This is a genomic window from Pseudomonas sp. 2848 (genome assembly GCF_003253945.1).
Classification (GTDB): Bacteria; Pseudomonadota; Gammaproteobacteria; order Pseudomonadales; family Pseudomonadaceae; genus Aquipseudomonas.
The window spans coordinates 170,452-227,862 of sequence record NZ_QKZD01000003.1 but is presented as its reverse complement, the minus strand read 5'-3'; the positions used below and the strand labels follow the sequence as shown (position 1 = coordinate 227,862).

General features: G+C 64.4%; 51 protein-coding genes (2 of these 51 cut by a window edge). 31 read left to right on the top strand and 20 right to left on the bottom strand.

The genetic code is table 11. The features are described 5' to 3' along the window. From DFS21_RS08210 to edd, 8 genes are all read right to left on the bottom strand, one after another. Window positions 1–95, bottom strand: the beginning of a protein-coding gene (locus DFS21_RS08210; protein WP_111532116.1) for a carbohydrate ABC transporter permease. 751 nt of this gene lie to the left of the window's left edge; 95 of the gene's 846 nt are visible here — the first part of the coding sequence; its start codon is at window positions 93–95; the stop codon falls past the left edge of the window. Further along, window positions 88–996: a carbohydrate ABC transporter permease gene (locus tag DFS21_RS08205; RefSeq protein WP_023630395.1), complete on the bottom strand. Its 909-nt coding sequence runs from the start codon at window positions 994–996 to the stop codon at window positions 88–90. The genes DFS21_RS08210 and DFS21_RS08205 overlap by 8 nt, the downstream gene beginning before the upstream one ends. Before the next feature lie 94 nt (window positions 997–1,090). Further along, window positions 1,091–2,377: an ABC transporter substrate-binding protein gene (locus tag DFS21_RS08200; RefSeq protein ID WP_111532115.1), complete on the bottom strand. Its 1,287-nt coding sequence runs from the start codon at window positions 2,375–2,377 to the stop codon at window positions 1,091–1,093. Between the two features lie 115 nt (window positions 2,378–2,492). Continuing rightward, window positions 2,493–3,710: an AGE family epimerase/isomerase gene (locus DFS21_RS08195; RefSeq protein WP_111532114.1), complete on the bottom strand. Its 1,218-nt coding sequence runs from the start codon at window positions 3,708–3,710 to the stop codon at window positions 2,493–2,495. Between the two features lie 121 nt (window positions 3,711–3,831). Further along, window positions 3,832–5,286: an ATP-binding protein gene (locus tag DFS21_RS08190; protein WP_111532113.1), complete on the bottom strand. Its 1,455-nt coding sequence runs from the start codon at window positions 5,284–5,286 to the stop codon at window positions 3,832–3,834. Further along, on the bottom strand, window positions 5,270–5,965 hold the full coding sequence (locus DFS21_RS08185; protein WP_219730381.1) for a response regulator transcription factor: 696 nt from the start codon (window positions 5,963–5,965) through the stop codon (window positions 5,270–5,272). Before DFS21_RS08185 ends, DFS21_RS08190 begins: the two co-directional genes overlap by 17 nt. 95 nt (window positions 5,966–6,060) lie before the next feature. Beyond that, window positions 6,061–7,017, bottom strand: coding sequence for a glucokinase (locus DFS21_RS08180; protein WP_110699851.1), 957 nt, complete (start codon window positions 7,015–7,017; stop codon window positions 6,061–6,063). Further along, entirely contained in the window at window positions 7,014–8,840 is a 1,827-nt protein-coding gene (gene edd, locus DFS21_RS08175; RefSeq protein WP_111532112.1) for a phosphogluconate dehydratase, read from the bottom strand. Before edd ends, DFS21_RS08180 begins: the two co-directional genes overlap by 4 nt. A 266-nt stretch (window positions 8,841–9,106) precedes the next feature. Between edd and gap the strand changes: the two genes are divergently transcribed. The 6 genes from gap (at window position 9,107) to DFS21_RS08145 (ending at window position 15,789) form a co-directional block, all read left to right on the top strand. Continuing rightward, window positions 9,107–10,108 (top strand): type I glyceraldehyde-3-phosphate dehydrogenase, encoded by a 1,002-nt coding sequence (gene gap, locus DFS21_RS08170; protein ID WP_038706743.1) that lies wholly within the window; start codon window positions 9,107–9,109, stop codon window positions 10,106–10,108. Between the two features lie 148 nt (window positions 10,109–10,256). Then, complete coding sequence (locus tag DFS21_RS08165; protein WP_023632569.1) at window positions 10,257–10,769, top strand: RNA polymerase sigma factor; 513 nt, start codon at window positions 10,257–10,259, stop codon at window positions 10,767–10,769. A gap of 93 nt (window positions 10,770–10,862) precedes the next feature. Further along, entirely contained in the window at window positions 10,863–11,825 is a 963-nt protein-coding gene (locus DFS21_RS08160) for a FecR domain-containing protein (RefSeq protein ID WP_110699855.1), read from the top strand. Window positions 11,826–11,950: 125 nt separating this feature from the next. Next, window positions 11,951–14,539, top strand: coding sequence for a TonB-dependent receptor (locus DFS21_RS08155; protein ID WP_110699858.1), 2,589 nt, complete (start codon window positions 11,951–11,953; stop codon window positions 14,537–14,539). 181 nt (window positions 14,540–14,720) lie between these two features. Then, a complete protein-coding gene (locus DFS21_RS08150; protein WP_038706745.1) occupies window positions 14,721–15,326 on the top strand; it encodes a biliverdin-producing heme oxygenase in 606 nt (201 codons plus the stop codon). Window positions 15,327–15,375: 49 nt separating this feature from the next. Beyond that, complete coding sequence (locus tag DFS21_RS08145) at window positions 15,376–15,789, top strand: YbaN family protein (RefSeq protein ID WP_110700083.1); 414 nt, start codon at window positions 15,376–15,378, stop codon at window positions 15,787–15,789. A gap of 24 nt (window positions 15,790–15,813) precedes the next feature. Here the strand turns inward: DFS21_RS08145 and arcD (DFS21_RS08140) are convergent, their stop codons facing one another. Next, a complete protein-coding gene (arcD, locus tag DFS21_RS08140; protein ID WP_111532111.1) occupies window positions 15,814–17,241 on the bottom strand; it encodes an arginine-ornithine antiporter in 1,428 nt (475 codons plus the stop codon). Between the two features lie 426 nt (window positions 17,242–17,667). On the opposite strand from arcD (DFS21_RS08140), the gene arcD (DFS21_RS08135) reads away from it, so the two are divergent. From arcD (DFS21_RS08135) to DFS21_RS08080, 12 genes are all read left to right on the top strand, one after another. Then, window positions 17,668–19,095, top strand: a complete 1,428-nt coding sequence (arcD, locus tag DFS21_RS08135; protein WP_102682957.1) for an arginine-ornithine antiporter — start codon at window positions 17,668–17,670, stop codon at window positions 19,093–19,095. 32 nt (window positions 19,096–19,127) lie between these two features. Then, window positions 19,128–20,384, top strand: a complete 1,257-nt coding sequence (gene arcA, locus DFS21_RS08130; protein WP_110699862.1) for an arginine deiminase — start codon at window positions 19,128–19,130, stop codon at window positions 20,382–20,384. Between the two features lie 68 nt (window positions 20,385–20,452). Beyond that, window positions 20,453–21,463: an ornithine carbamoyltransferase gene (locus DFS21_RS08125; protein ID WP_046854307.1), complete on the top strand. Its 1,011-nt coding sequence runs from the start codon at window positions 20,453–20,455 to the stop codon at window positions 21,461–21,463. Between the two features lie 82 nt (window positions 21,464–21,545). Then, window positions 21,546–22,475 (top strand): carbamate kinase, encoded by a 930-nt coding sequence (gene arcC / locus DFS21_RS08120; protein WP_111532110.1) that lies wholly within the window; start codon window positions 21,546–21,548, stop codon window positions 22,473–22,475. Between the two features lie 56 nt (window positions 22,476–22,531). After that, complete coding sequence (locus tag DFS21_RS08115; protein ID WP_111532109.1) at window positions 22,532–22,900, top strand: DUF5064 family protein; 369 nt, start codon at window positions 22,532–22,534, stop codon at window positions 22,898–22,900. 146 nt (window positions 22,901–23,046) lie between these two features. Beyond that, entirely contained in the window at window positions 23,047–24,555 is a 1,509-nt protein-coding gene (locus DFS21_RS08110; RefSeq protein WP_094011695.1) for a sigma-54-dependent transcriptional regulator, read from the top strand. Window positions 24,556–24,857: 302 nt separating this feature from the next. Then, a complete protein-coding gene (gcvH, locus tag DFS21_RS08105; RefSeq protein ID WP_110699868.1) occupies window positions 24,858–25,241 on the top strand; it encodes a glycine cleavage system protein GcvH in 384 nt (127 codons plus the stop codon). A 9-nt stretch (window positions 25,242–25,250) separates the two neighbouring features. Next, window positions 25,251–28,106, top strand: a complete 2,856-nt coding sequence (gene gcvP, locus DFS21_RS08100; protein WP_110699870.1) for an aminomethyl-transferring glycine dehydrogenase — start codon at window positions 25,251–25,253, stop codon at window positions 28,104–28,106. Window positions 28,107–28,246: 140 nt separating this feature from the next. Further along, a complete protein-coding gene (locus DFS21_RS08095) occupies window positions 28,247–29,623 on the top strand; it encodes an L-serine ammonia-lyase (RefSeq protein WP_110699872.1) in 1,377 nt (458 codons plus the stop codon). 26 nt (window positions 29,624–29,649) lie between these two features. Next, a complete protein-coding gene (gene gcvT / locus DFS21_RS08090) occupies window positions 29,650–30,771 on the top strand; it encodes a glycine cleavage system aminomethyltransferase GcvT (protein WP_111532108.1) in 1,122 nt (373 codons plus the stop codon). Between the two features lie 348 nt (window positions 30,772–31,119). Then, the gene (locus tag DFS21_RS08085; protein ID WP_110699876.1) at window positions 31,120–31,332 is read left to right on the top strand and encodes a cold-shock protein; all 213 of its coding nucleotides are present in this window, start codon (window positions 31,120–31,122) and stop codon (window positions 31,330–31,332) included. Window positions 31,333–31,423: 91 nt separating this feature from the next. Further along, complete coding sequence (locus DFS21_RS08080) at window positions 31,424–31,912, top strand: RDD family protein (RefSeq protein WP_023632476.1); 489 nt, start codon at window positions 31,424–31,426, stop codon at window positions 31,910–31,912. A gap of 80 nt (window positions 31,913–31,992) precedes the next feature. On the opposite strand, the gene lptG is transcribed toward DFS21_RS08080, so the two are convergent. Continuing rightward, a complete protein-coding gene (gene lptG / locus DFS21_RS08075; RefSeq protein ID WP_023632477.1) occupies window positions 31,993–33,054 on the bottom strand; it encodes an LPS export ABC transporter permease LptG in 1,062 nt (353 codons plus the stop codon). Further along, on the bottom strand, window positions 33,047–34,162 hold the full coding sequence (lptF, locus tag DFS21_RS08070; RefSeq protein WP_102682966.1) for an LPS export ABC transporter permease LptF: 1,116 nt from the start codon (window positions 34,160–34,162) through the stop codon (window positions 33,047–33,049). The genes lptG and lptF overlap by 8 nt, the downstream gene beginning before the upstream one ends. Before the next feature lie 294 nt (window positions 34,163–34,456). Here lptF and DFS21_RS08060 point away from each other — a divergent pair, with 294 nt between their 5' ends. The 5 genes from DFS21_RS08060 (at window position 34,457) to rlmF (ending at window position 40,852) form a co-directional block, all read left to right on the top strand. Next, window positions 34,457–35,950 (top strand): leucyl aminopeptidase, encoded by a 1,494-nt coding sequence (locus tag DFS21_RS08060; protein WP_110699880.1) that lies wholly within the window; start codon window positions 34,457–34,459, stop codon window positions 35,948–35,950. Between the two features lie 48 nt (window positions 35,951–35,998). Next, on the top strand, window positions 35,999–36,427 hold the full coding sequence (locus tag DFS21_RS08055; RefSeq protein ID WP_102682976.1) for a DNA polymerase III subunit chi: 429 nt from the start codon (window positions 35,999–36,001) through the stop codon (window positions 36,425–36,427). A 5-nt stretch (window positions 36,428–36,432) separates the two neighbouring features. Further along, on the top strand, window positions 36,433–36,807 hold the full coding sequence (locus DFS21_RS08050) for a DNA polymerase III subunit chi (protein ID WP_102682969.1): 375 nt from the start codon (window positions 36,433–36,435) through the stop codon (window positions 36,805–36,807). A gap of 128 nt (window positions 36,808–36,935) precedes the next feature. Continuing rightward, window positions 36,936–39,782 (top strand): valine--tRNA ligase, encoded by a 2,847-nt coding sequence (locus DFS21_RS08045; RefSeq protein ID WP_110699884.1) that lies wholly within the window; start codon window positions 36,936–36,938, stop codon window positions 39,780–39,782. Window positions 39,783–39,901: 119 nt separating this feature from the next. After that, window positions 39,902–40,852, top strand: a complete 951-nt coding sequence (rlmF, locus tag DFS21_RS08040; protein WP_111532107.1) for a 23S rRNA (adenine(1618)-N(6))-methyltransferase RlmF — start codon at window positions 39,902–39,904, stop codon at window positions 40,850–40,852. 47 nt (window positions 40,853–40,899) lie between these two features. Here the strand turns inward: rlmF and DFS21_RS08035 are convergent, their stop codons facing one another. Beyond that, a complete protein-coding gene (locus DFS21_RS08035; RefSeq protein WP_004882926.1) occupies window positions 40,900–41,181 on the bottom strand; it encodes an HU family DNA-binding protein in 282 nt (93 codons plus the stop codon). Between the two features lie 392 nt (window positions 41,182–41,573). On the opposite strand from DFS21_RS08035, the gene yejK reads away from it, so the two are divergent. The 3 genes from yejK (at window position 41,574) to DFS21_RS08020 (ending at window position 43,551) form a co-directional block, all read left to right on the top strand. Further along, the gene (yejK, locus tag DFS21_RS08030) at window positions 41,574–42,581 is read left to right on the top strand and encodes a nucleoid-associated protein YejK (RefSeq protein ID WP_110699888.1); all 1,008 of its coding nucleotides are present in this window, start codon (window positions 41,574–41,576) and stop codon (window positions 42,579–42,581) included. Window positions 42,582–42,925: 344 nt separating this feature from the next. Continuing rightward, window positions 42,926–43,168 (top strand): hypothetical protein, encoded by a 243-nt coding sequence (locus tag DFS21_RS08025; protein ID WP_046854291.1) that lies wholly within the window; start codon window positions 42,926–42,928, stop codon window positions 43,166–43,168. 119 nt (window positions 43,169–43,287) lie between these two features. Next, on the top strand, window positions 43,288–43,551 hold the full coding sequence (locus DFS21_RS08020) for a DUF3077 domain-containing protein (RefSeq protein ID WP_102685470.1): 264 nt from the start codon (window positions 43,288–43,290) through the stop codon (window positions 43,549–43,551). Window positions 43,552–43,608: 57 nt separating this feature from the next. Here DFS21_RS08020 and DFS21_RS08015 read toward each other — a convergent pair whose 3' ends face one another. The 6 genes from DFS21_RS08015 to DFS21_RS07985 form a co-directional block, all read right to left on the bottom strand. Next, a complete protein-coding gene (locus DFS21_RS08015) occupies window positions 43,609–43,905 on the bottom strand; it encodes a GIY-YIG nuclease family protein (protein ID WP_102685471.1) in 297 nt (98 codons plus the stop codon). Between the two features lie 43 nt (window positions 43,906–43,948). Continuing rightward, complete coding sequence (locus DFS21_RS08010) at window positions 43,949–44,419, bottom strand: nuclear transport factor 2 family protein (RefSeq protein WP_111532106.1); 471 nt, start codon at window positions 44,417–44,419, stop codon at window positions 43,949–43,951. Window positions 44,420–44,534: 115 nt separating this feature from the next. Next, window positions 44,535–45,815: an MFS transporter gene (locus tag DFS21_RS08005; protein WP_111532105.1), complete on the bottom strand. Its 1,281-nt coding sequence runs from the start codon at window positions 45,813–45,815 to the stop codon at window positions 44,535–44,537. Window positions 45,816–45,828: 13 nt separating this feature from the next. Continuing rightward, the gene (locus DFS21_RS08000; RefSeq protein ID WP_111532104.1) at window positions 45,829–46,497 is read right to left on the bottom strand and encodes a FadR/GntR family transcriptional regulator; all 669 of its coding nucleotides are present in this window, start codon (window positions 46,495–46,497) and stop codon (window positions 45,829–45,831) included. A gap of 522 nt (window positions 46,498–47,019) precedes the next feature. Further along, window positions 47,020–48,375 carry an amino acid permease gene (locus tag DFS21_RS07990; RefSeq protein WP_046854285.1) on the bottom strand — a complete coding sequence of 452 codons (1,356 nt, stop codon included), beginning with the start codon at window positions 48,373–48,375 and terminating at the stop codon, window positions 47,020–47,022. Between the two features lie 120 nt (window positions 48,376–48,495). Beyond that, on the bottom strand, window positions 48,496–49,437 hold the full coding sequence (locus DFS21_RS07985) for an AEC family transporter (protein ID WP_110699896.1): 942 nt from the start codon (window positions 49,435–49,437) through the stop codon (window positions 48,496–48,498). A gap of 189 nt (window positions 49,438–49,626) precedes the next feature. Here DFS21_RS07985 and DFS21_RS07980 point away from each other — a divergent pair, with 189 nt between their 5' ends. Both DFS21_RS07980 and DFS21_RS07975 read left to right on the top strand, forming a co-directional pair. Continuing rightward, the gene (locus DFS21_RS07980) at window positions 49,627–51,261 is read left to right on the top strand and encodes a phospholipase (protein ID WP_110699897.1); all 1,635 of its coding nucleotides are present in this window, start codon (window positions 49,627–49,629) and stop codon (window positions 51,259–51,261) included. Between the two features lie 14 nt (window positions 51,262–51,275). Further along, window positions 51,276–51,467 (top strand): hypothetical protein, encoded by a 192-nt coding sequence (locus DFS21_RS07975; RefSeq protein ID WP_111532102.1) that lies wholly within the window; start codon window positions 51,276–51,278, stop codon window positions 51,465–51,467. Between the two features lie 134 nt (window positions 51,468–51,601). Here DFS21_RS07975 and DFS21_RS07970 read toward each other — a convergent pair whose 3' ends face one another. Next, entirely contained in the window at window positions 51,602–52,162 is a 561-nt protein-coding gene (locus tag DFS21_RS07970; RefSeq protein ID WP_023632665.1) for a response regulator transcription factor, read from the bottom strand. Next, a complete protein-coding gene (locus DFS21_RS07965) occupies window positions 52,162–53,418 on the bottom strand; it encodes an ATP-binding protein (RefSeq protein ID WP_110699899.1) in 1,257 nt (418 codons plus the stop codon). The genes DFS21_RS07970 and DFS21_RS07965 overlap by 1 nt, the downstream gene beginning before the upstream one ends. Window positions 53,419–53,620: 202 nt before the next feature. Here DFS21_RS07965 and DFS21_RS07960 point away from each other — a divergent pair, with 202 nt between their 5' ends. The 3 genes from DFS21_RS07960 to DFS21_RS07950 form a co-directional block, all read left to right on the top strand. Continuing rightward, window positions 53,621–54,343, top strand: coding sequence for an SIMPL domain-containing protein (locus DFS21_RS07960; protein ID WP_110699901.1), 723 nt, complete (start codon window positions 53,621–53,623; stop codon window positions 54,341–54,343). A 312-nt stretch (window positions 54,344–54,655) separates the two neighbouring features. Beyond that, window positions 54,656–56,281: an ABC transporter substrate-binding protein gene (locus DFS21_RS07955; RefSeq protein ID WP_110699904.1), complete on the top strand. Its 1,626-nt coding sequence runs from the start codon at window positions 54,656–54,658 to the stop codon at window positions 56,279–56,281. 212 nt (window positions 56,282–56,493) lie between these two features. Then, window positions 56,494–57,411: the 5' portion of an ABC transporter substrate-binding protein gene (locus DFS21_RS07950; RefSeq protein ID WP_111532101.1), read on the top strand. It continues 675 nt past the right edge of the window; 918 of the gene's 1,593 nt are visible here — the first part of the coding sequence; its start codon is at window positions 56,494–56,496; its stop codon lies off the right edge, out of view.

Below are 57,411 nucleotides of genomic sequence, written 5' to 3'. Positions count from 1 at the left end.
AGTGGCACCAGGTACAGCAACACCGCCAGCAGCAGCACCGCGTGGATGGCGATGCGGCTGAGGTTCAGCGCGGGTTTGTCGACAGGACTAGTCATGGCGTTTGCCCCGCAGTTCGGAGTACAGGTAAGGGACGATGATCGCCAGGATCGCGCCCAGCATGAGGATCGCGCTGGCCGAGCCCATGCCCATCTGCCCACGGCTGAAGGTGAACGAGTACATGAACATCGCTGGCAGGTCCGAGGAGTAGCCCGGCCCGCCCGCGGTCATCGCCGCCACCAGGTCGAAGCTCTTGATCGCGATGTGCGCGAGGATCATCAGCGAGCTGAAGAACACCGGGCGCAGGCTGGGCAGCACCACGGTCCAGTAGATGCGCGGCAGGCTGGCGCCATCGAGCTGTGCGGCGCGGATGATCGACTGGTCGACGCCGCGCAGGCCGGCGAGGAACATCGCCATGATGAAGCCCGAGGCCTGCCACACGGCAGCGATCACCAGGCAGTAGACCACCCGGTCGGGGTCGATCAGCCAGTCCAGGCGAAAGCCTTCCCAGCCCCAGTCGCGCAGCAGCTTGTCCAGGCCCATGCCGGGGTTGAGCAGCCACTTCCAGGCGGTACCGGTGACGATCATCGACAGCGCCATGGGGTACAGGTAGATGGTGCGGATGAAGCCTTCGCGGCGGATGCGCTGGTCGAGCAGCACCGCAAGGAACACGCCGATGGCCAGGGTGATGCCGATGAACAGCCCGCCGAACAGCAGCAGGTTCTTGCTCGCCACCCACCAGCGGTCGTTGTCGAACAGCCTGGCGTACTGCGCCAGGCCTGCCCACTTGTAGGTGGGCAGGAAGGTCGAGGTGGTGAACGAGAGGACGAAGGTCCACAGGATGTAGCCGTAGAAGCCCACCAGGACGATGAACATGCTCGGCGCCAGCACCAGTTTCGGCAGCCAGCGCTGCAGCGCGTCCAGGGGTGAGGCCCGCAGGCGGGCGGTTGCTGTAGTCATGATCTGGGTTCCCGATGCACCGAATCGCGGGCCAGGCCCGCTCCCACGCCAACAGTGGATTCATCGTGGGAGCGGGCTTGGCCCGTGATCGGGGTTACTTGGCGGCGTTGACGGCTGCGGCTAGCTTCTTCGCCGCGTCGGCCGGATCAGCCTTGGGATCGTTGATGTAGTTGGTCACCACATCGAAGAACGCCCCCTGTACCGCCAGGGTGGTGGCCATGTTGTGCGCCATGCTCGGTTGCAGGCCGCCGTTTTTGGCATCGGCCAGGAAGTCCTGGGCCGCCGTCTGGGCGCAACTGTCGAAGCCGTACTTGCCCATGTCGGCAAGCATGTCGTTACGCACCGGGATCGAGCCCTTGTTGATGCTGAAGACCTTCTGGAAGTCCTCGCCCAGCACCTTGCGGGCGATGTCCTGCTGGCCTGCCGCGGTACCCTTGTCCTTCTGCTTGAACACCACCAGCGAGTCGATGTTGTAGAGGAAGGCCTGGTCGGTGCCGGGGAAGGCCACGCACTGGTAGTCCTTGCCAGCGGTCTTCTTCGCCAGGGTCCATTCGCTCTTGGCCCAGTCGCCCATGATCTGCATGCCGGCCTTGCCGTTGATGACCTTGGCCGCTTCAAGGTTCCAGTCCTGGCCCTTGCCGTCCGGGTCCATGTAGGTGGCGACCTTCTTAAGCTCGGTGAGCGCCTTGACCATCTCGGGGCCGGTCAGGGCCTTTTCGTCCAGCTCGACCAGGGCCTTCTTGTAGCCCTCGACGCCCATCACCGAGAGCACCATATTCTCGAACACAGTGCTGTCCTGCCAGGGCTGGCCACCGTGGGCCAGCGGGATGAAACCAGCAGCCTTGAGCTTGTCGGCAGCGGCGTAGAATTCATCGAGGGTAGTCGGGGCCTTGTCGATACCAGCCTTCTTGAACACTTGCGGGTTGATCCACAGCCAGTTGATACGGTGGATGTTCACTGGCACGGCCACGTAGTCGCCGTCGTACTTCACGGTGTCGGCGACCTTCTTGTCGAGCAGGCCGTCCCACTTCTCGTCCTTGGCCACGCCCTTGAGCACGTCGGGATCGAGCAACCCGGTGGCGGCCCAGTCCTGGATATCCGGGCCCTTGATCTGCGCGACCCCAGGCGGGTTGCCAGCCACGGCGCGGCTCTTGAGCACGGTCATGGCGGTGGCGCCACCGCCGCCGGCCACGGCGCCGTCCTTCCAGGTGAAGCCGTCCTTCTCGACCTGCGCCTTGAGCACGTCGACCGCGGCCTTCTCGCCGCCGGAGGTCCACCAATGGACGACTTCCACGCTGCCTTTGGAGTCGGCGGCCTGGGCACTGAGGGAGAACAGGGAGGCGAAGGAGATCGCGGCGGCGAGACGAAGCGTCGGATGCATGGGATTACCTTTCTTGTTGTTATGCGAGGCAAGACTGTCGCTTGCATGGCATGGAGTGTAGGGAGGTCGCGCCCGGCGCCAGGTAACGAACGGATGCGCGAATGTCATCGTCTGGTTACAAAGCCAGGGCCGTGGCCAGGCTCGGCGCCAGCGGCAGGCGTGGCAGCAGCAGGGCCTGGTAGGCGTGGTAGAGGTCAGGCTTGCCACCCCAGATGCGCGCACTGGGCAGCAGTGCCGGGTCGAGCTCGTGGTGCCAGCTGCCATGGGCGCGGTCGATGAAGTGGCTGGCGATGAAGTCCCAGAAGCAGCGGTACCAGTGTTCGTACTGGGCTTCACCGGTACGTCGCAACAGCGCCGCGGCAGTGGCACAGGCCTCGGCATGCACCCAGTGCAGGCGCTCGCGCACCACCGGGCGGTCGTGCCAGTCCAGGGTGTAGACCAGCCCCGGCGCGCCGTCTGCCTGCCAGGCGTGGCGACAGGCGCTGTCGAACAGGCCCTGGGCGGCGGGCAGCAATGACTCGGGCGCAGGCAGTTGCGCCCTTTGCAGGGCCGCCTCGAGGTGCAGTACCAGGCGCGCCCATTCGAAGGCGTGGCCGGGCGTGGTCCCGTAAGGACGGAAGCCATCGGCAGGGTTTTCGCGGTTGTAGTCGGGGAGCGCCTGCCACTGCGCATCGAAATGTTCCGTGACGCGCATACCGTCGGCAGCGGCGCGGGTCAGGATCAAGCGCTCGACGATCCGTTGGGCGCGCAGCAACCACTGTGTGTCGCCGGTCACATCAGCCACGGCGAGGAAGGCTTCGACGCCGTGCATGTTGCTGTTGGCGCCCCGGTAGGCCTCCGCCTGCCGCCAGTCGCGGGAGAACGACTCGCGCAGGGCGCCCTCCTCTTCGCACCAGAAGCGCTGCGCGATGACCTGGGTTACCGCCTCCAGCAACGCCGACGCCTGGCTGATGCCCGCCACCACCGCCGAGCTGGCGGCGAGGGCGACGAAGGCGTGCAGGTAGGCGGCCTTGCCGGTGTCGCCATGACCTTCGGGCTGCGCGTACCAGCCGTCATGTTCCTGGTCGCGCAGCGGGCCGCACAGGGCATCGACGCCATGCTCGACCAGCTCGCGGCAACCCGGAACGCCCTGGATATGCGCCAAGGCAAAACTGTGGGTCATGCGCGCGGTGTTCATGGTCTCGGCCAGGGCGCAACGGGGCAGGCGGCCTTCGTCATCGAGGTTGCCGAACCCCTGAGGCAGGCGCGAAGCCCTGGCGAAGGAGAGCAGGCGCAGGGCCTCGGCGTCGAGCCAGGCATGGTGTGTCGGGGAGTCGAGCCAGCTGATGGCCATGGGTGCACCTTCCTTGTTGTTGTCAGCCGATTCTAGTCAGCCATCCTGGCTGGCATGTCACGAAGCCCGGCTCGATTGTCACCGCATCGTTACATCCAAGCGCTTATCGCGTGGCAAGGGCTCATTCGGCTGTACGCGGCAGGTACAAGGTCACCCGCAGTCCACCCTCGCGCAGGTTCAACAGGCTTACCTCCCCGCCATGGCTATGGGCGATGTTGCGCGCGATGCCCAGCCCCAGCCCATACCCCTGCTGCTGCCCGGCCAGGCGGAAGTGCGGCTCGAACACCTGCTCCAGGCGTTGCTCCGGCACCCCCGGCCCCTGGTCGTCCACCTGCAGCACGAAGCTCTCGGCGGTATCGATGATGCGCAGCTGCGCCCGCTCGCCATACTTGATGGCGTTGTCGATCAGATTGCCGATGCAGCGGCGCAAGGCCAGCGATTTGCCGGGGTACGGTGCCAACGCCTGCCCCTCCACGGTGATGCGCCCATCGCCGAGATAAGGTTCGGCCAGCAGCTCCAGCACCTGGTTGAGATCGATCGGCTCGATGTTCTCGTGGATATCGGTGTCCTTCACGCATTGCAGCGCGCCCTTGACCAGCAGCTCCAGCTCATCGAGGTCGCGGCTGAACCTGGCCTGCAGCTTTTCGTCCTCGAGCAGCTCCACTCGCAGTCGCAGGCGCGTGATCGGTGTGCGCAGGTCATGGGAAATGGCGCTGAACAGCTGGGAACGCTCGGTCAGGTAACGGCTTATCCGATCACGCATGTTGTTGAACGCCCGCCCCACCTCGACCACTTCGCTGCCTCCGCCTTCGGCAACCGGGGCGACGTCCGCCCCAAGCGACATTTCCCGCGCCGCCCGTGCCAGGCGCTTGAGCGGCCGGCTCTGCCAGTGCACCAGCAGGCCGATGAACAGCAGCAACAGCACGGTGGTCAGGGCAATGAAGCCGATCTGCTGACGCGGCAAGCGTTCGGCCTCAAGGCTGGTGTAGGGCTCGGGCAGCAGCGAGGCGATGTACAGCCATTCGCCTTCGCCGAGGCGGATCTGGGTCACCAGCACCGGCGGATTGAGCGGCTCGAGGGTCAACGAATAGTGCGCCCACGAGCGGGGCAGCTCATCGAGTTTCAGGCCGCTGTTGAAAATGCGCAGATCGTCGGGGCTGACGAACTCCACGGAGATCTCCATCTGCTGGCCAAGACGCTCGTGCAGCACCTCCTGGAACACGTCGATCACCGCCTGCTTGCGCGGGGTGATCGGCAACACCGGCATTTCCAGAGGCTTGACGTTGAGCGAGACGAAGAAGCGCGTGCCGCCCATGCTGCGCAACTGATCCAATACCATGGGCCGGTAGGCCACCGGCAGCGAGCGGAAGTAGCTGACACTGGCACTCATCGAGTGCGCGAGGCTGCTGGCGCTGGCGCGCAAGCCCTGCAGCTGGCTGGCGCGCAGCTGCGCGACCCAGATCACGCTGGACAGGCCCTGAGCCAGCAACACCACCAGCAAGGTAAGCAGCAGCATGCGCCCCAACAGCGAGCGCGGCAGCAGGCGCCAGCGACGCTCGTCAGGCCGGGCAGACATTGGCCGCCAGCAGGTAGCCGCTGCCACGCACGGTGCGGATCAGCCGGGGTGGTTTTTCCGTGTCGCGCAGGCGCTGGCGCAGGCGACTGACCGCCATGTCGACGATACGGTCCAGCGGCATCGGTTCGCGACCACGGGTGGCGTTGCCGATGGTGTCGCGGTCGAGGATCTGCTGCGGGTGATCGAGAAACAGTTTGAGCAGGGCGAAGTCGGCGCCGGAGAGGATCACTTCTTCGCCGTCGCGGTGGAACAGACGGTGGCTGATCGTGTCCAGGCGCCAGTCATCGAAGGCCAGCACCGCACTGGCCAGCGTCGCCTGGCCGAAATCGGCACGGCGCAACAAGGCCTTGATCCGTGCCTGCAGCTCTCGCGGGCTGAAGGGTTTTCCGAGGTAGTCGTCGGCGCCCAGCTCCAGGCCGATGACCCGATCGGCTTCATCGGAACTGGCGGTGAGCATGATGATCGGCACCCGCGCCTGGCGCGGGTGCTGGCGAACCCAGCGACACAGGCTGAAACCGTCTTCGTCGGGCAGCATCACGTCGAGGATCACCAGGTCGTAGGGGTTGGCGTCCAGGGCGCGGCGAAAGCCCTGGCCGTCAGGTTCGGCGTGCACCTGCAGGCCGCAGCGGGCGAGGTAGGTCTGCAGCAGTTCGCGGATGTCCTGGTCGTCGTCGACCATCAGGATCGATTTGCCGGCAGTGGTCACAATGGTCAGTCCTTTTGTAAACGCAGATCTTGATGCCTGCTGTGGGGGTCGCTTTGCGGCCCCGTCGGTTAGAGGTCCAGCGCCTGCTGCAAAGCCACTCCAGCCCCCAGCAACCCGGAAAACTCCGCCGTCACCAGCCATACCGGCACCCCGGCGAAGTAGCCGCTCATGCAGCCTTTGTCGGCGAAGCTCGCGGCAAAGCCGCTGCGCAGGAACAATTCAGCGAAACGTGGGATCACGCCACCGACAATGTAGACGCCACCCCGCGCCCCGAGGGTGAGCACATTGTTGCCCGCCACCCGGCCGAGGAACCGGCAGAACTGCTCGACCACCGCCAGCGCCCGTGGCTCGTTGGCCAGCGCCGCATCGGTGATCTGCGCCGGGGTCTTGTGCGTCGGCGCAGCACCATCGAGCGCACAGATGGCCTGGTACAAGCGCACCAGCCCACCACCACTGAGCACGGTCTCGGCACTGACATGGCCGATCTGCCGATGGATTTCCTGATGAATCGCCGCTTCGCGGGCATTGCCCACCGGCAGGTCGACATGCCCGCCCTCCCCCGGCAGTGCCAGCCAGTGCTCACCGTGGCGCAGCAGGCTACCCACGCCCAGGCCTGTGCCGGGGCCGATCACCAGCGCCGGGCGCGATGGATCGGCGAGGCCTGCGCAGACTTCACGAAATTCGCCTGCGCGCAGGCGAGTCATGCCCAGCGCCATCGCGGAAAAGTCGTTGATCAGCAGCAGGCGATCGACCTGCAGCGTCTGGCAGAACGCGCTGCGGCTCAGGCGCCAGTGGTTGTTGGTAAAGCGAAACTCGTCGCCGTCCACGGGGCCTGCCACCGCCAGGCACACCGCCGCCAGGCCGCCACGGGCGATACGCTGGTCGGCCAGATAGGCCTCGATGGCCTGTTCAGGGCTGGTGTAGTCGGCGGTGGCCAGCACCTGCACCGCCTGCAGTTCATTGTCGCGCCACACGGCAAAACGCGCGTTGGTGCCACCGATGTCGCCGACCAGCAAGGCCTTCATTCGAGGTTCTCCAGGGCCGAGGTGAAGGCGCTCGCGCCTTGCTCGGCGGAACTGAACGCCACACGCATGAAGCCGAACAGCTCACGCCCGCACCCCAGGTCGTTGCCCTTGGGTGGCGCAGGCAGTTCACGGTCGGCCAGTTCCTCGGCCGAGACCATGATCCGCAGCGTGCCTTCGGCACCATCGACGCGCACGATATCACCATCGCGCACCCGCGCCAGCGGGCCACCATCAAAAGCCTCCGGGCAGACGTGGATGGCCGCCGGGATCTTGCCCGAGGCGCCGGACATACGCCCGTCGGTGACCAACGCCACCTTGAAGCCGCGATCCTGCAGCACGCCGAGGAACGGCGTCAGCTTGTGCAACTCGGGCATGCCGTTGCAGCGCGGCCCCTGGAAGCGCACCACGGCGACGAAGTCCCGCTCCAGCTCGCCGGCCTTGAATGCATCGGCCAGCGACTGCTGGTCGTGGAACACCCGGGCAGGCGCCTCGACCACCCGGTGCTCGGGCGCCACGGCGGAAACCTTCATCACGCCACGGCCAAGGTTGCCTTCCATCACCCGCAAACCGCCCTCGGCGGAGAACGGCCGCGCCACCGGGCGCAGGATGCTTTCGTCGAGACTGTCCTTCGGCCCCTCGCGCCAGACCAGGCGGCCATCCTCCAGGAACGGCTCCTGGGTGTAGCGGCGCAGGCCATGCCCGGCCACGGTATTGACGTCCTCGTGCAGCAGGCCCGCGTCGAGCAGCTCGCGAATGAGGAAGGCCATGCCACCGGAGGCCTGGAAGTGGTTGATGTCGGCCTTGCCGTTGGGATAGACGTGGGACAGCGTCGGCACCACCTCGGACAGATCGGCCATGTCCTGCCAGGTCAGCTGGATGCCGGCGGCCTGGGCGATGGCCGGGATATGCAGGGTGTGGTTGGTCGAGCCGCCGGTGGCGTGCAGGGCGACAATCGAGTTGACCAGCGCCTTTTCGTCGACGATCTGGCCAATGGGCATGAAGCTGCCACTGGCCTTGGTCATGCGCGTGACCTGGCGCGCGGCCTCGGCGGTGAGGGCATCGCGCAGCGGCGTGTAGGGGTTGACGAACGAGGCGCCCGGCAGGTGCAGGCCCATGACCTCCATCACCAGCTGGTTGGTGTTGGCGGTGCCGTAGAAAGTGCAGGTGCCGGGGCCGTGGTAGCTCTTCATTTCCGATTCGAGCAGTTGCTCGCGGGTGGCCTTGCCCTCGGCGTAGCGCTGGCGCACATCGGCCTTTTCCTTGTTGGAGATGCCCGAGACCATCGGCCCGCCCGGCACGAAGATCGTCGGCAGGTGGCCGAAACGCAAGGCGCCCATCATCAGCCCGGGGACGATCTTGTCGCAGATGCCCAGCATCAGCGCGGCATCGAACATGTTGTGCGACAGGGCGATGGCGGTGGACATGGCGATCACTTCACGGCTGGCGATGGCCAGCTCCATGCCCGGCTCGCCCTGGGTGACGCCGTCGCACATGGCCGGCACGCCGCCGGCGAACTGGCCGACCGAACCGACTTCGCGCAGCGCCTGTTTGATCTGTTCGGGGAAGTGCTGGTACGGCTGGTGCGCCGAGAGCATGTCGTTGTAGGCCGAGACAATGGCCACGTTGGCCGCGTCCATCAGCCGCAGGGTCTGCTTGTCGTCCCCACCGCAGCCAGCCACGCCATGGGCGAAGTTGGCGCACTGCAACTGGGCGCGCATGGGTTCGTCACTGGCCGCCCCACGGATCAGCTCAAGGTAGCGTTCACGGGTACGGCGGCTGCGGGCGATCAGCCGTTCGGTGACCTCAAGGATGCGCGGATGCATGTACTGGACTCCAGGCTAACTGTGGGGCGGCTTTACTGGGGCATTTTCCCTCCAAACGATTGCGACCTAGTCTCTAGGAAAAGGCGCATGGACCGCTCGACAGGGGGATAACCCAACCACTCGTTGTATGTTTAAACAAAATACTGCCAGCAAAAAGGCTTGTTTTCTATCTCTCGGTGAATAATCTTGTAATTCCAACAACAAAACCGTTTCAGTGAAGCTGTCCTTTGTGCCACAGGCTTCACCCGACTGCCAGAGGTAATACCATGACCCTACGCATCGCCATCAACGGATTCGGCCGCATCGGACGCAACGTCCTGCGCGCACTGTACACGCAGGGCTACCGCCAGGACCTGCAGGTCGTCGCCATCAACGACCTGGGCGACAGCGCGATGAATGCCCACCTGCTCAAATACGACAGCGTCCACGGCACCTTTGACGCCACTGTCGAGGCCGACCACGAAAGCCTCACCGTCAATGGCGACCGCATCGCCGTCAGCGCCATCCGCAACCCTGCCGAGCTGCCCTGGAAGACCTTGGCCATCGATGTGGTGTTCGAATGCACCGGGCTGTTCACCGAACGTGCCAAGGCCGCCGCGCACCTGAGCGCCGGGGCCGGCAAGGTGATTGTCAGCGCCCCGGCCAAGGGTGTCGACGCCACCGTGGTCTACGGGGTCAACCACGATGTGCTGCGCGCCTCGCACCAGATCATCTCCAACGCCTCGTGCACCACCAACTGCCTGGCACCGATCGCCCAGGTGCTGCACCGCGAGTTCGGCATCGAGCAAGGCCTGATGACCACCATCCACGCCTACACCAACGACCAGGTGCTCACCGACGTCTACCATAGCGACCCGTACCGCGCCCGCTCGGCCACCCAGTCGATGATCCCGAGCAAGACAGGCGCCGCCGAGGCCGTCGGCCTGGTATTGCCGGAACTGGCCGGCAAGCTCACCGGCATGGCCGTACGAGTGCCGGTGATCAACGTGTCGCTGGTCGACCTCACCGTCAACCTGCAGCGCGAAACCAGCGCCGAGGAAGTCAACCAGCTGTTCCTCGAGGCCAGCCGTCATTCCCGGGTGCTGGGCTATAACGCCCTGCCGTTGGTGTCGTGCGACTTCAACCACAACCCACTGTCGTCGATCTTCGACGCCAACCACACCCGTGCCAATGGGCGGATGCTCAAGGTACTGGCCTGGTACGACAATGAGTGGGGTTTCTCCAACCGCATGCTGGATAACTGCCTGGCGTTGTTCAACGCACGCTGAGGCAGGGAACACGCCCAGGCGGCATTCGACTTGTGTGGGAGCGGCCCCCCTGCTCCCACAAGCTTTACTCTTTCATGACATTTCCATGCTTGACCTTGGCTAGTGATGATACGCATTATCATTAACCCCAAAGCGCCCAGGTTCCCCCGTGAGTCAGTCCCGGTTCAACTCAGTGTTCCTCACTCAGCGTCTCACTCTGCTGCGCACGCTGCAGCGCATGGTGGGCAACCCCAGCACCGCCGAGGACCTGCTGCAGGAAACCTACCTGCGGGTCACCCGCGCCCTGGGCGAGCGCCCGATCGAGCACCTGGAACCTTTCGTGTTCCAGACCGCCCGCAACCTTGCCCTGGACCACCTGCGCACGCGCCGGGTGCAGGCGCGCACGCTGGTGGACGACGTGCCCGAGCAAGTCCTGCATAACGTCGCGGCGCCTGCCGCGAGCAGCGAGGACGCCGCCCACGCCGAGCAACTGCTCAAGCACCTGAGCGTCAGCCTCGGCCAGTTGAGCGAACGCCAGCAACGCATCTTCATCCTCAGCCGCCTGCACGGCGCCAGCTACCTGGAAATCGCCGAGCAGTTGAGCGTCTCGGCCAGCACCGTGCAGAAGGAGCTGAAACTGATCATGGCCATCTGCATGGGCGTAGCCGATCGTCACCAGTGACGCGACCGCTCGCCGCGGGTCAGCGCAAAGCCCTTGCCATGGGCAAGGTCTGCACTGATCATGCGCAAAAAATGCCCGATGCAAGGATACCCCGTGACCGACCACCCCACCCCTCGCCCGTCACCCGCCGAGCCTGATGCCCGCGCCCGTGCCCGCGAAGAGGCGCTGGACTGGTTGATCCGCCTGCAATGCGCCAGCGAAGACGACACCCGCGCGTTCGAGCACTGGCTGGGCGCCGAGCCGGAAAACGCCGAGGCCTATGTCGAGGCCGAAGCGCTGTGGAACGGCGCCTCGCTGCGCCAGGCCGCCGGCCAGTTGCAGCACAGGCGCAAGCGCTCGCTTGCCGGGCGCCTGCGCAGCCACTGGAAACCGCTGGCTACCGCCGCGGTGCTGCTGGTCGGGCTGTTCACTTTCGGCAACCTGCCGGTGCGCCTGCAGGCCGACCACCTGACCGTGGTCGGCGAGCGCCAGCGCCTGGAGCTGGACCACGGCGCCAAGGTGCTGCTCAACACCAATTCGGCCTTCGCCAGCGACGAACGCGATGGCCGCAAGGTTGCCCGCCTGTTGCAGGGCGAGGCGTATTTCCAGGTGTCCAACGCCAGCCAGCCGCCGCTTGAAGTCCAGGCCGGCCCACTGCGCGCCAGCGTGCGCGACACCGATTTCGCCGTGCGCTACCTCGATGGCGAAGCCCAGGTGCGGGTGCAGCGCGGCGACGTCGACCTGCAGGCCGCGAGCGACCAGCGCATCCGCCTGAGTGCCGGTGACAGCATCAGCGTCGGCCCCACGGGCTTCGGTCAGCGCCAGCGCCCCGACATGAGCAAGGACCTGGCCTGGATCGAAGGCCGCCTGGTGTTCGAGAACTGCCCGCTGAGCCAGGTGCTCGCCGAGGTCCGCCGTTACTACCCGGGATGGATCATCAACCGCAACGCGCACCTGGAGCAGGTCGCGGTCACCGGCAACTACCGCCTCGACCAGCCGCTGGAAACGCTGCGCGCCCTGGCCCACATCACCTCGGCGCAACTGCATGAATACCCAGCCGTGGTAATCCTCAACTGACCTTGTAATTTTTTTTACGCGATCCCCCTGCCTCGCCCGTCTCGTTATAGCCAATACGATTGATTCTCGTTCGAAAACGAGAACAAACACTGTCTATGACTCACGCGCGACAGGGAGCGCTTTCGATGCCCACAGGTCAAACCCGCCCGTCCTCTTCTTCCCGCCGCCGCGGGCAATTGTCCCTGTTGACCTTGGCCCTGCTCGCCAGCGGCGCCTGCAGCCTGCCTGCGCTGGCCGTGGAGCCGGCCCAGGCGAGCAGCCCGCGCATGGGCGACTACCGCTTCGCCATCGCCCAGCAACCGCTGGTCGAGGCCATCAATGCCTTCAGCCAGGTCACCGGCTGGCAGGTCGGCTTCAGCGCCGAGCTGGCCGACGGCGTGGCCTCGCCGGGCGTACAGGGCTCGCTGGCACCGGAGGCAGCGCTGCAGCGCCTGCTGCGCGGCACCGGCCTGGGCTACCGCAAGATCGGCAACGGCAACGTGGTGCTCGAACGCCAGGCCGCTGGCAACGCCATAGCCCTGCAGCAGGTGACCGTCAGCGCCACCCGCAGCGCCCAGGACGTCAGCCAGGTGCCGAGCACCGTCAGCGTGCAGACCCGCGAGCAACTGGACCGGCAGAACGTCAACGACATCAAGGAACTTGTGCGCTATGAGCCGGGTGTTTCCGTTGGTGGCGTCGGCCAGCGCAGCGGCCTGAATGGCTACAACATCCGCGGCATCGACGGTGAACGTATCCTGACTCAGGTCGACGGCGTGTCGATCCCCGACAGTTTCTTCTATGGCCCCTACGCCCAGACCCAACGCAACTATGTCGACCCGGAAATCGTCAAGCGCGTCGAGATCCTTCGCGGCCCGGCCTCGGTGCTGTACGGCAGCAACGCCATCGGCGGCGCGGTGAGTTACTACACCCTCGACCCCGAGGACATCATCAAGCCGGGCAAGGATGTCGGCGCGCGTCTGAAGACCGGCTACAGCTCTGCTGACGAAAGCTGGCTGACCTCGGCCACCGTAGCCGGTCGCCAGGGCGACTTCGATGGCCTGCTGCACCTGAGCCAACGCAACGGCCATGAAACCGAATCGTATGGCGAACACGGCGGCACCGGCCTGAACCGCAGCAAGGCCAACCCGGAGGACGTGCGCACCACCAACGTCCTGGCCAAGCTTGGCTGGAACTACGCCGACGATGCCCGCTTCGGCTTCACCTACGAGCACTACAAGGACGACCGCGACCAGAACATCCTCAGCGCCGTCGGAGGCCCCTTCATTCCGGGCCGCGGTGCCTCGAACATGTATCGGATGCGCCAGGGCGACGACACCGTTACCCGCGAGCGCTTTGGCATCAACCATGAGTTCGGCCTCGAAAGCCTGGCCGCCGACCACGTGAAATGGAGCCTGAACTACCAGATCGCCAAGACCGACCAACGCACCGACGAGCTGTATTTCGCCAGTGGTCGCCAGGTGTTCCGTGATCGCCAGACCACCTACAAGGACCGCCAGTGGGTATTCGACGCCCAGATGGACAAGGCTTTCAGCCTCGGTGCCACCGACCACCTGCTGACCTACGGCACGACGCTCAAGCATGAAAAGATCACCGGTTCACGCAGCGGTACCGGCACCTGCCTCAACGTCGGCGGCAGTTGTACGGCGATCGGCCAGAACAGCCCCGGCGACGGCCAGGTAAGGGTCAGCGACTTCCCCGATCCGACGGTCAACACCTACAGCCTGTTCGCCCAGGACGAAATCCGCTGGAACAACTGGACCTTCCTGCCGGGCGCGCGGTACGACTACACCCGCATGGAACCGAAGATGACCAGCGAGTTCCTGCGCGGGGTCCAGGGCAACGGTGCGGCGCCGGGGGCCATCGACGACGCTGACAAGAAGTGGCACCGCGTATCGCCGAAGTTCGGCGTGACCTATGCCTTCAACGACCACTACACCTGGTACGGTCAGTACGCCGAGGGCTTCCGAACCCCGACCGCCAAGGCCATGTTCGGCCGCTTCGACAACCCGACCCTGGGCTACAGCGTCCAACCCAACCCGGACCTCGAGCCAGAGAAGAGCAAGAGCTACGAAACCGGCCTGCGCGGCAACTTCGAGGCCGGCGACTTCGATGTCGCCGTGTTCTACAACAAGTACCGCGACTTCATCAACGAAGACGCCGTGCAGTCGGCCAATCTGGGTTCGACCTTTCAGGCCAACAACATCAAGCACGCCACCATCAAGGGCGCGGAGTTCAAGGGTCGCCTGAACCTCGACCATTTCGGCGCTGCCCAGGGCCTGTACACCCAAGGCTCGCTGGCCTATGCCCGCGGTCGCAACGACGACAACGGTCAGCCACTGAACAGCGTCAACCCACTGACCGCAGTCCTCGGCCTGGGCTACGAGCAACAGAACTATGGTGGCCTGCTGAGCTGGACCCTGGTCAAGCGCAAGGACCGCGTCGACGACTCCACCTTCTTCGCCCCCGATGGCGCCAGCAAGCAGTTCCGCACCCCTGGTTACGGCGTGCTGGACCTGACCGGCTACTACAAGGTGACGGACGACATCACCGTCAACGCAGGCCTCTACAACCTGACCGACAAGAAGTACTGGCAGTGGGATGACGTACGTGGCTACGACGCGCTTGGCGAAGCGGGAGTGACCCAGCCGGCCAATCTCGACCGCCTGACCATGCCGGGCCGCAACTTCGCCATCAACCTGGTGTGGGACATCTGACGGAGCGAGATCGCCATCGCCGGGCAAGCCCATTCCCCCAGGTCGTCTGTGGGAACGGGCTTGCCCGGCACTGTGTCGAGCCCTGTGCGAATGATTTCACTTCGCAGGTGAGGTTTTTTTACTGTTCCGCGTCTTCTGTTTCGTCTAGTCACTAGACGCCCCATTTTCCAAGGATGCCCCCATGACCGCCCCTTCCACCGAACGCGCCAACCTGCGCTCCCAGCGCCTGAACCAGGTCACCCACGCCCCGCACACCGAGCTGGACGCCCTGGTCAAGTCGCACAAGCCGTTCGACAGCCGCGAGAGCTTCGCCCGCTTCGTGGTCGCCCAGTACCTGTTCCAGTCCGAGCTGCAGGCGCTGTACACCGACCCGCAACTGATCGCCATCGTGCCGGATCTGGCCGAGCGCTGCCGCGCCGAGCAGGCCCGCCTGGACCTGGCCGACCTCGACACCGAAGTGCCCGCGCCCTTCGCCGGCGCCCTGGGCAAGCCAAGCCTGGGCGAAGCCCTGGGCTGGATCTTCGTCTCCGAAGGCTCCAAACTGGGCGCCGCGTTCCTGATCAAGCGCGCCGTGGCCCTGGAACTGTCCGAAACCTTCGGCGCCCGTCACCTGGGCGAACCGGCGGGTGGTCGCGCCGAAGGCTGGAAACAGTTCACCCGCATTCTCGACAGCCTGGACCTGTCGCCCGAGGAAGACGCCGCCGCCGAACGTGGCGCGGTCGCCGCCTTCGAACGCTTCACCGAGCTGCTCAAGCATGCCTATGCCGCCGACGCGGCGCTGGCCTGACACGCTTTACCCGGCCGCCTGCGGGCGGCCGCACCGTTGCAGTGAGACCATGACCCGAATCGCCCGCTCCAAAGCATCCCGCCTGCTCTACGCGATCCTGGCCTACGTCAGCCTGGGGATTGGCCTGGTGGCCATCGTCATTCCCGGGCTGCCCACCACCGAGTTCGTCCTCCTCGCCGCCTGGGCCGCCACCCGCAGCTCGCCGCGCCTGTCCGCCTGGCTGGAGAACCACCGGCTGTTCGGCCCGATCCTTTTCAACTGGCGCAACGGCAAGGTGATCCAGCGCCGCGCCAAGGTCAGCGCCACCCTCAGCATGTTGCTGTGCGCGAGCCTCATGCTGATCGTCCTCGAGCACCACTGGCCCGTGTTCCTTGCCATCGGCGGCATGGCACTGGGCAACCTGTGGATCTGGTCGCGCCCGGAACGGCCTATCCCTCAAGGCAGCGTCGAACTGCAAAATTGATTCACTCGCGCCCGCCATGAGCCGTCAGAGGCTAAGCAACCCCGAATACAGCGCATACGCCGCCAACCCGGCGCCCACCAGCACCGCCGCGAAGATCAGCTTCTCCCATGCGGTGAACAGCACCTGCCCCTGCTCACGCTTGGCCCGGGCGAACAGGACCACCCCCGGCGCGTAGAGCAACGCCGACAGCAGGATGTACTTGAGCCCACCGGCATACAGCAACCACACCGCATACAACAGCGCGATCACTGCGACCAGCATGTCCTTGCGCCGCAGCCCCGCCTGCCCCTGGTAGCTCTCGCCACGCACGGTCAGCAACACCGCATAGGCTGCCGACCAGAAGTAAGGCACCAGGATCATCGACGACGCCAGGTAGATCAGGCTGGTGTAGGTCCCGGCCGAGAACAGGGTGATCAGCAGGAAGCCCTGGATCATCACATTGGTCAGCCACAGTGCGTTGGCCGGCACATGGTTGGCGTTTTCCCGCGCCAGGAACCGCGGCATGGTCTTGTCGCGGGCGGTGGCGAAGAGGATCTCGGCACACAGCAGCGCCCACGACAGCAACGCCCCGATCAGCGACACCGCCAGGCCGATGCTGATCAGCAAGGCGCCCCAGGGCCCGACGATATGCTCCAGCACCGAGGCCAAAGAGGGGTTCTGCAAGCCGGCCAGCTCCGGCTGGGTCATCACCCCCAACGACAACACGTTGACCAGTACCAGCAGCGCCAGCACACCGAGAAAGCCAATCACCGTGGCCTTGCCCACGTCCGAACGGCGCAGCGCTCGCCCCGAATAGACGCTCGCCCCCTCGATGCCGATGAACACGAACACTGTGACCAGCATCATGTTGCGTACCTGCTCCAGCACGCTGCCGAACTGCGGATTGCTCAGCCCCCAGATGTCGCGGGTGAAGATATCGGCGCGAAAGGCGAACGCGGCGATGACGATGAACATCAGCAACGGCACCACCTTGGCCACGGTGGTCACCTGGTTGATGAACGCCGCCTCCTTGATGCCGCGCAGCACCAGGAAGTGCACCGCCCACAGCAGCAACGAGGCGCAGCCGATGGCCACAGGCGTGTTGCCCTGGCCGAACACCGGGAAGTAGAAGCCAAGGGTACTGAACAGCAGCACGAAGTAGCCGACATTGCCCAGCCAGGCACTGATCCAGTAGCCCCAGGCCGAGGAAAAGCCCATGTAGTCGCCGAAACCAGCCTTGGCGTAGGCATACACCCCCGAGTCCAGCTCCGGCTTGCGGTTGGCCAGGGTCTGGAACACGAAGGCCAGCGCCAGCATGCCCACTGCGGTGATGCCCCAGCCGATCAGCACCGCCCCGACATCGGCGCGCGCCGCCATGTTCTGCGGCAACGAAAAGATCCCCCCGCCGATCATCGAACCGACCACCAGTGCGATCAGGGCGCCAAGGCGCAGCTTCTGTCCCGGTTCGCTCATGGGGCTCCTCGTGCGCGCGTGCGCGTAAACGTATTTGGCAACATGAATGTTACAAGTTTCTTATTGAATCGAGCCATTAAAGCTATAGCACTCATAACCGGACTGTCTATAGCCCGCGACCGATAAAAAGTGGCAGTTGCGAACTATCTCAACCCTCACCTAAATGCGTCGCTATTTACTGTGAAAAATTTGCGAAACCCCCAAAAGAGACTAACTTCATGGTTCGCAGGCAGAACGGGGCGTTTGCTCCAGAAGGACATGGAGGTGCCAGCGTACAAGGCCTGCAACGAAGCTGTCGGCATCCTCCAGGAGGCGCATGAGGGAATTTTCTTACCTTCATGCTGGCATGAACTGATCTAAGTCAGCGAATGATCCAGGCGTCAGATTTATTCTGAGGTCAACTTTCTCCTGGTACGGAGTCGATAAATGTCTGATTCTCCCGGAAAACTAAAACTGGGTGCGCTTGTTGCACTAGTAGTGGGCTCGATGATCGGTGGCGGGATCTTCTCGTTACCGCAAAACATGGCCGCCAGCGCCGGTGTCGGCGCCGTGCTGATCGGCTGGGCCATCACCGCAGTGGGCATGCTCACCCTCGCCTTCGTGTTCCAGACCCTGGCCAACCGCAAACCCGACCTCGACGGCGGTGTGTACGCCTACGCCAAGGCCGGTTTCGGCGACTACATGGGCTTTTCCTCGGCCTGGGGCTACTGGATCAGCGCCTGGCTGGGCAACGTCGGCTACTTCGTGCTGCTGTTCAGCACCCTGGGGTACTTCTTCCCAATCTTCGGCGAGGGCAACACCCCGGCGGCAGTGATCGGCGCCTCGGTCCTGCTGTGGGCCGTGCACTTCCTGGTGCTGCGCGGCATCAAGGAAGCCGCGTTCATCAACCTGGTCACCACCGTGGCCAAGGTCGTGCCGCTGGCCCTGTTCGCCCTGATCTGCCTGTTCGCCTTCAAGCTCGATGTGTTCACCGCGGATATCTGGGCCGTGGGCACACCGGAGCTGGGCAGCGTGATGAACCAGGTGCGCAATATGATGCTGGTCACGGTGTGGGTGTTCATCGGCATCGAGGGCGCGAGCATCTTCTCGTCCCGTGCGGAAAAACGCTCCGACGTCGGCAAGGCCACGGTCATCGGCTTCGTCACCGTGCTGCTGTTCCTGGTGCTGGTCAACGTGCTGTCGCTGGGCGTGATGACCCAACCCGAGCTGGCCAAGCTGCAGAACCCGTCGATGGCCGCCGTGCTTGAACATGTGGTGGGCCACTGGGGCGCGGTGCTGATCAGCGTCGGCCTGATCATCTCGCTGCTCGGCGCCCTGCTGTCGTGGGTGCTGCTGTGCGCCGAGATCATGTTCGCCGCCGCCAAGGACCACACCATGCCGGAGTTCCTGCGCCGCGAGAACGCCAACCATGTACCGGCCAACGCCCTGTGGCTGACCAACGCCATGGTGCAGATCTTCCTGGTCATCACCCTGTTCTCCAACAGCACCTACCTGTCGCTGATCTACCTCGCCACCTCGATGATCCTGGTGCCTTACCTGTGGTCGGCGGCCTATGCCTTCCTGCTCGCCTGGCGCAACGAAACCTACGAACAGGCCCTGGCCGAACGCAAGAAAGACCTGATCATCGGCGGCATCGCCCTGCTCTACGCGATCTGGCTGCTGTACGCCGGTGGCGTCAAGTACCTGCTGCTCTCGGCGCTGCTCTATGCCCCTGGCGCGATCCTGTTCGCCAAGGCCAAGCGCGAGGTCGGCCAGCCAATCTTCACCAGCGTGGAAAAACTGATCTTCGCCGCCGTGGTCGCGGGCGCCCTGGTGGCTGCCTACGGCTTGTATGACGGCTTCCTGACGCTCTGAACCCATGTCTTCGCATTACAGGAGGATTCACCATGTCCACTGAGAAACAGAAATACGGCGTACATTCCGAAGCCGGCAAGCTGCGCAAAGTGATGGTCTGCAGCCCGGGCCTGGCGCACCAACGGCTGACCCCGAGCAACTGCGACGAGCTGCTGTTCGACGACGTCATCTGGGTCAACCAGGCCAAGCGTGACCATTTCGACTTCGTCACCAAGATGCGCGAACGCGGCATCGAAGTGCTGGAAATGCACAACCTGCTGACCGAGACCGTGCAGAACCCCGAAGCGCTGAAATGGATCCTCGACCGCAAGATCACCGACGACACGGTTGGCATCGGCCTGAAGAACGAAGTGCGCAGCTGGCTCGAAGGGCTTGAGCCACGCAAGCTGGCCGAGTATCTGATCGGCGGCGTGGCAGGCGAAGACCTGCCCGACAGCGAAGGCGCGAGCGTGATCAAGATGTACCGCGACTACCTCGGCCACTCCAGTTTCCTGCTCGATCCGCTGCCCAATACCCAGTTCACGCGTGACACCACTTGCTGGATCTATGGTGGCGTCACCCTCAACCCGATGTACTGGCCGGCGCGACGCCAGGAAACGCTGCTGACCAGCGCCATCTACAAGTTCCACCCAGAGTTCACCAATGCCGACTTCGAAGTCTGGTACGGCGACCCGGACAAGGACCATGGCAAGGCCACCCTTGAAGGTGGCGATGTGATGCCGATCGGCAATGGTGTCGTACTGATCGGCATGGGTGAGCGCAGCTCGCGCCAGGCGATCGGCCAACTGGCGCAATCGCTGTTCGCCAAGGGCGCGGTAGAGAAGGTGGTGGTCGCCGGGCTGCCGAAATCCCGCGCCGCCATGCACCTGGACACCGTGTTCAGCTTCTGCGACCGCGACCTGGTCACCGTCTTCCCCGAAGTGGTCAAGGAAATCGTGCCATTCGTGATCCGTCCGGATAGCAGCAAGCCTTACGGCATGGACGTGCGTCGCGAGAACAAATCGTTCATCGAGGTAGTGGCCGAATCGCTCAACCTCAAGAAGCTGCGCGTGGTCGAGACCGGCGGCAACAGCTTCGCCGCCGAGCGCGAACAGTGGGATGACGGCAACAACGTGGTGGCCGTGGAGCCTGGCGTGGTCATCGGCTACGACCGCAACACCTACACCAACACCCTGCTGCGCAAGGCCGGGGTCGAAGTCATCACCATCAGTGCCGGCGAGCTGGGCCGGGGGCGCGGCGGCGGTCACTGCATGACCTGCCCGATCGTGCGCGACCCTATCGACTACTAAACGTCCATCACCCCGGCCGTGCTCACCCAGCAGCGGCCGGGGGATTACCGAACTCAAGGAGAATCATCATGGCGTTCAACATCCACAACCGTAACCTGCTCAGCCTCGAACACCACACCACCCGCGAGCTGCGTTACCTGCTGGACCTGTCCCGCGACCTCAAGCGCGCCAAGTACACCGGCACCGAGCAGCAGCACCTGAAGGGCAACAACATCGCCCTGATCTTCGAGAAGACCTCGACCCGCACCCGTTGCGCCTTCGAAGTCGCCGCCTACGACCAGGGCGCCAACGTCACCTACATCGACCCCAACTCCTCGCAGATCGGCCACAAGGAGAGCATGAAGGACACCGCCCGCGTGCTCGGGCGCATGTACGACGCCATCGAGTATCGCGGCTTCAAGCAGGAGATCGTCGAGGAACTGGCCAAGTTCGCCGGCGTGCCGGTATTCAACGGCCTGACCGACGAGTATCACCCGACCCAGATGATCGCCGACGTGCTGACCATGCGCGAAAACAGCGACAAGCCGCTGCACGACATCAGCTACGCCTACCTGGGCGATGCCCGCAACAACATGGGCAACTCGCTGCTGCTGATCGGCGCCAAGCTCGGCATGGACGTGCGCATCGCCGCGCCCAAGGCGCTGTGGCCGCATGACGACCTGGTCGAGCGTTGCAAAAAGTACGCAGAAGAAAGCGGCGCGCGCATCACCCTGACTGAAGACCCGAAAGCCGCGGTCAAGGGCGTCGACTTTGTCCACACCGACGTCTGGGTATCGATGGGTGAGCCGGTCGAGGCCTGGGGCGAGCGTATCCAGCAACTGCTGCCCTACCAGGTGAACAAGGAGCTGATGAAGTCCACCGGCAACCCGCGCACCAAGTTCATGCACTGCCTGCCGGCGTTCCACAACTCCGACACCAAGGTCGGCAAGCAGATCGCCGAACAGTACCCGCACCTGGCCAACGGCATCGAAGTGACCGATGACGTGTTCGAGTCGCCGGCGTGCATCGCCTTCGAGCAGGCGGAAAACCGCATGCATACGATCAAGGCGATCCTGGTGTCGACCCTGGCTGATCTGTAACCCCCGACCAAGGGCTTTTGTGGGAGCGGCGGTGCGCCGCTCCCACGGGTCCGCCCCATAGTCTTTCTGAAGGACATTCCCCATGCGTATCGTTGTTGCATTGGGCGGCAACGCCCTGCTGCGCCGCGGCGAACCGATGACCGCCGACAACCAGCGCGCCAATATCCGCACCGCCACCGAACAGATCGCCAAGATCCATCCCGGCAACGAACTGGTCATTGCCCACGGCAACGGGCCGCAGGTCGGCCTGCTGTCGTTGCAGGGGCTGTCGTACAAGCCAGACGAAGCCTACCCGCTGGACGTCCTCGGTGCCGAGACCGAAGGCATGATCGGCTACATGATCGAACAGGAACTGGGCAACCTGCTGGACTTCGAGGTGCCGTTCGCCACGCTGCTCACCCAGGTTGAAGTGGACGCCAACGACCCGGCGTTCAAGGACCCGACCAAGTTCATCGGCCCCGTGTACGCCAAGGACGAGGCCGAGCGCCTGGCCAAGGACAAAGGCTGGGTGGTCAAGCCCGACGGCGACAAGTACCGCCGGGTGGTGGCCAGTCCGAAACCCAAGCGCATCTTCGAGATCCGCCCGATCAAGTGGCTGCTGGAAAAAAGCAGCATCGTGATCTGCGCCGGCGGCGGCGGCATTCCCACCATGTACGACGAAAACCGCAAGCTCAAGGGCATCGAGGCGGTGATAGACAAGGACCTGTGCTCGGCGCTGCTGGCCGAACAGCTGGAAGCCGACCTGCTGATCATCGCCACCGACGTCGATGCGGCGTACATCGACTGGGGCAAGCCGACGCAGAAAGCCATTGCCCAGGCGCACCCCGACGAGCTTGAACGGCTGGGCTTCGCCGCAGGCTCCATGGGGCCGAAAGTCCAGGCCGCCTGCGATTTCGCCCGCCACACCGGCAAGGTGGCGGTGATCAGCTCGCTGGAGAACATCGAGGACATCGTCAAGGGCACCGCCGGCACGCGGGTTTCCACCGCCAAGCCCGGTATCAGCTACCGTTGAATGCAGTTGGCGGGTGCCTGGCGCCCGCCGTTTTCAACCTTCCGGAGGATTCCGCCATGGCCCAGTTCCAACCCGGTCACGTGCATATCGAACGCACCGCGCTGAACACCAATGACCACAGCTACGACCTGAACATCAACTACGAAGTGGCCCAGGATCCCAAGGAAGGGAGAGGTATCGAGTTCCGTCTGCATGGCAGCATCGAAGGCAAGACTGTCGACGAGAAGTTCTTCCTGGCCAAAGACCAGGTGCTGCCCAGCTTCCTCAGCGTCACCACGCGCAAGGCCCAGGCTTACCTGGCCCCACCGAAGAAATTCGAGACCCTTGGCTCCCCGCACAAGCTTTACGACGCGATGTTCGAGGACATTCGCGCCAAGCTGGATGTTAAATCGGGCGATCCGATCAAGCCTAAGCACCTGGAGTAGAATCCATCGCGGGGCAAGTCGGGCCGCCGCATCGCCGCTCCCACGACATCTCATCAGGCGTGGGAGCGGGCTTGCCCCGCGATTGGGTTTAGCGCCCTTCCCAAGGCATACTGGCGCACTCGCTTGGCCACTGCCCCGATCTCCCCATGCGCATCCACGTCAGCTTCATCGACCGCGTCGGCATCACCCAGGAAGTCCTGGCCCTGCTCGGCGCCCGCAACCTCAACCTCGATGCCGTGGAGATGGTCCCGCCGAACGTCTACATCGACGCCCCGACCCTGAGCCCCGCCGTGCTCGAAGAGCTGCACGACGCGCTGTTCGAGGTACGCGGCGTGCAATCGGTGGAAGTGGTCGACATCCTCCCCGGCCAACGCCGGCACCTGCAGCTCGACGCCCTGCTCGCCGCCATGAGCGACCCGGTGCTGGCGGTGGACAGCGCGGGCAAGGTGCTGCTGGCCAACCCGGCGCTGATCGCCCTGTGCGGGCGTGAGTCCGCCGGGCGTTCGGTGGGCGAGCTGTTCGGCGACCCCGACCTGCTGCAGGCCCTGCTGGACAACAATTTCCACCTGCCCATGCGCGAAATGCAGTTGAACGGCCAGAGCCTGCTGCTCGACGCCACGCCGATCACCCATGCCGGCGGCCTGCTGACGCTGTACCCACCGAACCGCATGGGCGAGCGCCTGTCGGCCCTGCACCACGACCACGCCGAAGGCTTCGACGCCATGCTCGGCGATTCCCCGGCGATTCGCACCCTCAAGGCCCGCGCCCTGCGTGTGGCGGCCCTCGACGCGCCGCTGCTGGTGCATGGCGAAACCGGCACCGGCAAAGAGCTGGTGGCCCGCGCCTGCCACGCCATCAGCAGCCGCCATGCCGCGCCGTTCCTCGCCCTCAACTGCGCGGCACTGCCCGAGAGCCTGGCCGAGAGCGAGCTGTTCGGCTACGCCCCGGGCGCCTTCACCGGCGCGCAGCGCGGCGGCAAGCCCGGGCTGATGGAGCTGGCCAACCAGGGCACGGTGTTCCTCGACGAGATCGGCGAGATGTCGCCGTACCTGCAGGCCAAACTGCTGCGCTTCCTCAGCGACGGCAGCTTCCGCCGCGTCGGCGGCGACCGCGAGGTGAAGGTGGATGTGCGCATCATCAGCGCCACCCACCGCGACCTCGAGCGCATGGTCGCCGAGGGCACCTTCCGTGAAGACCTGTTCTACCGCCTCAACGTGCTCAACCTGCAGGTGCCGCCACTGCGTGATCGCGGCCAGGACATCCTGTCCCTGGCGCAATACTTCATGCAGCAGGCCTGCACCCAGATCCAGCGCCCGCCCTGCCGCCTGGCGCCCGCCACCCATCCGGCGCTGCTGGGCAACCCCTGGCCGGGCAACGTGCGCCAGTTGCAGAACGTGATCTTCCGCGCCGCGGCCATCTGTGAAAGCAATGTGGTGGATATCGGCGATCTGGACATCGCCGGCACCTCGGTCGCGCGGGGGCAGGATGGCGAGGTAGCGAGCCTGGAACAGGCAGTGGGGGATTTCGAGCGGGAGTTGCTGCAACGCCTGTATGCCAGCTATCCCTCGACGCGGCAGTTGGCGGGGCGCTTGCAAACCTCGCATACCGCGATAGCCCAGCGCTTGCGCAAGTACGGTATTCCAAACAAGGCCTGATGCCGCTTCGCCGGACCAGTCTTGCCCCGGAAGCAGGCCGTATTGAAATCATTACATCGTACCGAATTCGCTACACATCCATCTGGGTGCCTGTGCACAAGGGTTTGATCCCACAATGCTTTTGAATCACCCGCCTCCTGTATCGATTTCATTCCACAAAAATGACAAATCGATTGCATTCATAAACTAACTATTTGATTTATAAGTCTTTTTAAGACTGGCCGCATTATTGCTAAGGGAATTCCAACCTTAAGAGCGCGGAGCCTACCGCGCCCAACGCCCCTGCTTCCCGAGGAATTCCCATGAGCGAGTTGCGTTTCACCGAAGATCACGAATGGCTGCGCGTCGAAGCCGATGGCAGCGTCACCGTGGGCATCACCGCCTATGCCCAGAACGCCTTGGGTGATGTGGTCTATGTGCAACTGCCGGAGCTGCAGCAGTACGACAAGGGCGCCGAAGCCTCCACCGTGGAGTCGGTAAAGGCCGCCAGCGGCGTGTACATGCCACTGACCGGTGAAGTGGTCGCGGTCAACGAAGATCTCAACGACAGCCCCGAACTGGTCAACGAAGACCCGCTGGGCGAAGGCTGGTTCTTCCGCTTTGTGCCTGCCGACATGAGCAAAGTGCACGCCCTGCTCGACCAGGACGCCTACGACCGCCTGCTCAAAGCCAACGACGACGCCTGAGGAATCACCATGACCATCAACCTCGGCACCGCCAACGAATTCATCGCCCGCCACATCGGCCCACGCGCCGCTGACGAGCAGGCCATGCTCACGACCCTGGGCTTCGACTCGCTGGAAGCCATGACCGCCGCGGTCATCCCCGACAGCATCAAGGGCACCAGCGTGCTCGGCAGCCACGACGGGCAGAGCGAGGCCGATGCCCTCGCCGCATTGAAAGCCATCGCCGGCAAGAACCAGCTGTTCAAGAGCTACATCGGCCAGGGATACTACAACACCCACACCCCGGCACCGATCCTGCGCAACCTGCTGGAGAACCCGGCCTGGTACACCGCCTACACCCCGTACCAGCCGGAGATTTCCCAAGGCCGCCTGGAAGCGCTGCTGAACTTCCAGACCCTGATCAGCGACCTCACCGGCCTGCCGATCGCCAACGCCTCCCTGCTCGACGAAGCCACCGCCGCCGCAGAAGCCATGACCTTCTGCAAGCGCCTGTCGAAGAACAAGGCCAGCCATGCCTTCTTCGCCTCCGTGCACTGCCACCCGCAGACCCTCGACGTGCTGCGCACCCGCGCAGAACCCCTGGGCATCGAGGTGGTGGTGGGCGACGAGCGCGAACTGGGCGATGTCAGCGCCTTCTTTGGCGCCCTGCTGCAGTACCCGGCCAGCAACGGTGACGTGTTCGACTATCGCGAGGTGGTGCAGCGCTTGCACGGCGCAGGCGCCCTGGTGGCCGTGGCCGCCGACCTGCTGGCCCTGACCCTGCTCACCCCGCCGGGCGAGTTCGACGCCGACGTGGCCATCGGCAGCGCCCAGCGCTTCGGCGTGCCGCTGGGCTTCGGTGGCCCGCACGCGGCCTACTTCGCCACCCGCGACGCCTTCAAGCGCGACATGCCGGGCCGTCTGGTCGGGGTATCGATCGACCGCTTCGGCAAGCCGGCCCTACGCCTGGCCATGCAGACCCGCGAGCAGCACATCCGCCGCGAGAAGGCCACCAGCAACATCTGCACCGCCCAGGTGCTGCTGGCCAACATCGCCAGCATGTACGCCGTGTACCACGGCCCTGCCGGCCTCAAGCGCATTGCCGAGCGCACCCATGCGCTGACCGCGATCCTCGCTACCGGCCTGACCAAGCTGGGCATCAAGGTCGTCACCGGTGATTTCTTCGACACCCTCACCCTGGCTACCGGTGACAGCACCGGCGCGCTGCACGACAAGGCCCGCGCCCAGGGCATCAACCTGCGCCAGGTCGACGCCGCCCAGCTGGGCCTGTCGCTGGACGAAACCAGCACCCAGGCCGATGTCGAGGCCCTGTGGCAGCTGTTTGCCAACGGCCAGGCCAGCCCTGACTTCACCGCCCTGGCCAACACGGTCGCCGTGCGCCTGCCGGCCGGCCTGCTGCGCCAGTCGGCGATCCTCGAGCACCCGGTGTTCAACCGCTACCACAGCGAAACCGAGCTGATGCGCTACCTGCGCCGCCTGGCCGACAAGGACCTGGCCCTGGATCGCAGCATGATCCCGCTGGGCTCGTGCACCATGAAGCTCAACGCCGCCAGCGAGATGATCCCGGTGACCTGGGCCGAGTTCGGCAACCTGCACCCGTTCGCCCCGGCCGCGCAAAGCCAGGGCTACCTGCAGATGACCAGCGAGCTGGAAGCCATGCTCTGCGCCGCCACCGGCTATGACGCCGTGTCGCTGCAGCCCAACGCCGGTTCCCAAGGCGAGTACGCAGGCCTCCTGGCGATCCGCGCCTACCACCGCAGCCGTGGCGACAGCCACCGCGACATCTGCCTGATCCCGTCCTCGGCCCACGGCACCAACCCGGCCACCGCGCACATGGCCGGCATGCGCGTGGTGGTGACCGCCTGCGACGCGCGCGGCAACGTCGATATCGACGACCTGCGCGCCAAGGCCATCGAACACCGCGAACGCCTGGCAGCGATCATGATCACCTACCCGTCGACCCACGGCGTGTTCGAGGAAGCCATCGGCGAGATCTGCGCGATCATCCACGACAACGGCGGCCAGGTGTACATCGACGGCGCCAACATGAACGCCATGGTCGGCCTGTGCGCCCCAGGCAAGTTCGGCGGCGACGTCTCGCACCTGAACCTGCACAAGACCTTCTGCATCCCCCACGGCGGTGGCGGCCCAGGCGTCGGCCCGATCGGCGTCAAGGCGCACCTGGCGCCGTTCCTGCCGGGCCATGCCCAGCTGGAAAACACCCAGGGCGCGGTATGCGCCGCACCGTTCGGCAGCGCCAGCATCCTGCCGATCACCTGGATGTACATTCGCATGATGGGTGGCGCGGGCCTCAAGCGCGCCTCGCAGATGGCGATTCTCAACGCCAACTACATCGCCCGTCGCCTGGAAGAGCACTATCCTGTGCTGTACACCGGCGGCAACGGCCTGGTGGCGCACGAGTGCATCCTCGACCTGCGTCCGCTCAAGGACACCAGCGGCATCAGTGTCGACGACGTCGCCAAGCGCCTGATCGACTTCGGCTTCCACGCCCCGACCATGTCCTTCCCGGTGGCCGGCACGCTGATGATCGAACCGACCGAAAGCGAGTCGAAAGAGGAACTGGATCGCTTCTGCAACGCCATGATCCAGATCCGCGAAGAGATTCGCGCGGTCGAGAACGGCAGCCTGGACAAGGACGACAACCCGCTGAAGAACGCCCCGCACACCGCGGCGGAACTGGCCGGCGAATGGGCCCACGGCTACAGCCGCGAGCAGGCGGTGTACCCACTGCCGAGCCTGGTGGAAGGCAAGTACTGGCCGCCGGTTGGCCGGGTCGACAACGTGTTCGGCGACCGCAACCTGGTCTGCGCCTGCCCGTCGATCGAGAGCTATCAGGACGTCTGATCGGGTGGGGCCGCTGCGCGCCCCATCGCCGGCAAGCCGGCTCCCACAGGTTCAGCGCTAATCTGTGGGAGCCGGCTTGCCGGCGATGGGCTGCGTAGCAGCCCCAATGGGCTTACTGGCCATCATCAGGAGGAAGCAGCATGTCTTTGAGCGTCTTCGACCTGTTCAAGATCGGCATCGGCCCCTCCAGCTCGCACACGGTCGGCCCGATGCGTGCCGCCGCGCGCTTCGCCGAAGGCTTGCGCCGTGATGGCCTGCTGGCCAGCACGGCCACGGTCAAGGCCGAGCTGTATGGCTCGCTCGGTGCCACCGGCAAGGGCCACGGCAGCGACAAGGCCGTGCTGCTTGGCCTGGAAGGCGAGCATCCGGACACCGTCGATACCGAAGCCATCCCCGCACGCCTGCAAGCCATTCGTGAAAGCGGTCGGCTCAGCCTGCTCGGTGAACACGACATCGCCTTCGTCGAAAAGCAGCACCTGGCGATGATCCGCAAACCGCTGGCCTACCACCCCAACGGCATGATCTTCCGCGCCTTCGATGCCGCCGGCCTGCAGATCCGCAGCCGCGAGTACTACTCGGTGGGCGGTGGCTTCGTGGTCGACGAGGATGCGGCGGGCCATGACCGCATCGTCGAGGACAGCACCGTACTGCCCTACCCTTTCAAGACCGGCAAGGAATTGCTCGGCCACTGCACCGCGCAGCACCTGCCGTTCAGCCAGGTGATGCTGGCCAACGAGGCCGCCTGGCGTCCGGAAGCCGAGACCCGTGCCGGCCTGCTGCGCATCTGGCAGGTGATGCAGGACTGCGTCGAGGCGGGTTGTCGGCACGAAGGCATCCTGCCTGGCGGGCTGAAGGTCAAGCGCCGGGCTCCGGCGCTGTACCGCCAGCTCAGCCGGCATCCGGAAGCCAGCCTGCGTGATGCGCTGTCGGTGCTCGACTGGGTCAACCTCTATGCCCTGGCGGTGAATGAGGAAAACGCCTATGGCGGACGTGTGGTCACGGCGCCGACCAATGGCGCGGCCGGCATCGTGCCGGCGGTGCTGCACTACTACATGCGCTTCGTGCCCGGCGCCAGCGAAGACGGGGTGGTGCGCTTCCTGCTCACTGCCGCGGCGATCGGCATTCTCTACAAAGAAAACGCGTCGATCTCCGGGGCCGAGGTGGGCTGCCAGGGCGAGGTCGGCGTGGCCTGCTCCATGGCCGCAGGCGCCTTGTGCGAAGTGATGGGCGGTACCCCGCAGCAAGTGGAGAACGCCGCCGAGATCGGCATGGAACACAACCTGGGCCTGACCTGCGACCCCATTGGCGGGCTGGTCCAGGTGCCCTGCATCGAGCGCAACGCCATGGGCTCGGTGAAGGCGATCAACGCGGTGCGCATGGCCCTGCGCGGCGACGGGCAGCACTACGTTTCCCTCGACAAGGTCATCCGCACCATGCGCCAGACCGGCGCCGACATGAAAAGCAAATACAAAGAGACCGCCCGCGGCGGTCTGGCCGTCAACATCATCGAATGTTGACCCGAATAAAAACCAAGGAGTCACCGATGTCCGAAACACTGCACAAGACCCCGCTGCACGCCCTGCACCTGGAACTGGGCGCGCGCATGGTGCCGTTCGCCGGCTACGACATGCCCGTGCAATACCCCTTGGGCGTGCTCAAGGAGCACCTGCACACCCGCGAGCAGGCCGGCCTGTTCGACGTTTCGCACATGGGCCAGATCATCCTGCGCGGCAACGACGCCGCCAAGGCCCTGGAAACCCTGGTGCCGGTGGACATCATCGACCTGCCGGTAGGCATGCAGCGCTATGCCATGTTCACCAATACCGAGGGCGGCATCCTTGACGACCTGATGGTCGCCAACCTCGGCAACGACACCCTGTTCCTGGTGGTGAACGCCGCCTGCAAGGACCAAGACCTGGCCCACCTGCGCCAGCACATCGCTGGCCGTTGCGAGATTCAACCGCTGTTCGAGGAGCGCGCCCTGCTCGCCCTGCAAGGCCCGGCGGCGGTCAAGGTGCTGGAGCGCCTGGCACCTGAGGTGGCGAAGATGACGTTCATGCAGTTCCAACCTGTTCAACTGCTCGGCGCCGACTGCTATATCAGCCGCTCGGGCTACACCGGTGAGGACGGATTCGAGATCTCTGTGCCGGCCGACAAGGCCGAAGCGCTGGCGCGCAGTCTGCTGGCCGAGCCAGAGGTACAGCCAATCGGCCTTGGCGCACGCGACTCACTGCGCCTGGAAGCCGGCCTGTGCCTGTACGGTCACGACATGGACACCACCACCACGCCGATCGAGGCCAGCCTGCTGTGGGCCATTTCCAAGGTGCGTCGGGCCGACGGCGTGCGTGCCGGTGGTTTCCCGGGCGCCGAGACCGTGTTTGCCCAGCAACAGGCAGGCGTGGCACGCAAGCGTGTCGGCCTGCTGCCCCAGGAGCGCACCCCGGTGCGTGAAGGCGCGCAGATCGTCGACGCGGCAGGCAAAGTGGTCGGTGAGGTGTGCAGCGGCGGCTTCGGCCCGACGCTCGGCGCGCCGGTCACAATGGGTTATGTCGATAACGAACACGCCACGCTGGACACCGCGCTGTTTGCAATGGTGCGCGGCAAGCAAGTTGCCATGAAAGTCAGCAAAATGCCTTTCGTGACACAACGTTACTACCGTGGCTGAATGAGTGGTTTGGGCAGGCTCGACATATTCGTTTTCGAACCTGCCCAATAACTTCTGAACATTGCGCCAGGCCAGGCGCCACGGCGTTTCCGACAAATCGTTCGGTGATCGGGAAAAGCCTGATTTTCGCTCGTCGCGAGGGCTTGTTTTTCGCTCGGCAGTTGGCGTAGAGTCACTTCACTGTGTTTGCATGGGTCGCAACAGTTCGTGACCTGGGCCAGTAGCCGCAATCTGCTACAACCCGTTCGACGTCTCTTACTTTCCTGCAACCCAGCCCAGTAGTCTTTCACTTACAAAAAGTGTGAAAGAAACTGTCATCAATATCTAAGCTTCATAGGAAATAAGACAATGGCTGAGCGTCAGAACGGTACCGTCAAGTGGTTCAATGACGAAAAAGGTTACGGCTTCATCACCCCAGAAAGCGGTGCTGATCTGTTCGTGCACTTCCGCGCTATCGAAGGTAATGGCTTCAAGAGCCTGAAAGAAGGCCAGAAGGTCACCTTCGAAGCAGTTCAGGGCCAAAAAGGCATGCAGGCTGACAAGGTTCAGGTCACCGAATAAGTCGTCTCGATTTCGAATAAAAGCCCCTGCTCTGTGCAGGGGTTTTTTTTTGCTCGTAGAATAGTGGCTTCGCTTTCTGGAGCCATTCTTCATGTCCAAGCCTCTGCTCGCCCCCCAGGGTGATTTCCCGCCGGTCGGCCTGGGCCGTCGCCTGGCCGCGATGTTCTACGACTTCCTGCTGTGCACCGCCCTGCTGATCGTGACTGCCGGCGCCTACAAGATGATCCAGATGGCGATCATCGGCGAGGCGCGCATGCGCGAGCTGACCGAGGCCGGTGCCCTGGACGGCGACCCGCTGCTGTCGACGATCCTGCTGTTCGCCCTGTTCGGCTTCTTCGCCAAGTTCTGGACCCACGGCGGCCAGACCCTCGGCATGCAGGTGTGGGGCATGCGCGTGCAGAACGCCGATGGCAGCGCCATCAGCCTCTGGCAGGCGTTGTTGCGCTTCGTGGTGTCGATCGCGTCGTGGCTGTGCCTGGGGCTGGGTTTCATCTGGTCGTTGTTCGACAAACGTAAACGCAGCTGGCACGACATCTATTCCGAGACCCAGCTGGTACGCCTGCCCAAGCGCAAGAAGTGAGCTGCGCGGGCATCAGGCTTGCGAAAAGCTCCCGCAAAAAAGCCGACCCAAGGGTCGGCTTCTTTGTGCAGCTCAGGCCATCAACCCGCCCGGCGCATCAACCACAAGCCCGCCAGCGCACAGATGCCGGCCGGGATCACCACCGCCAGCAACGGCGGGAAGCCAAACACCTGGCTCGATGGGCCCAACAGCTCCCCGGCAATGCGGAACACGAAGCCCACCAGCACACCGGTGAACACGCGCTGGCCCAGGGTGACCGAACGCAGCGGACCGAAGATGAACGAAATCGCCATCAGTACCAGTGCCGCAGTGACCACCGGCTGCAGGACCTTGGTCCAGAACGCCAGCCAGTAGCGCGCGTTGTTCAGCCCCTGATCGGACAGGTAGTGGATGTAGTCCCACAGCCCGGTGATCGACAGCGACTCCGGTGCCAGCACCACGGTGTTGAGCAGCTCAGGGGTCACCGACACGTCCCACACCTCTTCGGGGCTCTTGACCACTTCGGTATGGTCACCGCGGAAGTAGGTGGTGGCCACGTCGTTGAGCATCCATTTGCCATCGACGTACTGCGCCCGGCGGGCGAAGCTGGAGGTCTGGATCTTGCGCTCGCTGTCGAACCGGTAGCGGGTCACACCCAGCAGCAGGCCATTGGGCTGCACCGAGTTGATGTGCACGAATTCCTCGCCCTGGCGGTGCCACATGCCGCGCTTGGAGCTTTGCGCCTCGCCTCCGCCCTGGGCCAGCGAACGGTCAGCCTGGGCCTTGTTCTCGGTCACCGGGGCCACGTATTCGCCGATCAGCAAGCCGACCAGCATCAGCACCAGCATCGGCTTCATCACCGCCCAGACGATGCGACCGATGGACACGCCGGCGGCGCGCATGATGGTCAGCTCGCTGCTGCTGGCCAGGCTGCCCAGGCCGATCAGGCAGCCGATCAGCGCCGCCATCGGCAGCATGTCGTAGAGCCGGCGCGGCGCGGTGAGCAGCACGAAGCTGCTGGCGTCCATGACCGTGTAGGTGTCGCTCAGGTCGCCCATCTCATCGATGAAGGCGAACAACGAGGCCAGGCCGAGGATGATGCCCAGCACGGCGAGAATGGCCAGCAGCACGCTCTGGCCGATGTAGCGATCCAGTTTAACCACGGGCCACCTCCGCACGGCGAGCGGCGCGCTTGAGACGCAGCGGCTCCCAGTACATCAGCGCCAGGCCGATGAGCAGGAACAGGCCATGGACCCACCAGATACCCAGCGAGAGAGGCAACTTGCCCTTCTCCAGGGCGCCACGCACGGAAATCAGCATTGTCAGATAGGCCATGTACAGGAGAATCGCCGGCAGCAGCTTGAGGAAGCGGCCCTGGCGCGGGTTGACGCGGGACAGCGGCACCGCCAGCAAGGTGACCACGAACACCAGCAGCGGCAACGACAGGCGCCATTGCAGCTCGGCACGCTCACGCAGCCCCTGATGCCCGAACAGGTCGGAGGTCGGGATGGCCTCGCGCTCGGTCACCTCCTCGGCGACCTCCGGCTTTGGCAGCAGCACGCCATAGGTGTCGTACTTGATCGCACGGTAGTCGGCCTGGCCGGGATTGCCGTCGTAGCGGTAACCGTTCTGCAGCACCAGGTAGCGGTTGCCGTCGGCCTGCACTTCCTGGTGGCCCTTCTCGGCGACCAGGACCGAAGGCGCGCGGTCCTTGGTCTTGTCCTGGTTGAAGCGCTTCTCGGAGATGAACACGCCCGCCAGGTTGATACGGTCATCGGACAGCTGCTCGGTGTAGGTCACCCGGGAGCCATCGCGCAGGGTCTGGAAACGGCCCGGCACCAGGGTGTCGAACTCGGTCAGGGTGTCTTGCTGGGCGATGATCTTCTGCACCTGGGCAACCCCCAGGGGGGCCAGGCTCAAGCTCAGCCAGGCCACCAGCAAGGCGACCAGTGCCGCCGGCACCATGGTCACGGCCAGCAGGCGCTGCTGGCTCATGCCAGTGGCCGAGAGCACGGTCATCTCGCTTTCGAGATACAACCGGCCATAGGCAAGCAGAATACCGAGGAACAGCCCCAGCGGCAGGATCAGTTGCAGGAAGCCCGGCAGGCGGAACCCCATGATCATGAACAGCACGCCCGGGTCGAGCATGCCTTGGGCCGCCTGGGCCAGGTACTTGATGAAGCGCCCGCTCATGATGATCACCAGCAGCACAGCGCTGACGGCGCTCAAGGTCACAAGGACCTCGCGGGACAGATAACGAAAGACGATCAAACCAGACACTCCTGGGTTGTCAGGGGCTCAAAGCCAGACGAACGATTCGGACAGCCAAGACCAATGCCGGTTCGCCAAGGCGAACCTCCATGTAAAAGTGCGCGCATTATCCTGTGATTGACGGCGCCTGTCACTTGGCCGCGCAGCATGGCGCATATCGGGGTTGTCATCGTGGTCGCGGCGGGCTCAAACTGGCAGCTTTTCCGCTGGCAGGCAGCGCCCGTCAGCCGCGAATTCCGAGCGCCTGCGAAAGACAGCGCCCACTGACAGACAGATCATTCGGGGACCCCAGACATGGAATTGGTTGTAAAAAGCGTAGCCGCTGTATCCGTCAAGACCGCGACGTTGGTCGTACCCGTCGGTGAAGGCCGCAAGCTCGGCGCCACCGCCAAGGCCGTCGACCAGGCCACCGAAGGCGCCATCAGCGCGCTGCTCAAGCGCGGCGACCTGGCCGGCAAGCCGGGCCAGACCCTGCTCCTGCACAGCCTGCCGGGCCTGAAGGCCGAGCGCGTGCTGCTGGTCGGCAGCGGCAAGGACGAAGCCCTCGGCGACCGCGCCTGGCGCAAGCTGGTGGCCAGCGTCGCCGGCGTGCTCAAAGGCCTGGGTGGCGGCGACGCCGTGCTGGCCCTGGACGACATCGCCGTTACCGGCCGCGATGGCCACTACGGCAAATACCGCCTGCTGGCCGAGACCCTGCTCGACGGCAACTACGTGTTCGACCGTTACAAGAGCCAAAAGGCCGAACCGCGCGCCCTGAAGAAAGTCACCCTGCTCACCGCCAAGGCCGGCCAGCCCGAGGCCGAGCGCGCCGTCAAGCATGCCAGCGCCATCGCCACCGGCATGGCCTTCACCCGCGACCTGGGCAACCTGCCGCCGAATGTCTGCCACCCGAGCTTCCTCGCCGAACAGGCCAAGGACCTGGGCAAGGCGCACAAGGGCCTCAAGGTCGAGGTGCTGGACGAGAAGAAGATCAAGGACCTGGGCATGGGCGCGTTCTACGCCGTGGGCCAGGGCAGCGACCAGCCACCGCGGCTGATCGTGCTCAACTACCAGGGCGGCAAGAAGAGCGAAAAACCGTTCGTGCTGGTCGGCAAGGGCATCACCTTCGACACCGGCGGCATCAGCCTCAAGCCCGGTGCCGGCATGGACGAGATGAAGTACGACATGTGCGGCGCCGCCAGCGTGTTCGGCACCCTGCGCGCCGTACTCGAGCTGCAGTTGCCGATCAACCTGGTGTGCCTGCTGGCCTGCGCCGAGAACATGCCGAGCGGCGGCGCCACCCGCCCGGGCGACATCGTCACCACCATGAGCGGGCAGACCGTCGAGATCCTCAATACCGACGCCGAAGGCCGCCTGGTGCTGTGCGACACCCTCACCTACGCCGAACGCTTCAAGCCGCAGGCGGTGATCGACATCGCCACCCTGACCGGCGCCTGCATCGTCGCCCTGGGCAGCCACACCTCCGGCCTGATGGGCAATGACGACGCGCTGGTCGGCCAACTGCTCGACGCCGGCAAGCGCGCCGACGATCGCGCCTGGCAACTGCCGCTGTTCGATGAGTACCAGGAGCAGCTGGACAGCCCGTTCGCCGACATCGCCAACATCGGTGGCCCGAAGGCCGGCACCATCACCGCCGGCTGCTTCCTGTCGCGCTTCGCCAAGGCCTACCACTGGGCGCACCTGGACATCGCCGGCACCGCCTGGATCAGCGGCGGCAAGGACAAGGGCGCCTCGGGCCGCCCGGTACCGCTGCTCACCCAGTACCTGCTGGACCGCGCCGGCGCCTGATGGCGCATGGCCGGTGGCGCCCCCGCGCCACCGGCCGGCACTGAAACCATGAGCAAAGTCGATTTCTACATCCTGCCCAGCGACTCGCTGTCGGTGCGCCTGGATTTCGCCTGCAAGCTGTGCGAAAAGGCCTGGCGCCTCGGCCACCGGGTCTATCTGCACTGCCAGGACGAGGCGCAGCGCAGCGAACTCGACCTGCGCCTGTGGCAGTTCAAGGGCGAGGCCTTCTTGCCCCACGACCATGCCGAACAGCACCCTGACGCCGTTGTCGCGCTGGGTGTCGGCGCCGATGCTGGCCAACACCGTGACCTGCTGATCAACCTGGGCGGCGACGTCCCGGCCTTCGTCGGCCAGTTCGAACGGGTTGCCGAAATCGTCGTCGAGGAGCCGGCCATCCGCCTGGCCGCTCGTGAACGGTTCCGTTTCTACCGCGAACAGGGCTATGCTCTGCAAGACCACCGCTTACAGCGACTCTGACGACGATGGACAAGCAGCTGAACTCCCTCACCCATTCCGCCCACCTGCTCGACGACCTGGAGTCGATCCGCGAGCTGCTGGGCGACGCCGACCTGCAACCGCCCCTGCTGACCGAAACCGTGGAGCAGATCCCCCTGCTGCTCGACGAGCCGAGCGCCACAGCGCCCGTCGCCGCCGCAGCGCCGGCACCGACTCCGGCACCTGAAGAGGATGCCCAGACCCGCCGCCAGGACACCTTGCTGCACCTGGACGCCGAACTGCGCGCCGCGGCGCAGTCGATCATGCAAGACGTGATCAACGACTTCACCCCGCACATCGAGACCGAGATCAAGCGCCGCCTCGACGCGCGGCTGGAGCGGTTGCTCAAGCGTTCCGAGTAACCCTTCGTCCGCATCGCGGGGCAAGCCCGCTCCCACCAGCGGGCTTGCCCGCTACACCTGTCTTGAAACGCGCAGCTTGGTTATACTTCCCGGCTTTCCCGAATTAATGCCTAAGGGTCCCGCCGCGCATGGATAAGACCTACCAGCCGCACGCCATCGAAACTTCCTGGTACAACACCTGGGAGTCCGAGAACTATTTCGCCCCACAAGGTGCAGGCGAGTCCTACACCATCATGATCCCGCCGCCGAACGTGACCGGCAGCCTGCACATGGGCCACGGTTTCAACAACGCGATCATGGACGCCCTGATCCGTTTCCGCCGCATGCAAGGGCGCGACACCCTGTGGCAGCCGGGCACCGACCACGCCGGTATCGCCACCCAGATGCTGGTCGAGCGCCAGCTCGAGGCCAAGGGCCAGAACCGCCATGACCTGGGTCGTGAGCAATTCCTGGAGAAAGTCTGGGAGTGGAAGGACCAGTCGGGCGGCAACATCAGCCGCCAGATCCGCCGCCTGGGCTCGTCGGTGGACTGGAGCCGCGAGCGCTTCACCATGGACGACGGCCTGTCCGAAGCGGTCAAGGAAGCCTTCGTGCGCCTGCACGAAGACGGCCTGATCTACCGCGGCAAGCGCCTGGTCAACTGGGACACCAAGCTGCACACGGCGATCTCCGACCTCGAAGTGGAAAACCACGACGAGAAGGGCCACCTGTGGAACCTGCGCTATCCGCTGGCCGACGGCGCCAAGACCGCCGACGGCAAGGACCACCTGGTGGTTGCCACCACCCGTCCGGAAACCCTGCTCGGCGACGTCGCCGTTGCCGTCAATCCGACCGACGAGCGCTACCAGGCCCTGATCGGCAAGTTCGTCAAACTGCCGCTGGTCGGCCGCCTGATCCCGATCGTCGCCGATGACTACTGCGACCCCGAATTCGGCACCGGCTGCGTGAAGATCACCCCGGCCCACGACTTCAACGACTACGAAGTCGGCAAGCGCCACAACCTGCCGCTGCTGAACATCTTCGACAAGAACGCCACCGTGCTGGCCGCGGTGCAGGCGTTCAACCTCGACGGCAGCGTCAACGAGCAGCTCGACACCTCGCTGCCAGCCCAGTACGCCGGCCTCGACCGCTTCGTCGCGCGCAAGCAGATGGTTGCCGACCTGGACGCCCAAGGCCTGCTGGTCAGCATCGACGACCACGCCCTGAAGGTGCCGAAAGGCGACCGCTCCGGCACCGTCATCGAGCCATGGCTGACCGACCAGTGGTACGTCTCCACCAAGCCGCTGGCCGAGCCTGCCATCGCCGCCGTCGAAGACGGCCGCATCCAGTTCGTGCCCAAGCAGTACGAGAACATGTACTTCTCCTGGATGCGCGACATCCAGGACTGGTGCATCAGCCGCCAGCTGTGGTGGGGCCACCGCATCCCGGCCTGGTACGACGAGGCCGGCCAGGTCTATGTTGGCCGCGACGAGGCCGAAGTGCGCGCCAAGCACAACCTGGGCAGCGATGTGAAGCTGCGCCAGGACGACGACGTGCTCGACACCTGGTTCAGCTCGGGCCTGTGGACCTTCTCCACCCTGGGCTGGCCGGAACAGACCGAGTTCCTGAAGAAGTTCCACTCCACCGACGTGCTGGTCACAGGCTTTGACATCATCTTCTTCTGGGTCGCCCGGATGATCATGCTGACCATGCACCTGATCAAGAACGAGGACGGCACCCCGCAGGTACCGTTCAAGACCGTCTACGTGCACGGCCTGGTGCGTGATGGCCAGGGGCAGAAGATGTCCAAGTCCAAGGGCAACGTCCTCGACCCGCTGGACATCGTCGACGGCATCACCCTCGACGCCCTGCTGGAAAAACGCACCAGCGGCATGATGCAGCCCAAGCTCGCCGAGAAGATCGCCAAGCAGACCAAGGCCGAGTTCCCCGAAGGCATCGCCAGCTACGGCACCGACGCCCTGCGCTTCACCTTCTGCTCGCTGGCCTCCACCGGCCGTGACATCAAGTTCGACATGGGCCGCGTCGAAGGCTACCGCAACTTCTGCAACAAGATCTGGAACGCCGCCCGCTACGTGCTGGACAAGGGCGAGGACTGCGGCCAGAACGGCGAGGCCTACGAGCTGTCGCTGGCTGACCGCTGGATCATCTCGCAGCTGCAGCGTACCGAAGCCGAGGTGACCCGCCAGCTCGAGCAGTTCCGCTTCGACCTGGCCAGCCAGGCGCTGTACGAGTTCATCTGGAACCAGTACTGCGACTGGTACCTGGAGCTGTCCAAGCCGGTATTGTGGGACGAGAACGCCCCGGTCGAGCGCGCCCGTGGCACCCGCCGCACCCTGGTGCGCGTGCTGGAAGTGGCGCTGCGCCTGGCCCACCCGTTCATGCCCTTCATCACCGAAGAGATCTGGCAGCGCATCGCGCCGCTGGCCGGCATCCACGGCAAGACCATCATGCTGCAGCCATGGCCTGAAGCGAACGAGAGCCGCATCGACGCCGCCGCCGAAGGCGACATCGAGTGGCTCAAGGAGCTGATGGTCGGCCTGCGCAACATCCGCGCCGAGATGAACATCGGCCCGGGCAAGCCGCTGCCGCTGTTCCTGAAAAACGCCAACGCCGACGACCAGCGTCGTCTGCAGGAAAACGAAGCGCTGCTGAAGAAGCTGGCCAAGGTCGAGTCGTTCACCGTGCTCGGCGAGCAGGACGAAGCACCGCTGTCGGCCACCGCCCTGGTGGGTGACCTGCAAGTGCTGGTGCCGATGGCCGGCCTGATCGACAAGGACGCCGAGCTTGCGCGCCTGAGCAAGGAGATCCAGCGCCTGCAGGGTGAAGTCCAGCGCGTCGGCGGCAAGCTGTCCAACGCCGCCTTCGTCGACAAGGCCCCGCCTGCGGTGATCGAGAAGGAACGCGCCAAGCTGGCCGAATCGGAGCAGGCCCTGGCCAACTTCACCGAACAGCATGCGCGGATTGCTGCGCTGTAATTCAAACGTGAAGCCATAGGGGGCTGCTTCGCAGCCCATCGCCGGCAAGCCGGCTCCCACAGGTACTGCACTATCCTGTGGGAGCCGGCTTGCCGGCGATGCTTTTTCAGGACCCCACCATGACCCAGAAACCCACCCTGCACCCGCGCAACCGCCACCAGGGCCGCTACGACTTCCCCGCCCTGATCAAGGCGCATCCGGACCTGGCCCGCTTCACCATCACCAACCCCTACGGCAAACCCAGCATCGACTTCGCCAACCCTGAAGCAGTGCGGGTATTCAACCGCGCCCTGCTCAAGGCCCAGTACGGCATCCAGCACTGGGACATCCCCGCCGACTACCTGTGCCCGCCGATTCCCGGCCGCGCCGACTACATCCATGTGCTGGCCGACCTGCTGGGCGAAGACAACGGCGGCGAAATCCCCCGCGGCGCCCAGGTGCACGCCCTGGATATCGGCGTCGGCGCCAACTGCATCTACCCCCTGCTCGGGCACAGCGACTACCGCTGGCGCTTCACCGGCTCCGACATCGACAGCGTGGCACTGGCCTCGGCCAAGGCCATCGTCCAGGCCAACAAGCTCGACAAGGCCATCGGCCTGCGCCTGCAAGCGGATCGCAAGCACATCCTCAGCGGCCTGCTGCAGGCCGACGAGCGCTTCGACCTGACCCTGTGCAACCCGCCCTTCCACGCCTCGCGCGAGGAAGCCACGCGCGGCAGCCAGCGCAAATGGAAGAACCTCGGCAAGCAGGACCCCAAGCGCAAGCTGCCGGTGCTGAATTTCGGCGGGCAGAACAATGAGCTGTGGTGCGAAGGTGGCGAGATCCGCTTCGTCTCCCAGTTGGTCGCCGAAAGCGCGCAGTACGCGGCCCAGGTGCTGTGGTTCACCAGCCTGGTGTCCAAGGCCAGCAACCTGCCGGGTATCGAGGCAGCCTTGAAAAAGGCCGGGGTGAAGGCCCTGCGCATCATCGAGATGGGCCAGGGGCAGAAGCAGAGCCGCATGGTCGCCTGGAGCTTCCAGGACGATGGCACACGCCAGCAATGGCACGCCCTGCGTAAATCACGGGCATGAAAAAACCGCGCCCGGGCACGCCGGGCGCGGTTTCGTCAAATCAACAATTACTTGTTGATCGAGTCGGTCAGCACTTTGGCTGGAACGAACTTGACGACTTTCTTGGCAGCGATTTCGATGGCAGCGCCAGTCGAAGGGTTGCGGCCGGTACGGGCAGGACGCTCGGTGACTTTCAGTTTGCCGATGCCTGGCAGGGTGATTTCGGCGCCGTTTTCCAGTTGGTCGGCGACGATCTGGCCCAGTTGCTCCAGGGCGTTACGCGCGGTGGTTTTCGGCGCGTCGATGGCTTCAGCGATATCGGCAATCAGTTGGTCTTTGGTCAGTGCCATGGTGGTGTTCCTTCCCTATCAAATTCAGTGGTTGTGCAGCGTGCTTGGTCGGTGGTCGGGCCAGCCCGGGACAATCCAGAGGCCGCGTCGATCGCGTATGTAGATACGCAAATCGGCGTTTGGTTCGACACCGCGCAAGCGATCTGCCAGCAATGCGCCACCCAAGGGGCGCAAGACCGCGCAAAGCTACCACAGGAATCGATAAATATCCGCTGCCGACCGCGTTTTTGTTCAGGTTTTTCGGGGGTTTTCAGAAAAATCGCAAATATTTGAACAAAAAACGAACAACCGACATATACGCCAACATCTGGCCACTGCACCACCCTCGCCCTGGGTTAAACTGAACGCCTTTTGCAGCGCGGCTTTTCACCGCTCCTATCACCGAGAATTCCATGCCAATCCGTCATTGCATCGTTCACCTGATCGACAAGAAGCCCGATGGCAGCCCCGCCGTGCTCCATGCTCGCGACAGCGAACTGGCGGCCTCCGACGCCATCGAGAACCTGCTGGCCGACCTCAACGACAGCTACAACGCCAAGCAAGGCAAAGCCTGGGGCTTCTTCCACGGCGAGTCCGGGGCCTATCCGTTCAGCGGCTGGCTCAAGCAATACCAGGACGGGGAGAAAGACTTCGCCACCTTCAGCCGCGTGGCCGTCGAGCACCTGCAGAAGCTGATGGAAGAGTCCAACCTGTCCACCGGTGGCCACGTGCTGTTCGCCCACTACCAGCAAGGCATGACCGAATACCTGGCCATCGCCCTGCTGCACCACAGTGAAGGCGTGGCGGTCAACGCCGAGCTCGACGTGACCCCCTCGCGCCACCTGGACCTGGGGCAGTTGCACCTGGCGGCGCGGGTCAACCTGTCCGAGTGGAAGAACAACCAGAACTCCAAGCAGTACATCTCGTTCATCAAGGGCAAGAACGGCAAGAAAGTCTCGGATTACTTCCGCGATTTCATCGGTTGCCAGGAAGGCGTGGATGGCCCGGGTGAGACCCGCACCCTGCTCAAGGCCTTCAGCGACTTTGTCGAGAAAGAGGACCTGCCGGAAGAATCCGCCCGCGAGAAGACCCAGACCCTGGTCGACTACGCCACCACCCAGACCAAGCTGGGCGAGCCGGTAACGCTGGAAGAGCTCTCCAGCCTGATCGACGAAGACCGCCCCGAGGCGTTCTTCGACCATATCCGCAACAGCGACTATGGGTTGTCGCCAGAGATCCCGGCCGACAAGCGCACCCTCAACCAGTTCCGCCGCTTCACCGGGCGTGCCGAGGGGTTGTCGATCAGCTTCGAGGCGCACCTGCTCGGCTCGAAGGTCGAGTATGACGAAGAAGCCGGGACGCTGGTCATCAAAGGCCTGCCGACCCAGCTGATCGATCAGCTGAAACGGCGCAAGGACTGAGAAGGTCGGGGGCGCATTGCGCCCTCCGGCGACCTGGAACAGATCGCCTGTTTATAAGACTTTCCCCATTCCCTGTAGTCCATTTCCCAAACATACTTCCAACCCCTTTCAAGCCATTGCGGTGCTCCGGGTTGGCCTCTAGTCTCGGACGGTCGCTGCACATTCAGCGACCGGCTTTGACAGGCCGCTGAGAACCTTCCGCATGGCTCGCTCTATGGCGGTTGTGCGTGGGGCACCTCGTGTGCGCCGGGTCAGGTTCTCTCACCGGTCTGTCAACCCACGCATAGCTGCCACCCACTTGTTTGACAGCAGTTGGTGGTGGCCCTTCTGAGAGAGCCAAGCCAATGCTTAAGATTGTCCCCGATCCACCCCACAACCCTCATTCCCTCGAAGACACCCTCATCCAGGCCACCGAGTACGCCCTGTGCGCCTTGACCGTGGCCCATCATGCCGTGCAGCTCAAACCCAGGTCGCCGGCCGCCGTGCTGATGATGGCGTCGATGCATGAGATGGAGTCGCTGCGTGTGTTGCTCGAAGCGGCGTTGATCCAGGTACAGATGCCGGCACAGGCACCGACGTTGCATTAAGCCAGATCGCGGGGCAAGCCCGCTCCCACGTAGCGAAGTACTGCGAAGTCCTGGCGTGGGAGCGGGCTTGCCCCGCGATGGCGCCCGCACAGGCACCGACCATTTCAGGGAGAACAACCATGACCACAGACAACACCCCCACCACCGCCGGCAAGACCAAGTTCTACCAGGGCGAAGGCATGACCGACCCGCTGTTCTGCATCGAGCCCGGCATCCCCTGCCAGCACGCCCGCGACCAGGCCTCGGAACTGATGGGCTGCGTACGCGACCTGACCATCACCGGGATCATGGAAGAAAAGCCCCAGCTGCTCTGGGCGTCGTATTACCTGAGCGCCCTGGCCAAGGCGCTGATGGATGATGCCGAACTCGGCATGAAGCACTAGAAATATCGCGAGGCTATGCGGCGCCAAGGGTATGCATGGCCAAGGCGCCGCAACGTGTCATGGGGCCGTGGCGACACCAATATAGGAGGCCACCAACGCCTCCTTCGCCGCCTTGCGCAGCTTCTTCACCAACCGCTCCTGGCGCAGCGCCTCGCCTTTGTCCGGCCACTGCTCCACGTACACCAGCGCCTGCGCCGGGCTGGTCTTGAAATACCGCGCGCCCTGCCCTTTCTGGTGCTTGATGAAGCGCCGCTGCGGATCGTCGCTGATACCGCAGTACAGCGAGCCATTGGCGGCACGCACCAGATAGACGTACCAGGGTTTGCAGTCGGGGGAAGGCGCTGTTTCGCTCACGGCTCGGTTCGGTGCAACGGAAGAAGGCCGCCAGCTTAACGCCTCAGCGCGCCTGCTGGAATGCGCGCAAGCCTTTGAACGCCTGCTGGCGCACCTTGTTCTGCAACATCGGCGACCAGCCCAGCAGCACGCCCGGCACGCCCAGGGCCTGCCGCGACCAGCGCCACAGGTCGAAGGTATCGTCGTGCTGGCAGATCAGCCCGTCACGAATCACGAAGCGCGCCTGGATATCGTTGACCACCACCCGCCCGGTCTGGCTGAACAGATAGGTCGCCACCCAATGCGCGCCGCCGCCGCGTTCGTCACTGCGCACGTTGTCGAAGGTCAGGGTGAAATCCTTGGCGCGGCGGGTGAGCATGCGCCACATGTCCCCGGCATCCTGCCCGCGCAAGGTGCCGAAGACCGGATCGCTGAAAACGATGTCGTCGCTGTAGCAGGCCACCATGGCCTCGGCGTCCAGGCGCTGGAAGGCCTGGTAGAAACGGGTGATCAGGGCGCTGTTGGCATCGCTCATTGGCGGTTATCCGTGCTTGGGCTCGAGAAGCGCAAGATAGTCCGGGCCCGGCTTTGGCGCCACAGCCATTTGCGCCATGAATGGTGCTGGAGCCCGAACCAGATGCCAGCAGACCTCAGACCCGCTCGCTGACCACCCCCACATGCAACGCACGCCCGGCACCCAAGCCGAACACAATGGCACCGATCCCCAGTACCGCGAAGATCCAGCCCACCGCGCCCCAGCCCCCGGTCAGGTCATGCACCAGCCCCACCGCGAACGGCCCCATCGAGGCCAGGGTGTAGCCCACGCCCTGGGCCATGCTCGACAGGTTGGCCGCCACATGGGCGTCCTTGGAGCGCAGCACGATCAAGGTCAACGCCAGGGCAAAGGTGCCGCCCTGGCCCAGCCCCAACAGGATCGCCCAGCCCCACAGCCCTTCCAGCGGCGCGTACAGGCAGCCGAACAGCCCGCCCAGGGTCACCAGCATCACCACCACGATGGCCAGGCGCTGATCCTTGCCGCGCGTCGCCAGCCATGGCGCGCTCAGCGAACTGACCAGTTGCACGATCACCGAGCCGGACAGCACCAGCCCCGCCTCGGTCGGGCTCAGCCCACGGCCGATCAGGATCGACGGCAACCAGCCGAACACGATGTAGGCCAGCGACGACTGCAGGCCCATGTACAGGGTCACCTGCCATGCCAGCGGATCACGCCACAGGCCTTGCACCCGGTAAGCCACCTTGTGCACGCCATGCCCCTGGTGGGATTGGGGTAGCCACACCAGCATCGCCAGCAACGCCGGCAGCACCCAGAAGCCCAGCCCCAGCGCCCAGCTGTCATCGAAGTGGCGGGTCAAGGGCACCGTGGCACCCGCGGCCATTGCCGCGCCCAGGCACAGCGCCATGGTGTAGACGCCGGTCAGGGTGCCTGCATGTTGTGGGAAATCGCGTTTGACGATGCCGGGCAACAGCACGCCGATGATGCCGATGCTCGCACCCGCCATCAGGCTGCCGAGGAACACGCCGGTGGCGCCCAGGGTACTGCGCACCAGGATGCCCAGCGCCAGGGTCAGCAAGATACCGAGGATGACCCGTTCGCTACCGAAACGTCGTGCCAGGACCGGTGCCAGCGGCGCGAAAAGCCCCAGGCACAGCACCGGCAAGGTGGTCAGCAGCCCCGCCTGCGATGCGCTGAGCCCCAGCCCTTCGGACACCTGCCCAAGTACGGGCGACATGCTCGACAGCGCCGGGCGCAGGTTCAGCGCCACCAGCACCAGGCCCAGCAACAACAGCCAGGGCCGGCGCAGCACCACAGGCTGTTGCTGGACTTGCTCATCGTCGACCTCGGCGTCGATCAGCAGTTCTTCGAGGTCCGCCTCGCGGGGCGCGGTGTTGCGGGTCAGTTGTTCGGCCATGGCCTTCTCGTGGTCAGGATTCGATAAGGGTCCGGCTCAGGTGCTTGGCCCGCTCCGGATCGCGTTGTTCGAGGGCGTCGAGGATCTGCCCGTGCAGGTCGAACACGGCCTGGCAACGGGGGACGGTCGTCATGTTGTGCTGCAGGGCCGCGCCGACCACGCCGGAAAAGTAGCGGTACAGCTCGCTCAAGGCGGGGTTGTGGGCGGCATCCACCAGGCGCTGGTGGAAGACCAGGTCGCATTCGACATAGGCATCCACATCGCCGTGGTAGTGCTGCGCGCTGTGTTGCAGGGCTTCGCGCAGCGCCTGCAGGTCGGCGTCGGTGCGGCGCAACGCGGCCAGGCCGATGGCTTGTGTTTCAAGAATATGGCGGGTTTCGCGGGCGTGTTCGACGGCGCAGCGCGACATCACCTGCACGGCCTGCAGCGGGTCCACGGCGGTGCGCAGGTAGCTGCCGTCGCCCTGGCGGATTTCCACCAGGCCGCTGAAAGCCAGGACGCGCATGGCCTCACGCACGGTGTTGCGGCTTATGCCCAGGTCGCTGGCCAGCTCTGGTTCGGTGGGCAGGCGCTGGCCTACTGACCAGGTGCCCTGAGCGATGCGCGCGCGGAGCTGGTCTACGGCTTGTTCTACCAGGCTGCGTTTGATGAGCGGGGTCACGGGGGGCTTACGTCCAGTCATCGGATGAATTGCTTGACGATAGCGGGTTGGTGGGGGTGGGGCAAGGTCTCGTGTGGGGATGTTTAAGTGGTTGTTTTGAGTTTTACATCAACATTCTTTGAAGATGTCGACTTTTAGTCACCTTTTCGCCTTTACGGCGACCTCCTGTTCTCTTGGGAAAAGGAGGCAAAACCGTTCGGCTCCGTTCATACGGCCCCTGCGCTGCGCTCCGGGGTTCCCTCGCTCCGGGCTTGCTCCGGGAGTACGCGCCGACGGGCCATCCATGGCCTGATCGGCGCTCGACGGGCATCCATGCCCGTCGCCTCCCTACGCAAGCCCTGCACTCGGCCTCCTGAAGTCGCAATTTGCAGCGCCTGGGCTACCGTGCGCTTAGAAGCAAGGGCAAGGGCAAGAGCAAGAGCAAGAGCAAGAGCAAGAGCAAGAGCAAGAGCAAGAGCAAGAGCAAGAGCAAGAAATGCGAGTTTCGTGGTTCGCAGTGGCGATGTTATCGCCACTGCGATCCTGAAACCGACATGGAGCAGATCAGGCCTGACGTGCCTTCTTCATCCGGAACGCCACCCACAGCACGGCGATCCAGGCCGGGATCAGCATCACCGAGATACGGATTGGCGGGGTGAGGTACATCACCACCAGGATCAGCACGATGAACGCCAGGCACAGGTAGTTGCTCAGCGGGTGCCACAGGCTCTTGTAGAACGGCGTGATGCCGGCCGCCAGCTTGGCCTTGCGGAACTTCAGGTGGGTGATGCTGATGCTCGCCCAGTTGATCACCAGCGCCGACACCGCCAGGGCCATCAGCAGGCCAAAGGCCTCGCCCGGCATCAGGTAGTTGATCAGCACGCACAGGCCGGTGGCGAACGCCGATACACCCAGCGCGGTGAGCGGCACGCCACGGCGGCTGACCTTGAGCAGCTGGCGCGGCGCGTCGCCCTGCGTGGCCAGGCCGAACAGCATGCGGCTGTTGGCGTACACGCAGCTGTTATAGACCGACAGCGCGGCAGTCAGCACCACGATGTTGAGGATGGTCGCCACCAGGTCGCTGTCCAGTTCGTGGAAGATCATCACGAACGGGCTGCCGCCTTGCACCACCTTCTGCCAGGGGTACAGCGACAACAGCACGGCCAGCGCGCCGATGTAGAAGATCAGGATGCGATAGACCACCTGGTTGGTCGCCTTCGGGATGCTCTCACGCGGGTTGGCCGCCTCGGCGGCGGTGATGCCCACCAGCTCCAGCCCACCGAAGGAGAACATGATCACCGCCAGGGCCATGATCAGCCCGGTGACGCCATTGGGGAAGAAGCCGCCGTACTGCCACAGGTTGGCGACGCTGGCATCCGGCCCGCCGTGGCCGCTGCTCAGCAGCCAGGCGCCGAAACCGATCATGCTGACGATGGCCACCACCTTGACCAGGGCGAACCAGAACTCCATTTCGCCATATACCTTCACCTGGGTCAGGTTGATGGCGTTGATCACCACGAAGAAGATCGCCGCAGTAGCCCAGGTGGGGAAGTCCGGCCACCAGTACTGCACATAGATCCCCACGGCCGTGAGTTCGGCCATGCCGACCAGCACATACACCACCCAGTAGTTCCAGCCCGAGACGAAACCGGCGAACTCGCTCCAGTACTGGTGCGCGAAGTGGCTGAAGCTGCCGGCAACCGGCTCCTCGACCACCATCTCGCCCAGCTGGCGCATGATCAGGAAGGCCATCAGGCCGGCGATGGCGTAGCCCAGCAGCACCGACGGGCCGGCCAGCTGGATGGTCTGGGCGATGCCCAGGAACAGCCCGGTGCCGATGGCCCCGCCCAGCGCGATCAGCTGGATATGACGATTCTTCAGCCCGCGCTGCAAGCGCTCGGGCGTGCTCTGGTCTTGCATGAAGTGTCCTTTAGGTGAGGCAGTGTTATTGGTTTTGCTTGCAACTGAGCTGGTGTGGTGTTTTGCAAATACGACCAATAAAAAGCCTCGAGTTATGGTCGTTATTTGTGAAACACCACACTAGATCCATCCACCCCATTGCAAGAAGAAAATCCCGATGTTCGTGGTGACGGCGGCCATCAGTGTAGTGATCACGATGATCGACGCCGCCAGTTCATGGTTGCCGTTGGCCTCCCGCGCCATCACATAGCTGGCCGCCGCAGTGGGGCTGGCGATGTAGAGGAACAGGATGCCCAGCTCGGCGCCACGGAACCCGCACAGCCAGGCACCCAGGGTGCCCAGCAGCGGCAGCCAGACCATCTTCGCCAGGCTGACATCGACGGCCAGCCTGCCACTGTCGCGCAGGGCCGCCAGCGACAGGGTGCCGCCGATGCAGATCAGCGCCAGCGGCAGGGTCATCTGGGCCAGGTAGTCGCCGGAGGTCAGCAGCCAGTTGGGCAGCGGCACCTGGCCGTAGGCCATGGGTGTTGCCACCAGCACGCTGAGGATCAACGGGTTGCTGAAGATGCTCTTGCAGATGCTCCACGGGTCGGACTTCAGATCCGGGCTGTACACCGCCAGTACCACCGCCGACAGCGAGTTGTACATGAGGATCACCAGCCCGGCCAGCACCGCGCCGAGGGATATACCGTAGTCGCCATACAGGCTGGCCGCCAGTGCCAGGCCGATCACGCCGTTGTTGCCGCGAAACGCGCCTTGCGTGTAGACGCCGCGGTCGGCCCGCGGGCAGCGCCAGATCGCCAGGCCCCAGGCCAGGCCGAAGCATGCCAGCGTCACGCCGACGAAGTAGAGCATCACCCCTGGTTTTACCGCCGACGCCAGGTCGGCGTGGTAGATGCCGAGGAACAGCAGCGCCGGCATGCACACGTTGAACACCAGCTTGGAGGCGACCCGGTTGAAGTTGTCGTCGATCAAGCGGATGCGCTTGAGCAGCACGCCCATGAACAGCATGGCGAATACAGGTGCCGTGATGTTCAGTGTCTGGATGAGAAGGGCGAGCATGCAACGTGGTCCCGGGAAATGCGGTTAGGAGGGCAATCATACGTGAGAGCCGGGGGCTTGCGCCCGCCACAGCTGCCAGATGCCAGCACAAAGGGGGCTTGACGTAGGAAATTTCCTGCATATGATGCATATTACTGTATATGCATACAGTATAAAAATGGATTATCCAGACATTGCAAGGAGCAGATCATGTCAGGAATGCAAACAGCGCCTGCGGCCATCAAAGCCCAGGCCACGCTGGTGGTCGCTGACCTCGACCAGTTGTTCGATGAGCACGGCATCGCCCTACCCGGCCCCGACAGCCATCTGGTGCTGGTCATGCACGGCCACCACACCCTCAAGTATCACCGCCCTGCGCCACCGTCGGCTGGCGGCAATGCTGCGCAGCGCGGCCCGGAGCTGTTCTTCGAAGGCGCAGAACACACCGCTATCGGCGACAACACCCTGTTGCGTTACGAGACAGGCCAACCCGGCACCCCCGCCCATCAGTCGCCATTGCCGCTGCCCAACGGCCTGAACCTGACCTATGGCCAGGTGATCGCCCTGGGCGGCGACTTCTATGGGGTGCCCGAGCGCCCGATTGCCGATGGCGGCACCGACGCCGAACGAGTCGAGCGCTTCATCCAGGCGTTCGACTCCCTGGCGCGCCTGCCGGCGGCCAAGGCGGAAGCCGAACAGATCCTCGCGGTCATGCAGGAAGAAATCCGCGCAGCCAACCAGGCCATCAAGGACGGCCGTCAGCCCCATGAAGCCTATGACGCACTGGGCGACAGCCTGTCGGCACGCTGGAACCGCATCACCGGCGGCGGCAGCTTCGCCTCCGACCTGTTCCCCTTGGGCCGCTACCTGAAGCTGGCCGCCAGCAACTGGGACCACTTCGGCCCCTGGGCGCTGCTGGCCTACCAGGCCGGCCACGCCGCGGCCTTGCAACAGGCGCTGAAAGCCCGCGCCAGCGGCGCCGAACGCGACCTGCAACTGGCCTATGCGATGAACGCCTTCGCCGACCACTTCCTCACCGACCTGTTCTCCGCCGGCCACCTGCGGGTACCGCGCAAGGCCTTGGCCGATACCGTCACGCCGAGCGACGTCGGCTCGCTGATCTCGCGCTTCATGCACGACGAGGACAGCAAGTACGGCCTGGCCGTGCGCAATGCCGAGGGCGAGCAATGGCGCGCCTACGGCGACAAGCGCTATTTCGACAGCGTCGATGTGGCCAACCGTCGTCAAGTGGCGCGCGCCGTGCAGCGCTCGGCCGATGAAGTGTTCCAGGCTTTCGCCGAGGGCCGCGTGCCCCAGGCCAAGGACTTTTCGGCCCTGCGCCTGGCGCCCGACCTGCACGCCGCCGAACAGGACCTGGTGCCCGGCAACTTCGCCCCGCTGTACTTCCAGGACGGCAAGGCCGTGCTGCGGCGCAAGGACGTCAACGACCTCAACGACCGCAACCGCATCGGCGACTGGTGGGGCTGGAGTACCTACCTGCTGCTCAAGGACTACAAGCCGAACAAGCCCACCGGTTTCATCGATGCCCCTGCCACCTCGCCGGTGATCACCGGCTGGGAGCGCCGTGAGCCCGATGGCCTGAACTGGCAACGGGGCAACGCGGTGCGCTATGCCTTCAGCATCACCGACCAGCTCAACGAGTCGTACATTGGCCCTTGGAGCGGCTATGCGGAGCTCACCGACCAGTTCCACCCGAGCGTGCAGGTGCCGGCGGACGGCAAGCAACGCGGGCGCAACCTGTTCCGCCAGTTCCGCGGAGGTTCACCGGAGCTGATTGCCAGCCTGGACGGCAAGACCACTCTCTATATCGATCGCAACGCGTGACAAGGAGGTCACCCATGACAATCAGTATCAAGCTGGAGCTGGCTTCGGGCCAGTCGATGGAAGGCATGCCGCTGGAGTTGCTGCGTGATGGCAAGGTGATTGGCCGAACGAAAGTGCCGGCAGGGGGCCAGGTGGCGTTCGAGGCGCCATCGGGGGCAGGACAGCTGGCGGTACGGGTTGACCGCTCGGGAGGGAAAGCCGCTTAACGCTGTGGTACGCCATCGCGGGGCAAGTCGGGTCGCCGCATCGCCGTTCCCACAAGGTCATCCAGAGCTTGAAAGCCCTGGGCATGACCTGCGTGGGAGCGGCGATGCGGCGACCCGACTTGCCCCGCGATTTTTCAGCGTCGGACCGGACGCTTCTGCAACTTGCGCTGCAAGGTGCGCCGGTGCATGCCCAGCGCCCGCGCCGTGGCGGAGATATTACCCTCGTGCTCGCCCAGCACGCGCTGGATGTGCTCCCACTGCAGGCGGTCCACCGACATCGGGTTTTCCGGCACCAGCGTGTCCAGGTCGGTATGCTCCGAGAGCAGCGCCGCCAGCACATCGTCGGCGTCGGCCGGTTTGCACAGGTAGTTGCAGGCCCCGCGCTTGACTGCCTCGACCGCCGTGGCGATGCTCGAGTAACCGGTCAGGATCACCACGCGCATCTCCGGGTCCAGCTCCAGCAGCTTGGGCAACAGCACCAGGCCCGAGTCGCCCTCCATCTTCAGGTCCAGCGTGGCGTAGTCGGGCAGGTCCTGCTCGGCCAGTTTCAAGCCTTCCTCGGCGGAACCCGCGGTGCTCACACGGAACCCACGACGCGACATCGCCCGGGCCATCACCCGGGTGAAGGTGGCGTCGTCATCCACCAGCAGCAGGTGCGGCAGCTCTTCGCCTTCGACCTGGTTTTCTTCGCTCATCATGCATCTCCTCGCTTGCCATGGGGCAGGCGCAATTCGGTCAGGGTGCCACCCTGCTCATGACTATAGAGTTTCACCGAACCGCCCGCACGCGTCACGCTGGCCTTGCTCAAGAACAGGCCCAGGCCGAAGCCTTTGCCCTTGGTGGTAATGAAAGGTTTGCCGATCGCTTCGGCGATGGCCGGCGGCACGCCGGGGCCATGGTCGCGGATGCTGATGACGATGTCCTGGGCGTCCCAATCCAGGCGCACCTCCAGGTCGTCCGGGCAGGCATCGGCGGCATTGTTCAACAGGTTCAGCAGGGCCTGGGTCAGGTCCGGCGGCGGCGTCAGCCGCGGCACCACGCCGTCGCGCAGGCGCTGGAAGCGGTAGCTGGCTTCCGGGCGCATCAGGTGCCAGCGGTTGAGCGCCTCGTCGAGCCAGGCGGTGACATCCTGCTCGACGATCGCCAGGCGCCGGTTGGCCTCGGCAGCGCGCACCAGTTGCTGCAAGGTTTCCTTGCACAGCTTGACCTGGTCCTGAAGGATCTGCAGGTCTTCCTGCAACAGCGGGTCGGCGTGGTCCTGGCGCATTTCGTTGAGCAGCACGCTCATGGTCGCCAGCGGTGTGCCCAGTTCGTGGGCAGCACCGGCGGCCTGGGTGGCCACGGCCAGCAACTGCTCGTCGCGCAGGCTTTCTTCCCGGCGCTCGGCACGCAGGTTCTCCTGACGGCGCAACTCCTCGGCCATGCGCGCGGCGAAGAAGGTGATCACCCCGGCGGCCAGGGCGATGCTCAGCCACATGCCGTAGACCTGCATGGTGTCGCGCGCCAGCGGCAGCGTTTCCAGCGGGTAGTACTGCACCAGCAACAGGCTGTAGGCGACCAGGGCGATGCCCGAGAGCACCAACGAGTAGATCCACGGCAGGGTGACCGCAGCGATGGCCAACGGCACCAGGTAATAGGAGACGAAGGGGTTGGTCGAACCGCCCGAGTAATAAAGCAGGGCACTGTGGATCAGCAGGTCGCAGGCCAGCTGCAGGGCGTACTCGAGTTCGGTCACCGGCAGCGACAGGCGCAGGCGCAGTGCGGTGAACGCGCACAGGAGCGACGACAGGGCCAGCGTGACTGCCAGCGAGAACCACGGCAGCGGCAGCAGCTCGGTCCAGTAGGCCACGCCTACCGAGCCGGCCTGGGCCGCCAGGACGAGGATGCGGATGAAGGTCAGGCGCCAGAGGTTCTGGCGTGTGGCGGACAACGGATGTGCGACGGCGAGCATGAGCTCTCCCAATTGAGTGCTCCAGGAAAATCGACTGGAGTATACCGAAGCCGGGCGCTCCACTGCAGCGATGCGGCAAAGCGCCACACTTTGTCATAGATTCATGATGGCACTTTTGAACCCTCTACGCTGTCACCGGTCTGATCGGCCATGCGTGGAACGGATCTGCTCACCCACGCCTTACCCTGCCAAGGAGTTCCACATGCACATTACCCGTCGCGGCGCCGCCGCCGTTGCCCTGTCCTGCGGCATGCTCGCCAGCCTGCCGGCCCTGGCGGCCGACGAGCCACGCTACAACCAGGTGTCGCTGCGTGCCGAAGTCAGCAAGGAAGTGGCGCGTGACCTGATGGTCGTGACGCTGTACAGCGAAGCGCAGAACACCGACCCGGGCAAGCTGGCCAAGGAGATCACCGAAACCATGAACAAGGCCGTGCAGCAGGCCCGCCAGGTCAAGGACGTGAAGATCAGCCAGGGCAGCCGCAACAGCTACCCGATCTACGACACCAAGGGCCAGAAGATCACCGGCTGGCGCGAGCGCGCCGAACTGCGCCTGGAAAGCGCCGACTTCCCGGCCCTGTCCAAGCTCACCGGTGACCTGCTGCAAGACCTGAAGATGGGCGGCATGGACTTCTCCATTGCCCCGGCCACACGCAAGTCCAATGAAGACGAGTTGCTCAAGGATGCCGTCGCCGCCTTCAAGGCGCGTGCCCAACTGGCCACCGATGCCCTGGGCGGCAAAGGCTACAAGGTGGTCAGCCTGAACCTCAACAGCAGCGGTTACCCACGCCCTTACCTGCGTAACGCGCCAATGGCGATGATGGCCAAGGGCGCCGCCGATGAATCCGCGCCGGCGCCGGATATCGAAGCCGGAACCAGCGAAGTGAGCATGAGTGCCGATGGCCTGATCGAAGTCCTGGTGCCCTGACTCACTCAACCGGATGTCAGAGGCGGCCAAAACCGTCTCTGACAGCAGTTTCAGACCTTTCCTACGCACCAAACGGGTGCGTCTGCTTGTCACATAAAGTGCGAAATATCCTGAAATTTTCGCCCTTTTCCCCCTCGCAAACGATCAACATTCGCCAAAGTTATATGGATGCGACATCCATGTACGTCCGTACCACGTTTTTGCCGTCAACCATCCTGCTGAGTGTTGCATTGGGAATACCCCCTGCATAAGTATCCGCAGGTCGGCTCACGAGGCCGCCTCAATTCGAAAAATGACAACAATGAGGCCACCATGCTCAAACACGCAGTCATTCCGTTCCTGGTAGGTGCAGGCTTGCTAGCCGGCGCTCCCTCCGCCCTCGCCGCATCCAACCTGGTGTTCTGCTCCGAAGGCAGCCCGGCCGGGTTCGACCCGGGGCAATACACTACCGGAACCGACTTTGACGCCTCCGCCGAGACCATCTTCAACCGCCTGACGCAATTCGAACGCGGCGGCACCAAGGTCATTCCGGGCCTGGCCACCAGCTGGGACGTCTCCGATGACGGCAAGACCTACACCTTCCACCTGCGTGAAGGCGTCAAGTTCCATACCACCGATTACTTCAAGCCGACCCGCGACTTCAACGCCGACGACGTGCTGTTCACCTTCAACCGCATGCTCGACAAGGACCAGCCCTTCCGCAAGGCCTACCCCACCGAGTTCCCGTACTTCACCGACATGGGCATGGACAAGAACATCGCCAAGGTGGAAAAACTCGACGACCACACGGTGAAGTTCACCCTCGCCCAGGTCGACGCCGCGTTCATCCAGAACATGGCCATGCACTTCGCCTCGATCCAGTCAGCCGAATACGCCGACCAGTTGCTCAAGCAGGGCAAGCCCGCCGACATCAACCAGAAGCCGATCGGCACCGGGCCGTTCGTGTTCAAGAGCTACCAGAAAGACTCGAACATTCGCTTCACTGGCAACAAGAGCTACTGGAATCCTGAAGAAGTGAAGATCGACAACCTGATCTTCGCCATCAGCACCGACGCCTCGGTGCGCATGCAGAAACTCAAGAAGAACGAGTGCCAGGTGACGCTGTTCCCGCGGCCGGCCGATATCAAGCCGCTGCAGGAAGACAAGAAGCTGCAGATGCCCGACCAGGCCGGCTTCAACCTCGGCTACATCGCCTACAACGTGATGGACAAGGTCAAGGGCAGCAACGAAGCGAACCCCCTGTCCCAACTCAAGGTCCGCCAAGCCCTGGACATGGCGGTCAACAAGCAGCAGATCATCGAATCGGTGTATCAGGGTGCCGGCCAGCTAGCGGTCAACGCCATGCCGCCGACCCAATGGTCCTATGACGACACCATCAAGGACGCCGCGTACGACCCAGAGAAGGCCAAGCAACTGCTCAAGGAAGCCGGCATCAAGGAGGGTACCGAGATCACCCTGTGGGCCATGCCGGTGCAGCGCCCCTACAACCCCAACGCCAAGCTGATGGCCGAGATGCTCCAGTCCGACTGGGCCAAGATCGGCATCAAGGCCAAGATCGTCAGCTACGAATGGGGCGAGTACATCAAGCGTTCCAAGGGCGGCGAGCAGGGCGCCATGCTGATCGGCTGGAGCGGCGACAATGGTGACCCGGACAACTGGCTGGGCACGCTCTATGGCTGTGATGCCATGGATGGCAACAACTTCTCCAAGTGGTGCTACAAGCCCTACGACGACCTGATCAAGCAAGCCAAGGCGACCTCGGACCAGGCCAAGCGCACCGAGCTGTACAAGCAGGCGCAACATATCCTCAAGGAGCAGGTGCCGATCACCCCCATCGCCCACTCCACCGTGTATCAGCCCATGAGCGCGAAAGTGAAGGACTTCAAGATCAGCCCGTTCGGCCTGAACTCCTTCTACGGGGTCAGCGTGGACAAGTAACGGTCGTGACCGCCCCGCCGGCATTTGCCGGCGGGGCGGTGACATGATCGGGCGATACGTAGGGCAATTCCCTAGCGCTCGCCGGAACGCTCCCGCACCCAAATCAGTAGCGAACCCTGGTTCCCGCATTCTGGCGCGCCTATCGTCAGGACCGGGATGCAGCAGCCGCGTTTTGCCTGTCGCGGCCTGAAAAGACGGACAAAGGATCTGCCATGCGCCTGACCACACTGAGCTCCACCCTGCTTGCCCTCGGCCTGTTGAGCCAGGCTCCCGCGAGCCTCGCCAACAACCTGGTGTTCTGCTCCGAGGGCAGCCCGGCGGGCTTCGACACCGCCCAGTACACCGCGGCCACCGACAACGACGCCGCCGAACCGATCTACAACCGCCTGGTCGAGTTCGAGCGTGGCGGCACCGCCGTGCAGCCGGGCCTGGCCACCGACTGGCAGGTGTCCGAGGACGGCCTGAAGTACACCTTCCACCTGCGCCCCGGGGTGAAGTTCCATGGCAACAAGGACTTCAAGCCCAGCCGCGACTTCAACGCCGACGACGTGCTGTTCACCTTCAACCGCATGCTCGACAAGGACCACCCCTTCCGCAAGGCCTACCCCACCGAATTCCCGTACTTCATCAGCATGGGGCTGGACAAGAACATCGCCAAGGTCGAGAAGACCGACCCGCTGACCGTGGCCTTCACCCTCAACAAGGTCGACGCCGCGTTCCTGCAAAACATCGCCATGGCCTTCGCCTCGATTCTCTCCGCCGAGTACGCCGACCACCTGCTGGCCAGCGGCAAGGCCAGCGATATCAACCAGAAGCCGATCGGCACCGGCCCGTTCGTGTTCCAGCGCTACCAGAAGGATTCGCAGATCCGCTTCAAGGGCAACAAGGACTACTGGGCACCTGACCGGGTGAAGATCGACAACCTGGTGTTCTCGATCAACGTCGACCCGTCGGTGCGCATCCAGAAGCTGCGCCGCAACGAATGCCAGATCACCCTGCATCCACGCCCGGCCGACCTGCCCGCGCTCAAGGAAGACGGCAAGCTGCAGGTAATGACGCAACCCGGTTTCAACCTTGGCTACATCGCCTACAACACCCAGCACCCACCCTTCGACCGACTGGAAGTGCGC

What these genes read in the sequence shown, in the direction of transcription:
- DFS21_RS08205 (WP_023630395.1), bottom strand. Translation starts at nt 996, where the DNA reads ATGACTACAGCAACCGCCCGCCTGCGGGCCTCACCCCTGGACGCGCTG.
- DFS21_RS08200 (WP_111532115.1), bottom strand. Translation starts at nt 2,377, where the DNA reads ATGCATCCGACGCTTCGTCTCGCCGCCGCGATCTCCTTCGCCTCCCTG.
- DFS21_RS08195 (WP_111532114.1), bottom strand. Translation starts at nt 3,710, where the DNA reads ATGGCCATCAGCTGGCTCGACTCCCCGACACACCATGCCTGGCTCGAC.
- DFS21_RS08190 (WP_111532113.1), bottom strand. Translation starts at nt 5,286, where the DNA reads ATGTCTGCCCGGCCTGACGAGCGTCGCTGGCGCCTGCTGCCGCGCTCG.
- DFS21_RS08185 (WP_219730381.1), bottom strand. Translation starts at nt 5,965, where the DNA reads ATGGTCGACGACGACCAGGACATCCGCGAACTGCTGCAGACCTACCTC.
- DFS21_RS08180 (WP_110699851.1), bottom strand. Translation starts at nt 7,017, where the DNA reads ATGAAGGCCTTGCTGGTCGGCGACATCGGTGGCACCAACGCGCGTTTT.
- edd (WP_111532112.1), bottom strand. Translation starts at nt 8,840, where the DNA reads ATGCATCCGCGCATCCTTGAGGTCACCGAACGGCTGATCGCCCGCAGC.
- gap (WP_038706743.1), top strand. Translation starts at nt 9,107, where the DNA reads ATGACCCTACGCATCGCCATCAACGGATTCGGCCGCATCGGACGCAAC.
- DFS21_RS08155 (WP_110699858.1), top strand. Translation starts at nt 11,951, where the DNA reads ATGCCCACAGGTCAAACCCGCCCGTCCTCTTCTTCCCGCCGCCGCGGG.
- DFS21_RS08150 (WP_038706745.1), top strand. Translation starts at nt 14,721, where the DNA reads ATGACCGCCCCTTCCACCGAACGCGCCAACCTGCGCTCCCAGCGCCTG.
- DFS21_RS08145 (WP_110700083.1), top strand. Translation starts at nt 15,376, where the DNA reads ATGACCCGAATCGCCCGCTCCAAAGCATCCCGCCTGCTCTACGCGATC.
- arcD (WP_111532111.1), bottom strand. Translation starts at nt 17,241, where the DNA reads ATGAGCGAACCGGGACAGAAGCTGCGCCTTGGCGCCCTGATCGCACTG.
- arcD (WP_102682957.1), top strand. Translation starts at nt 17,668, where the DNA reads ATGTCTGATTCTCCCGGAAAACTAAAACTGGGTGCGCTTGTTGCACTA.
- arcA (WP_110699862.1), top strand. Translation starts at nt 19,128, where the DNA reads ATGTCCACTGAGAAACAGAAATACGGCGTACATTCCGAAGCCGGCAAG.
- DFS21_RS08125 (WP_046854307.1), top strand. Translation starts at nt 20,453, where the DNA reads ATGGCGTTCAACATCCACAACCGTAACCTGCTCAGCCTCGAACACCAC.
- arcC (WP_111532110.1), top strand. Translation starts at nt 21,546, where the DNA reads ATGCGTATCGTTGTTGCATTGGGCGGCAACGCCCTGCTGCGCCGCGGC.
- DFS21_RS08115 (WP_111532109.1), top strand. Translation starts at nt 22,532, where the DNA reads ATGGCCCAGTTCCAACCCGGTCACGTGCATATCGAACGCACCGCGCTG.
- DFS21_RS08110 (WP_094011695.1), top strand. Translation starts at nt 23,047, where the DNA reads ATGCGCATCCACGTCAGCTTCATCGACCGCGTCGGCATCACCCAGGAA.
- gcvH (WP_110699868.1), top strand. Translation starts at nt 24,858, where the DNA reads ATGAGCGAGTTGCGTTTCACCGAAGATCACGAATGGCTGCGCGTCGAA.
- gcvP (WP_110699870.1), top strand. Translation starts at nt 25,251, where the DNA reads ATGACCATCAACCTCGGCACCGCCAACGAATTCATCGCCCGCCACATC.
- DFS21_RS08095 (WP_110699872.1), top strand. Translation starts at nt 28,247, where the DNA reads ATGTCTTTGAGCGTCTTCGACCTGTTCAAGATCGGCATCGGCCCCTCC.
- gcvT (WP_111532108.1), top strand. Translation starts at nt 29,650, where the DNA reads ATGTCCGAAACACTGCACAAGACCCCGCTGCACGCCCTGCACCTGGAA.
- DFS21_RS08085 (WP_110699876.1), top strand. Translation starts at nt 31,120, where the DNA reads ATGGCTGAGCGTCAGAACGGTACCGTCAAGTGGTTCAATGACGAAAAA.
- DFS21_RS08080 (WP_023632476.1), top strand. Translation starts at nt 31,424, where the DNA reads ATGTCCAAGCCTCTGCTCGCCCCCCAGGGTGATTTCCCGCCGGTCGGC.
- DFS21_RS08060 (WP_110699880.1), top strand. Translation starts at nt 34,457, where the DNA reads ATGGAATTGGTTGTAAAAAGCGTAGCCGCTGTATCCGTCAAGACCGCG.
- DFS21_RS08055 (WP_102682976.1), top strand. Translation starts at nt 35,999, where the DNA reads ATGAGCAAAGTCGATTTCTACATCCTGCCCAGCGACTCGCTGTCGGTG.
- DFS21_RS08050 (WP_102682969.1), top strand. Translation starts at nt 36,433, where the DNA reads ATGGACAAGCAGCTGAACTCCCTCACCCATTCCGCCCACCTGCTCGAC.
- DFS21_RS08045 (WP_110699884.1), top strand. Translation starts at nt 36,936, where the DNA reads ATGGATAAGACCTACCAGCCGCACGCCATCGAAACTTCCTGGTACAAC.
- rlmF (WP_111532107.1), top strand. Translation starts at nt 39,902, where the DNA reads ATGACCCAGAAACCCACCCTGCACCCGCGCAACCGCCACCAGGGCCGC.
- DFS21_RS08035 (WP_004882926.1), bottom strand. Translation starts at nt 41,181, where the DNA reads ATGGCACTGACCAAAGACCAACTGATTGCCGATATCGCTGAAGCCATC.
- yejK (WP_110699888.1), top strand. Translation starts at nt 41,574, where the DNA reads ATGCCAATCCGTCATTGCATCGTTCACCTGATCGACAAGAAGCCCGAT.
- DFS21_RS08025 (WP_046854291.1), top strand. Translation starts at nt 42,926, where the DNA reads ATGCTTAAGATTGTCCCCGATCCACCCCACAACCCTCATTCCCTCGAA.
- DFS21_RS08020 (WP_102685470.1), top strand. Translation starts at nt 43,288, where the DNA reads ATGACCACAGACAACACCCCCACCACCGCCGGCAAGACCAAGTTCTAC.
- DFS21_RS08010 (WP_111532106.1), bottom strand. Translation starts at nt 44,419, where the DNA reads ATGAGCGATGCCAACAGCGCCCTGATCACCCGTTTCTACCAGGCCTTC.
- DFS21_RS08005 (WP_111532105.1), bottom strand. Translation starts at nt 45,815, where the DNA reads ATGGCCGAACAACTGACCCGCAACACCGCGCCCCGCGAGGCGGACCTC.
- DFS21_RS08000 (WP_111532104.1), bottom strand. Translation starts at nt 46,497, where the DNA reads ATGACTGGACGTAAGCCCCCCGTGACCCCGCTCATCAAACGCAGCCTG.
- DFS21_RS07990 (WP_046854285.1), bottom strand. Translation starts at nt 48,375, where the DNA reads ATGCAAGACCAGAGCACGCCCGAGCGCTTGCAGCGCGGGCTGAAGAAT.
- DFS21_RS07985 (WP_110699896.1), bottom strand. Translation starts at nt 49,437, where the DNA reads ATGCTCGCCCTTCTCATCCAGACACTGAACATCACGGCACCTGTATTC.
- DFS21_RS07980 (WP_110699897.1), top strand. Translation starts at nt 49,627, where the DNA reads ATGTCAGGAATGCAAACAGCGCCTGCGGCCATCAAAGCCCAGGCCACG.
- DFS21_RS07975 (WP_111532102.1), top strand. Translation starts at nt 51,276, where the DNA reads ATGACAATCAGTATCAAGCTGGAGCTGGCTTCGGGCCAGTCGATGGAA.
- DFS21_RS07970 (WP_023632665.1), bottom strand. Translation starts at nt 52,162, where the DNA reads ATGAGCGAAGAAAACCAGGTCGAAGGCGAAGAGCTGCCGCACCTGCTG.
- DFS21_RS07965 (WP_110699899.1), bottom strand. Translation starts at nt 53,418, where the DNA reads ATGCTCGCCGTCGCACATCCGTTGTCCGCCACACGCCAGAACCTCTGG.
- DFS21_RS07960 (WP_110699901.1), top strand. Translation starts at nt 53,621, where the DNA reads ATGCACATTACCCGTCGCGGCGCCGCCGCCGTTGCCCTGTCCTGCGGC.
- DFS21_RS07955 (WP_110699904.1), top strand. Translation starts at nt 54,656, where the DNA reads ATGCTCAAACACGCAGTCATTCCGTTCCTGGTAGGTGCAGGCTTGCTA.